The sequence below is a fragment of the Nocardioides flavescens genome, assembly GCF_009823805.1.
In the GTDB taxonomy this organism is placed as follows: Bacteria; Actinomycetota; Actinomycetes; order Propionibacteriales; family Nocardioidaceae; genus Nocardioides; species Nocardioides flavescens.
The window spans coordinates 1-57,671 of sequence record NZ_WUEK01000010.1; the positions used below are offsets into that span (position 1 = coordinate 1).

Genomic DNA, 57,671 nt, shown 5'->3' on the forward strand with positions numbered 1-57,671 from the left:
TCGTCCAGCCGGCACGCCGTACCTAACGTCCGTGGATGGAACAGCTAGCGCGACCTCCTCGACCACCGGGCCAGCGGCCCGGTCGTTGAGGAAGGGACGAAGTCCTGTCTCGAAACGACGTCCCGTTGTGCGTGGTTTCGAGACGGTCGCTAGCGCGACCTCCTCAACCACCGGCAGGTGGGCTCAGGACCCGTCGCTCACGCTCTCGGCGTAGTCGAGGCCGCAGACGCGCAGCACGCGCTGGGCGACGGTGCCGTCCTCGGCGACGAAGGTGATGTCCGTGCCGTTGCGGCGGGCGCCGGCCTGGGAGGTGGCGAGGACGCCGACGGCCGAGCTCGGCAGGAAGTCGACCTGGCTCAGGTCGATGGTCAGCGGAGTGCTCAGCTGCTCGGTGGTGCTGGCGATGAGCTCGCGCAGCTCGACCGTTGCGGGCTCGTCGAGGTCACCGTGGGCGACGAGGAGTCGCCGGGACTCGTCGAGGTCGTAGCGGAAGCCGGGAGAGTTCACGACCGCAGACTATCCGGCACCCCCGACGGAGCAACTCACCCGGTCCCGCATCGACCGGGTGCCGCCCGTCACACGTCGGTCACACGTCGGTCACACGTCGATCGTGAGGGCGACGTCGATCTCGTCGCCCAGCTCCACGCCTTCGGCGCGCCGCACCCAGAGCTTGAGCGGGACGGCGTAGGAGCCGTCCTTGGGCCACAGGGACGTCGTCCACGTCGTCGCGCCCAGGGTCACGGTGACCGGCACCATGCCCCAGCCGTAGGTGACCGCGCGGGCGACGTCCTGCACCACTGCGGCGTCGTCGTCGGGCAGGCGCACGAAGTGGTGCGGCGCGGGGCCGCGCCAGGAGAAGACCGGGGCCGTGAACCGCAGCTCCACGCGGCGAGCGTACGCCGATCCGGGACTCGGTCGGCGCAGGTCAGCGCTGGTCCTGCCGACGCACGAAGACCTCGCGGGTCAGCATCAGCACGGCGGCGGCGGTCGGGATGGCCAGCAGCGCACCGACGACGCCCAGCAGGGCGGCGCCGACCAGCGCGGCGATGACGGTGACCGCGCCCGGCACGTCGACGGCCGACGACATCACGCGCGGGTAGATCACGTAGTTCTCCAGCTGCTGGTAGAGCAGGTAGAACACGATGCACGCGAGGCCGAGCGTGGGGTCCTCCGCGAAGGCGATGGCGGTCACCACGACGGCCCCGATGGTCGCGCCGATCATCGGGATGACGTCGAGCAGCGCCACGACGAAGGCGAGGGCGACGGCGTACTCCCCGAGGCCGATGACCATCAGGAAGACCAGCGAGGACAGGCCCGCGCACATCGCCACGACGAACGCGCCGGAGACGTAGCCGCCGACGCTCTCGAAGATGCGGTTGCCCAGACGTGTCACGCGGTCGCGTCGCGACGCCGGCGCCAGGCGGTAGAGCGCGCCCTTGGTCGCCTCGAGGGAGGAGAGGAAGTAGAGCGTCAGCACGAGCACGATGAAGCCGTTGAACAGCGCGCCCAGCACGGCGAGCCCGATGTCGAGCGCGCCGCCGAAGAGTGTCGTCACGAACGACCCGCCGGTGACGTAGTCGCGGATCTTGTCGATCACGTCGTACTCGCGGTCGAGCTCCTCGACGGTGCTGTTGTGCTGCAGCTGGTCGAGCCACCCGGGCGCCTGCGTGGTGATCGAGGCGACCTGCGAGGTGATCACCGGCACGATCGCGAACAGGAAGAGGGCGAGCGCGGCCAGCACGCAGAGGATGACCAGCGTGACGGCGTAGCTGCGGCGCAGACCGCGCCGCTCGAAGAAGCTGACGGCCGGGTTGAGCCCGGCCGCCAGGAACAGCGAGACGACGATGAGCATCAGCGTCGAGCCGATGGCCTGGATGTTGGTCGCCACCCAGAAGGCCAGCAGGGCGCCGACGGCGCCGACGAAGCCCACGAAGAAGGGCGCCCGGTGGTCGAGCGGCGGGCCCGGCTCGCCGAGGTAGGCCGGACCCGCGACCGTCCCGGTCTCGGTCGAGCTGGGTGAGGAGGACCGGCTCTCGTCGTCGGCGGGGACGGGGGCGGGCTCAGCCATACCCCCGGGGTACCCCATCGTCAGGGGGACCTCGTCAGCAGAGCTCAGCTGTCGTCGTCGGCGAAGCCCGCCACGACGTCGCGCAGCGAGGCCAGCTGAGCGGTGATCGCGTCGCGCCGCTTGGCCAGGCGCTCGACCTCGGCCTTCAGGACGGCGACCTGACGCTCCTTCTCCGCATCGCCGCTGGCCTGGATGGACTCGGCCTGCGCCTGAGCCGCCTTGATGACCTGCTCGGCCTCGCGGCGGGCCCGGGAGACGATGCCCTCCGCCTCGCCCTGCGCGGCCTCGCGGGCCTCGGCGGCCTGGGTGCTGGCCTCGCGGGCCCGCTCCTCGGCGGCGCTGGCGCGCTGCTCGGCCTCCTCGACGAGGCGGCGGGTCTCGGCGAGCGAGCTCTGGTGGTGCTCGGCCGCCTCGCGGGCGAGGCGCTCGCGGTCGACGGCCAGCATCCGCTTGGCCTCCTGGACCTCGCGGTCGACGGCGGCCCGGGCCTGCTCGGCCTCGCGCTGGGCGCCCGTGAGCAGCTCGCTGGTCTCCTGCTGGGCGGCCAGGCGCACTTGGTCGGCCTCGCGCTTGGCGCTGGCGAGCAGGTCGTCGGCGTCGCTGCGCGCGCTGGCGCGCTCGCGCTCGGCCTCGGTGAGGATGCGGGTGCGCTGGTCGTCGAGGTCCTTGACCTGCACGATCCGCATGTCCTCGGCCTCGCGCGCCGCGTCGGCCCGCATCGCGTGGGCGTCGCGCTGGGCCTGCTCGCGGATCTCCTCGGCGTCGCGCTGGGCGACGGCCCGCATCTCCGCGGCCTCCTCCTCGGCCAGGCGCAGCATCGCGCTGGCGCGGCCGCCCAGGCCGGCGTACGACGGGCTCTGGTTCTCCTCGATCTGGGTGCGTGCCCCGGCCAGCTCCTGCTCGAGCTGGCGAGCGCGGGCCTCGCCGCGCTCGATCCGGCTCAGCAGCTCGGCCTGCTCTCCGGCGAGCTGGCGCAGCCGGGTGTCGACCGCGACCTTGTCGTAGCCGTTGCGGCGCACGGTCGGCAGCGGGGGCGGGGGCGGCAGGGTGGGCCCGCCTGCGGCGGCAGGCGCAGCGGGGGCCGAGGAGGTCGGCGCCGGCGGAGGCATCACGGGTCGGGCCGCTGGCTGGGGCGCGCGGGTCGGGACCTGCACGGTCGGCTCGCTGTGGGCCGCGACCGCGGGGGAGTCGGCCAGCGCGGGGATGCGCTGGGTGCGCTCGGCGGCCGGGTCGGAGCCGGTCTCCGGGCTCTCGGGGGTGGGCTCCTCGGCCGTGTCGTCACCGAAGATCGACAGCCCGCGCGGCTCGTCCTGGGCGGGGGCGGTCGGCTTCGCGCCGCCGGCGGCGCCGCCCTGCTGTGCTCGATTTCCCTGGGTGCTCATGGGTCGGCCGAGCTCCTTCGCAGTCGGGTCACGTGACGGCGCCCATCCTTGCCGATCGGACAAGGAAGCGCACACCGGCACCCCGCTCGTGGGGACGAGGTGCCGGTGTGGTCGCACCCGGTCGGTCAGACCCCGCGGAAGCGGTTGATCGCGCTCTCGTGCTGGGCCCGGAACTCCGGGTCGCGCACGCCGAGGCCCTCCTCGGGAGCCAGGCACAGCACGCCGACCTTGCCCTGGTGGGCGTTGTGGTGGACGTCGATCGTGGCCTGGCCGACCTCCGTGAGCGGGTAGGTCTTCGAGAGCGTGGGGTGGATCTTGCCCTTGGCGATGAGGCGGTTGGCCTCCCACGACTCGCGGTAGTTGGCGAAGTGGCTGGAGACGATGCGCTTGAGGTTCATCCACAGGTAGCGGTTGTCGTACTCGTGCATGTAGCCGCTGGTGGAGGCGCAGGTGGTGATGGTGCCGCCCTTGCGGGTGACGTAGACGCTGGCGCCGAAGGTCTCGCGGCCCGGGTGCTCGAAGACGATGTCGATGTCCTCGCCGCCGGTGAGCTCGCGGATGCGGGCGCCGAAGCGCTTCCACTCCTTCGGGTCCTGGGTGCGCTCGTCCTTCCAGAACCTGTAGCCCTCCTCCGAGCGGTTGATGACCAGCTCGGCGCCCATCGAGCGGGCGATGGCGGCCTTCTCCTCGTTGGAGACGACGCACACGGGGGTGGCGCCGCCGTTGAGGGCGTACTGGGTGGCGAAGCCGCCGAGACCACCGGAGGCGCCCCAGATGAGGACGTTGTCGCCCTGCTTCATCTGGCCGCCGTTCTTGGACACGAGCTGGCGGTAGGCGGTGCAGTTGACCAGGCCCGGCGAGGCGGCCTCCTCCCAGGTGAGGTGGTCGGGCTTCGGCATCAGCTGGTTGGCCTTGACCAGCGCGACGTCGGCCAGGCCGCCGAAGTTGGTCTCGAAGCCCCAGATCCGCTGCTGCGGGTCCATCATCGAGTCGTCGTGACCCATCGGGTCCTCGAGCTCGACCGACAGGCAGTGGGCGACGACCTCCTGGCCCGGCTTCCACTTCGTGACGCCGGGGCCGGTGCGCAGGACGACGCCCGCCAGGTCGGAGCCGACGACGTGGTAGGGCAGGTCGTGACGCTTGGTCAGGTCGGAGAGGCGGCCGTAGCGCTCGAGGAAGCCGAAGGTCGAGACCGGCTCGAAGATCGAGGTCCAGACGGTGTTGTAGTTGATCGCCGAGGCCATCACGGCGACCAGGGCCTCGCCGGGACCGAGCTCGGGGAGGGCCACCTCCTCGACGTGGATGCTCTTGCGCGGGTCCTTGTCCCACGACTCCTGGCCCTCGAACATGTCGACCTCGTCCTTGCGGACGAAGGCGGCCCGGTAGGACTCGGGCAGGGGCAGGTGGGCGAACTCCTCCGCGGGCGTGTCGCCGGCGAGGACGGCATCGAGGATCTGCTGCATGGCTGGAACCTACCGATCGGTAACGAGGGGCGGGACGGGTTGTGAGGTAGTCGTCAGTGCTGGATCAGTGCTGGACCATTGCTGGATCAGTGCTGGGAGTCGGCAGCGGGCTCGACGAGCTCGACGAGCACGCCGCCCGCGTCCTTGGGGTGCACGAAGTTGATCCGGGAGCCGGCGGTGCCGCGACGCGGCTCGTCGTAGAGCAGGCGCAGGCCGCGCTCGCGCAGGGTCGCGCTGACGGCCTCGACGTCCTCGACGCGGTAGGCCATCTGCTGGATGCCGGGACCCGAGCGGTCGAGGAACTTGGCGATCGTCGACTCGGGGGAGAGGGGGGCGAGCAGCTGGATGCACGAGCCGCTCTCGCCGACGCGCATCATCGCCTCGCGCACGCCCTGCTCCTCGTTGGTCTCCTCGTGCGCGAGCTCCATGCCGTAGGTCTCGCGGTAGAAGGCAATCGCCTCGTCGAGGTCGGCGACGGCGACACCCACGTGGTCGATGGCGGTGAACAGGCTCGACGTGTCGGAGGTCATGCTCGGCATGGTTACAGAGGATTAACCTGGTGAGTAAGGTCGATCACCAGCCTCGTCGAGAGGCGTTCGTCACGTCGGCAAGACGGCCCGAACGCCCAGCCGACCACCCAGTCCCACCTCTGGAGGACCCGTGCCCGACAACCCGTCCGTGATCGTCGCCGGCGCTCGTACGCCGATCGGCCGCCTGCTCGGCGGCCTGAAGGACCTCAGCGCCGCCGACCTCGGCGCCGTCGCCGTCAAGGGCGCGCTCGAGAAGGCCGGGGTCTCCCCGGAGCAGGTCGACTACGTCATCCTCGGCCAGGTCATCCAGGCCGGCGCCGGGCAGAACCCCGCCCGCGGTGCCGCCGTCGGCGCGGGCATCCCGATGAGCGTCCCGTCGATCACCATCAACAAGGTGTGCCTGTCCGGGCTCAACGCCATCGCGACGGCCGACCAGATGATCCGCGCGGGCGAGGTCGACATCGTCGTCGCCGGCGGCATGGAGTCGATGACCAACGCCCCGCACCTGCTGCCGAAGTCGCGCGAGGGGTTCAAGTACGGCGACGTGCCGCTCGTCGACTCGATGGCCTACGACGCCCTCTACGACCAGCTCACCCAGCAGGCGATGGGCCTGCTGACCGAGGAGATCAACGGCGCCGCGCAGAACCTCACCCGCGAGGAGCAGGACGAGTTCGCCGCCCGCTCGCACCAGCGGGCGGCCGAGGCGTGGAAGAACGGCGTCTTCGACGAGGAGGTCGTGCCGGTGCCCGTGCCCCAGCGCAAGGGCGACCCCGTGATGGTCGGCACCGACGAGGGCGTGCGCGCCGACACCACCGCGGAGTCGCTCGGCAAGCTGCGCCCGGCGTTCCGCAAGGACGGCACCATCACCGCCGGCACCTCCTCGCAGATCTCCGACGGCGCCTGCGCCGTGGTCGTCATGAGCAAGGCCAAGGCCGAGGAGCTCGGGCTCACCTGGCTCGCCGAGATCGGTGCCCACGGCATGGTGGCGGGTCCCGACTCCGGCCTGCAGCTGCAGCCCGCCAACGCCACGGCGCTGGCCTGCCGCAAGGAGGGCATCGAGCCCTCCGACCTCGACCTCGTCGAGTTCAACGAGGCCTTCGCGGCCGTGGGCATCGCCTCGGCCCGCGAGCTCGGCATCGCCGACGACAAGGTCAACGTCAACGGCGGCGCGATCGCGCTCGGCCACCCGGTCGGCATGTCGGGCGCCCGCGTGGTGCTCCACCTCGCGCTCGAGCTGCAGCGCCGCGGCGGCGGTGTCGGTGCCGCTGCGCTGTGCGGCGGCGGTGGCCAGGGCGACGCCCTCATCGTGCGTGTCCCGGCAGCGTCCTGATGTAGGAGACCTGGTGGAGCGGGCCCGGGGCGGTGAGCCCCGGGCCGTCGCTCGCCTGGTCTCGATGGTCGAGGACGCCTCGCCGCAGCTGCGCGAGGTGATGACCGCGCTCGCGCCGTACGCCGGACGTGCGCACGTCGTCGGGCTGACCGGCCCGCCGGGGGTCGGCAAGTCGACCTCGACCAACGCCCTCGTGGGCGCGTTGCGCGCCCGCGACCTGCGGGTCGGGGTGCTCGCCGTCGACCCGAGCTCGCCGTTCTCGGGCGGTGCGCTGCTTGGCGACCGGATCCGGATGTCGGACCACGCCCTCGACCCGGGGGTCTACATCCGCTCCATGGCCTCGCGCGGTCACCTGGGCGGGCTGGCGTGGAGCACTCCCCAGGCCATCCGGGTGCTCGACGCCGCCGGCTGCGACGTGGTGCTCGTCGAGACCGTGGGCGTGGGTCAGAGCGAGGTCGAGGTGGCGGGCCTCGCCGACACCACCGTCGTGCTGCTGGCGCCCGGAGCTGGCGACGGCGTGCAGGCGGCCAAGGCCGGGATCCTCGAGATCGGCGACGTCTACGTCGTCAACAAGGCCGACCGCGAGGGCGCGGAGCAGGTGCGGCGCGAGCTGCGCACCATGGTCGGCCTCACCGCGCGCGCCGACGACTGGAAGCCGCCGGTGGTGCTGACGGTCGCCGCCTCCGGCCAGGGCGTCGACGACCTCGTCGAGGCGCTCCAGGGCCACCGGTCCTGGCTGGGGGAGTCGGGTCGTCTCGCACAGCGGCGGGCGCGCCGGGCCCGCGACGAGGTGGAGGCGATTGCCGTGGCCGCGCTGCGGTCGCGCTGGGAGGGCGTCGGCGGCCACGCCGACCTGGACCGGCTCGCGAGCGGAGTGGCCGCGGGGGAGCTGGACCCCTACACCGCCGCCGACCGGCTGATCGGCTGATCCGGCGAGGCCGCCGCGCGCCGGCCGACGGCCCGGGGGAGCGTGACCCGCAGGCAGGCGCCCTCGCGGACGTCCTCGACGGAGATGGTGCCGCGGTGGCGCTCGACGATGCGGCGGCAGATGCCGAGCCCCAGACCGGTGCCCTCGAAGCGGCCGGCCCGCTCGACGCGGTGGAACGACTCGAAGATCCGCTGGCGCTGGTCGGCGGGGATGCCGATGCCGTTGTCGGCGACGCAGACCTCCACGGTGAGCGCGTCGAGCTCCTCGACGAGGACCATCACCCGGGGCCGGACCCCCGGGGCGACGTACTTGCAGGCGTTGGCGACGAGGTTGTCGAGCACGATCCGGATCAGCTCGCGGTCGGCGAGGGCGGTGCCGGCACCGAGCACCTTGATGACCGGCGGCTCGGCGTCGTCGGTGCGCAGCTCGCGCAGCGCCGCGACGTCGCTGGCCAGGGCCACCAGGTCGACCGCCTCGGGCTGCAGGGTGCGGTCGCGGGCGAGGGTGTAGTCGAGCAGGCCCTTGATGAAGTCCCGCATCCGAGCGGAGGCGACCCCGATGCGCGTGGTCATCGGCAGCAGGACCTCGGGGGTCAGCTGCTCGCCGTGGCTGACGGTGTCCGTCAGCACCTCGTTCCACGCCTCCACCACGCTGAGCGGGTTGCGGAGGTCGTGGGCCACGTGCCCGGCGAACGTCGCCAGCGCGTCCTGGCGCAGCCGGTCGCCGGTGATGTCGTGGTAGGTCACCAGCACCCGCGGCTGACCGCCGAGCTCGGCGGGCGGCAGCGCCTCGGCGTTCATCCGCAGGTAGCGCAGCACCGAGCCGTCCGGGCGGCGCAGCTCGAAGTCCTCTCCCTTGATGACCTGACCACGCAGGGCGCGTCGGTGCGGTGAGTTGTCGTCGGTCACCCGCGTGCCGTCGAAGTGGTAGAGCTGGATCTCCTCCGCCGGCCGGGTCGGGCCCGAGGTGCCGGCCTCGAAGTTCTCGAACAGCTCCTTGCCGGCCCGGTTGATCATGAGCACGTGCGACTCGCCCTCGAAGAGCGCGATGCCGTCGTCGACCTCGGCGAGGACCTGGTCGAGCATGGCCAGGCGCGACTCGGCCAGCGCCTCGGCGGCGATGAGCTGGGCCCGGGCGATGGCCAGGACGAGCCCGGTGCAGGCCGTGACCATCACGAAGAGCTGGGCGACCACGGCCCGCTGGTAGGGGTCGTCGATGGTCACGGCGAAGACGCCGTGGCCCTCCAGGGTCGCGATCAGCGCGAACGTCCCGCTGGCCAGGGAGTACGCCGCCACGGCCGCGGCGGAGAAGCGGATCCCGACCCAGGCGACCACCACGAACAGCACGAACGTGAGCGGCAGGCCCTCGAGCACGACGAAGCAGGTGACGTTGAGCGCCACGGCCGTGACGAGGAGGAAGCCGAGCTCGATGCGCCGGGCGGGGCTCGTGGTGAGCCCGCCGCGGACCCAGGCCGCGACCCGGCGCTCGCGCCAGGCGCGGTGGAGCGCGGGCCCGAGGAGCAGCCCGAGGGCGCCCACCGCGGTGATCGTGGCGGTCGAGCGTCCCCACCGGGTCAGGAACGCCGCCAGGTCGCCCGAGGGCAGGCCGGCCAGCCACTGGGTGCCGGTCGCGGTGGCGGCCATCGCGAGCGCGCTCGTCACCGCGGCGGCCACGAAGGCGGCCAGGTCGCGCAGGGCCCAGTCCTCGCGCCCGCCGTGCGGCGCGAGCCCGGGGGCGAGGCGACGCAGCACCACCACGAACGACGCGGCCTGGGCCAGCAGCACCAGCGGGCTGGTGACGACCAGCAGGAGCGGGAGCCCGAGTCGCTCGCCGATCAGCAGTCCCACCACGCTCAGCGCGGCGAGGTCGTAGGGCAGGGTGCGCCGGGTGCCGAAGGCGAACCACAGGACGACGACGGCCGCGTTGGGTGCCACGAGGCTGAGCGGGACGTCGTGGAGCGTGGTGTGCACGCCGATCTCTCCGGCCAGCGCGCAGAGCAGCCCCCAGACGATCGCGCGGCGCGTGGGCTGCACCCAGTGCGGCGTGGGGCGTCCCATGGCCGCGCGGGTCTCAGAGCTGGTAGACGGCAGGTCGTGTGCTCGGCTGCGGGCGGACCGGCCGGCGCTCCGCCTCTGCCGGGCCTTGTCCAGCCCCTGCGCGGGGCCGTCGACGGGGCCATCCAGCAGGTCGGTCACCCGCTCAGTATCGGGGGCCTGAGTCTCGTCTGTGGGGACAACGAGGGAAGTGGTGGTCAACGGGGGCGGGGCTGACGCCGCCATTTGCCGTTGATCAGCGCTTCCCTAGGATTTCGGCCATGACGCAGCGACCCTTCTCCCGACCTGGCGCCATCGACCTCTCCGGTCTCGCTCGCACCCCCGGACCGGGGGCGGGAGCCGGTCCGGCGGGCGCGGGGGCCGGGAGCGCGAGCGGTGCCGGCGCAGCGGCGGCCGGCGGTGCGTCGTACTGGCTGGACGTGACGCAGGAGAACTTCCAGGCGACGGTCGAGGCCTCGGTGACCGCACCGGTGCTGCTCGTCTTCTACTCGCCGTCGCGGATGCCCGAGAGCGCTCAGATGGCGCGCGACCTGGCGACGGTGGCCGAGGAGTTCGAGGGGCGGTTCCTCGCGGGGCTGGTCGACATCGACACCCAGGCCGCGATCGCCCAGGCGGTGCAGCTGCAGCAGGTGCCGTTCGTCTTCGCCGTGATCGACGCCCGCCCCCAGCCGCTCCTGCAGGACCTGCTCGGGCTCGACGACCTGCGCGCCACGATCAACCAGGTGATGCAGCAGCTCACCGCCCAGGGCATCACCGGGCGCCACCAGCCCCGTCACGCCGGCCCGGCCGACGGCGCCGACGACGACGAGCAGCTCGACCCCCGCTACGCGCCCGCCCAGGACGCCCTCGCGGCCGGCGACGTCGACCGTGCCGTCGCGGAGTACGAGAAGCTGCTCGCGGCCAACCCCGCCGACGCCGAGGCCGCCGCCGGGCTGGCGATGGCCAAGGTGCTGCAGCGCACCGCCTCCGTCGACCCCGCGGCCGCGCGGGCCGCGGCCGACGGCGCGCCCGACGACGTCGCGGCCCAGACGCTGGCCGCCGACCTCGACCTGCTCGACGGTGACCTCGACGCGGCGTTCTCCCGCCTCGTGGAGCTCGTGCGGCGCAGCGCCGGTGACGACCGCAACGCGGCTCGCGAGCACCTGCTCGGCCTCTTCGCCGCCGTCGGCAACGACGACCCCCGCGTGCTCAAGGGGCGTCAGGCCCTCGCCTCGGCGCTGTTCTGACACCTGCTGTCCTGACGGCCCCCGCACCCGCCCGGTCCCCCCGACGCGGGGCGGGTGCGGAGGTGTCACGTCCGCAGCCCCGCCCTCGGTGCTCCGCGGTGGTCAGCCGGAGCGCCGTCCCCGTCGACCGGGGCTGCGGCTCACAGCCTGGTCGGACGGGAGCCGGGGGAGTGTCGGCTGCCTGACACCCGGGGCGACGGACCGCCGACACCCGGCAGCGCGTGCGACCCGGCGTGGTGTCATGGGGCCGTGCCGTGGCCGCTGCTGACCAGCCTCGACGAGACCGAGCGGCGCGAGCTCCTCGAGCTGGCGCGGCGACGCTCCTTCGCCCGGCACGAGGTCGTCTGCCACGCCGGCGACCCGGCCGACTCCCTCCACCTGGTCGAGAGCGGACGCCTCGCGGTGCACGTGTCGCTGCCGTCGGGCGACTCGGCGATGATCAACGTGCTCGGCCCGGGCGACTACTTCGGCGAGCTGGCGCTGCTCAGCGAGGACGGTCAGCGCACCGCGACCATCACCGCCCTCGAGCCGGCCACCACCCGGGTGGTCACGGCCTCGGCCTTCCGGCGGCTGCGCGAGACGCGGCCCGCCGTCGAGCGCACGCTCACGGCGTTCCTCGCCGGGCGCGTCGACGAGCTGAGCCAGCGCCTCATCGAGGCGATGTACGTCGGGCTCGACCGGCGCCTCTACCGGCGCCTCGCCGAGCTGTGCGAGACCTACGGACCGGGGGAGCCGCGGGTCGTCGTACCCCTCACCCAGACGCAGCTGGCCGACCTGACCGGCGGCACCCGGCCGACCGTCAACCAGGTGCTCCAGCGCCTCGCCGAGGCCGGGCTGGTCTCGATCGCCCGGGGCCGGGTGGAGGTGCTCGACGTCGCCGCGCTGCGGCGGCGCGGCGGGCTCTGACTCAGCCCCGGCCGCTCTCGGTGTAGGCCGGTGCGCCGGCACCCGCGGCCAGCGTGGCCAGCGCCGACTCGATGCGGCGGGCGGTGAAGTCGGTGCAGCGCTCGCGGGCCTCGTCGAGGGTGCAGAAGACCGCGTCGCGGATCTCGCTCTCCTGGCGCACGATCGAGCCGGTGATCGAGGCGTCGTGCTCGCCGCCGTCGAAGACGAGGCACAGCGCGTCGTCCCACCCCGACCACGGGGGCAGCCAGTCGGTCAGCAGCAGGCGACCGGCGTCGATGGTGAGGCCGAGCTCCTCCTCGACCTCGCGCGCCACGGCGACCTGGGGTGACTCGCCGACCTCGACGACGCCGCCGGGCAGGTCCCAGTCCTGCTTGTAGGTGAGCCGGCACAGCAGCACGCGGTCCTGGCCGTCGCGCACCAGCATCTGGGCGATCGCGCGCTTGCGCGGCAGGAACGAGTTGAGCAGCGCCCGGAACGCCCCCGGCTCGCTCAGCGGCGGGTCGGTCGCCAGCCGCGCCAGCACGACCTCCTCGGCCTCCTCGGGCAGGCGGGTGACCCCCTCGCGGCGCAGCCCGGACCGGGTCGCGACCCTCAGCGCCGCGCTCTGCTCGGCGTCGACCCGGGCCTCGACCCGGTCGAGCCCGAGGCCGTTCTGCGCGCGCTCGGTCAGCGCCCAGTCGACGAGCATCCGCACGGCCCGGGTGGCGTAGCCGCGGCCGCGGGAGCGCTCGTCGAGCTCCCAGGTCAGGGCCCCGTCGGTCGCCACCGCGACCCGGCCCACCGCTGCACCGTCCACCTCGACGGCGAACGCGGCGCTGCCGTCCGCCTGGTCGTCGTCCGGTCGGAGGGTGACCGTGCCGTCGGTGAGGTCGGGCAGGTGGGTCACGTCCTCAGGCTAGCCAAGCCGTCCACCGCGCCCCGACCGCACCCGCCTCTCGGCCCGCCGTACCCCGCTGATCGGACTGCCCGTGTGTAGCTCGTGCTTCCCGTCAGGAGTTTCGTGCGGGAAGCGCCCGTTTCACCGCCTGAGCGGTGAATCTTGTGACGGGTGGGGACAGGCGGCCGTCAGGCCGGACTGCCTGTACGGAACTCACGCTTCCCGCACGAAGTTTCGTGCGGGAAGCGCCAGTTTCACCGGGTACCCGGTGAAACTGGCGCTCGCACCGGCGCAGGCTCAGGCCGGGCGGGCTCGGAACCAGACGGTGGCGAGGGGCGGGACGACGATGTCTGCGTGGGCGGGCTGGCCGTAGTGCTCGCCCTCGACGGCGGTGACGGAGCCGAAGTTGCCGACACCCGAGCCGGTGTAGAGCTCGGCGTCGGTGTTGAGCACCTCGTCCCACTCGCCGGTCGACGGCAGGCCGAGCCGGTAGCCCTCGTGGGGGACGGCGGCGAAGTTGGCCACGCACACCAGGTCGGGCTCACCGGAGGTCGCCGAGCGGCGGATGAAGGAGAACGTGTTGCGCCCGGCGTCGTTGGCGTCGATCCACTCGAACCCGGCCGGCTCGTGGTCGCGCGACCACAGCGCCGAGGTGTCGGTGTAGACGTGGTTGAGGTCGCGCACCAGCGAGTGCACGCCGCGGTGCTCGGGGTGGTCGAGCAGCCACCAGTCGAGCTCGCGGGACTCGGCCCACTCCGACTCCTGGCCGAACTCCGCGCCCATGAAGAGCAGCTGCTTGCCGGGGTGGGCCCACATGAAGCCGAGGTAGGCGCGCAGGTTGGCCAGCTGCTTCCAGCGGTCGCCGGGCATCTTGCGCAGGAGAGAGCCCTTGCCGTGCACGACCTCGTCGTGGCTGATCGGCAGCACGTAGTTCTCCGACCAGGCGTAGACGAGGGAGAACGTCATCTCGCCGTGGTGGTAGGAGCGGTGGACCGGGTCGTTCTCGACGTAGCCGAGCGAGTCGTGCATCCAGCCCATGTTCCACTTGAAGCCGAACCCGAGACCGCCGCCGGAGGTCGGTCCGGTGACCTGGGGCCACGAGGTCGACTCCTCGGCGATCGTGGTGATGCCGGGGACGCGCTTGTAGACGGTGGCGTTCATCTCCTGCAGGAACTGCACGGCCTCGAGGTTCTCGCGCCCGCCGTACTTGTTGGGCGTCCACTCGCCCTCCTCGCGCGAGTAGTCGAGGTAGAGCATCGAGGCGACGCCGTCGACGCGCAGGCCGTCGGCGTGGAACTCCTCGAGCCAGTAGAGCGCGTTGGCGTAGAGGAAGTTGCGCACCTCGTTGCGCCCGAAGTTGAAGATGTGGGAGCCCCACTCCTTGTGCCAGCCGCGCTGGGGGTTGGGGTCTTCGTAGAGCGGGGTGCCGTCGAAGGAGACCAGCGCCCACGGGTCGGTCGCGAAGTGGCCCGGCACCCAGTCGAGGATGACGCCGATGCCGGCCTGGTGGAGGCGGTCGACCAGGAGCTTGAAGCCGTCGGGGTCGCCGAAGCGGCTGTCGGGAGCGAAGTACGACGTCACGTGGTAGCCCCACGAGCCCCCGAACGGGTGCTGCATCACCGGCATCAGCTCGACGTGGGTGAAGCCGAGCTCGGACAGGTACGCCGGCAGCTCGTCGGCGAGCTGCTCCCAGCTCTTGTCGCGGCGCCACGAGGCGAGGTGCATCTCGTAGACCGACATCGGCTCCTGGACGTGGCGCCGCTCGGGCCGCGCCTGCATCCAGGCCTCGTCGGCCCAGGTGTGGGTGGACTCGTAGACGCGCGAGGCGCTCTCCGGCGGGCGCTGCGCCCACGAGGCCATCGGGTCGGCCTTCTCGCGCCACTGCCCGTCGGCGCCGTGGACGACGTACTTGTAGCAGGCGCCGCTGCCGACGCCCGGCACGAACAGCTCCCAGACGCCCGAGCTGCCGAGCTGGCGCATCGGGTAGGCGCGGCCGTCCCAGTCGTTGAAGTCGCCCTCGAGGCGCACCGCGCGGGCGGCGGGGGCCCAGACCGCGAAGGAGGTGCCGCTGATCGTGTCGCCGTACGCCGTCTCGTAGTGGTGCACCCGGGCGCCGAGGACGGTCCACAGCTGCTCGTGACGGCCCTCGTTGATGAGGTGGAGGTCCATCTCGCCCAGGGTGGGCAGGAAGCGGTAGGGGTCGTCGGTGGTGTGGGTGTGCCCGTCGTCGTAGGTCACCTCGAGGCGGTAGTCGGGCACGCTGGTGCCGTCGGGGGAGCCGGGCAGCACGCCCACCCAGATGCCCTCGTGCTCGTGGGTCAGCTCGTGGGCCGAGCCGTCGCCGTGACGCGCCACGACCGTGCGGGCCATCGGCTTGAGCGCCCGGACCGTGACGCCGCCGGCGTAGGGGTGCGGGCCCAGCACGGAGTGCGGGCTGCCGTGCTCGCCGCGCACGATCTGGTCGAGCTCCTCGCGGGAGACGTCCTTGGCGGTCTCACCGGGGCCGGTGGGTGCTGCGGGGCCGGTCGGGCTGGTCATGGTGCTCCGATCTTCGCCACGGCCTGGAGGGGGATGCCCACCCAGGAGGGCCGGTTGCGGGTCTCGTAGACGGTCTCGTACACAGCCTTGTCGGCGACGTAGGCGTCGAGCAACGTCTGCTGCTCCGCGCTCAGCCCGCCGCCGGCGTACGCCGTCAGGAAGTGGTTCTTGTTCCGCTCGGCCCACTCCTGCGCCCGCTGCTCCAGCAGCTCGGCGTCGGGGCCGTCCTCGATGCCCAGCGAGCGCTGGACGACGCGGGGGGCGTAGTCGAAGCTGCGGAGCATCCCGGCGACGTCGCGCCACGGGGAGTCGGGCAGCTGGCGCTCGGCGAGCGGCTTGGCCGGCTCGCCCTCGAAGTCGACGATCTTCCAGCCGATGGAGGTGCGCAGGGTCTGGCCGAGGTGCAGGTCGCCGTGGACCTGCTGCACGTCGAGGTCGCCGAGCCCGGCCACGGCGTCGTAGGCGCCACGGAGGCGTCCGGTGTGCTCGGCGAGCTCGGGCACCACCGCAGCGGCCGCCTCGAGCCGCCCGACCATCGCGTCGGCGAGCTCGCGGGCCGCGGAGGCCGGACGACGTTCGGCCGGGAAGTGCTCGTGCAGGGTCTCGTGGACCTCGCGCAGCGCCTCGCCGAGGCGCGAGGCCTCGCCGGCGAAGTCGCCGCCGGAGTCGTGGGCGTGGACGTCGAGGTCGGCGTAGAGCGAGCGCACGCTGGCCAGTGCGAGCTCCCAGCCGTCGGTGGCGGTGCGCAGGAACTGCTGCAGCATCGCCAGCTGCACCGGCTCGCCGTCCTGCACGGTCTCGAGCCAGCCGTAGAGGTGCGCGACGTGGGTCGAGCCGGCCTCGGTCAGCACCTCGTGCACCGAGATGTCGGGGTTGCGCCCCGGGGTGACCTTGCGGAACACCTTCATCAGGGCGTCCTCGCCGTAGCGGACCGAGGAGTTGGACTGCTCTCCGCTGAAGAGGGAGGACTGCGCGTCCAGGTCGAGATCGTGGCCCGGCAGGCGGTGGAAGACCAGCCCGTCGCTCGACATCGTGCCGTCGGGCGACTCGGCCGCGTCGTCGAACGCCCGCTGCCACAGCGCCATCGCCTCGCGGTCGTGGAGAGCGTCGTAGGCGTGCACCCAGCCGTGGTCCGGGTCCTCCCACCAGCCGACGAACGCGTGGTCGAGGCGCTGCTCGGGGTGCTCGTAGAAGGCAAGCGGGACCTGGTAGAGCTCGACGCCGGCCTCCCCGCCGTCGGAGCCGTCGGCGTAGGTCACCTCGACCAGGTGCACGACCACCAGCGGCGGCTCGCCGGGCAGCGTCCCGATCGTGCTGACGTCGGTCACGTCGTAGGCGCGGCCCTTGCCGCCGAACCAGCGCGTGCGCTCGAGGTAGGTGGCGAAGACCTGCGGGTCGAGGTGGCTCACAGCAGCTGTCCCTCCTCGGGATCGTCGCCCGGGGTGAGCGTGAACCAGTAGAAGCCGTAGCCGCTCAGGGTGAGCAGGTACGGCAGCTCGCCGATCGCCGGGAACGGCACCCCGCCGAGCAGCTCGACCGGCACCATCCCCTCGAAGCGGCGCAGGTCGAGCTCGACCGGCTGGGGGAACCGCGAGAGGTTGTTGACGCAGACGACGACCTCCGTGCGGCCGTCGTCGAGCACGTGCTCGCGGGCGTAGGAGAGGACCGAGGGGTTGGAGCCGCCGAGGTCGGCGTAGGAGCCGAGGCCGAAGGCGTCGTAGCGACGCCGGATCTGCAGCATCCGGCGGGTCCAGTGCAGCAGCGAGGAGGGGTTCTCCAGCTGCGACTCGACGTTGACGCTCTGGTAGCCGTAGACCGGGTCCTGGATCGCCGGCAGGTGCAGCTTGCCCGGCGTCGCCGAGGAGAAGCCGGCGTTGCGGTCGGGGGTCCACTGCATCGGGGTGCGGACACCGTCGCGGTCGCTGAGCCAGATGTTGTCGCCCATCCCGATCTCGTCGCCGTAGTAGAGCACCGGCGAGCCCGGCAGCGAGAGCAGCAGCGCGTTGAACAGCTCGATCTGGTTGGTGTCGTTGTCGAGCAGCGGGGCCAGCCGCCGGCGGATGCCGATGTTGGCCTTCATGCGGGGGTCCTTGGAGTACTCGTCCCACATGTAGTCGCGGTCCTCGTCGGTGACCATCTCGAGGGTCAGCTCGTCGTGGTTGCGCAGGAAGATGCCCCACTGGCAGCCGTCGGGGATCGGCGGCGTCTGCTCGAGGATCTCCGAGATGGGGAAGCGCGACTCGCGGCGCACCGCCATGAAGATGCGCGGCATCACCGGGAAGTGGAAGCACATGTGGCACTCGTCGCCACCGGACTCGAAGTCGCCGAAGTAGTCGACGACGTCGGAGGGCCACTGGTTGGCCTCGGCGAGCAGCACCTTGCCGGGGTACTTCTCGTCGACGTGCTTGCGCACCTTCTTGAGGAACGCGTGGGTCTCGGGGAGGTTCTCGCCGTTGCTGCCGTCGCGCTCGTAGAGGTAGGGCACCGCGTCGAGCCGGAAGCCGTCGAGCCCCATGTCGAACCAGAAGTCGACGGCCTCGAGGATCGCGTCGTGCACGGCCGGGTTGTCGAAGTTGAGGTCGGGCTGGTGGGAGAAGAACCGGTGCCAGAAGTACTGCTGGCGCACCGGGTCCCAGGTCCAGTTCGACGGCTCGGTGTCGACGAAGATGACCCGGGCGTCCTGGTACTTCTCGTCGGTGTCGGACCAGACGTAGAAGTCGCCGTAGGGCCCGTCCGGGTCGGACCGGCTCTGCTGGAACCACTCGTGCTGGTCGCTCGTGTGGTTCATGACGAAGTCGATGATCACGCGGATGCCGCGCTGGTGGGCCGCGTCGAGGAACTCGTGGAAGTCCTCGACCGTCCCGATCTCCGGGAGGATGTTGACGTAGTCGGCCACGTCGTAGCCGCCGTCGCGCAGCGGGCTGGCGAAGAACGGCGGGATCCACAGGCAGTCGACGCCGAGCCACTCGAGGTAGTCGAGCTTCTCGATCAGGCCCTTGAAGTCGCCGGTGCCGTCGCCGTTGGAGTCGCGGAACGAGCGGACCAGCACCTCGTAGAAGACGGCCGTCTTGAACCAGTCGGGCGTGCTGCCCTCCTGGTCCGGGAACGGGTCGGTGTCCTCGGGGGTGTTCTGGGCCGGCGTGCTCGCGGTGGCGGGGGTCTGGGTCACCCGTGGCTCCTGACGGTGAGGACGTGCGCGGGCTCGTGGCCCGGGTCGAGACGGACGAAGTCGTGCTGGCCCCACGTCCACTCCTGGCCGGTGATCTCGTCGTGGACGACGAAGGTGTCGCCCCACGAGAAGCCCAGCGCGGGCAGGTCGAGGTGGACCGTGGTCTCCCGGGTCGAGTGCGGGTCGAGGTTGACGACGGTGATGACCGTGTCGCGCCCGCCGTCCTCGGTCTCGGCGGTCTTGGAGAAGACCAGGACGTTCTCGTCGTCGCTGTGGTGGACCGTGAGGTTGCGCAGCAGCTGCAGCGCGGGATGCGCCCGGCGGACCTCGTTGAGCCGGGTGAGGTACGGCGCGAGCGTGCGCCCCTCGGCCTCGGCGGCGTCCCAGTCGCGGATGCGGACCTGGTACTTCTCGCTGTCGAGGTACTCCTCGCTGCCCGGGCGCACCGCGACGTGCTCGAAGAGCTCGTAGCCGGCGTAGACGCCCCAGCTGGGGGAGCCGGTCGCCGCGATCGCGGCGCGGATCTTGAACGCCGCCGGGCCGCCGTACTGCAGGTAGGCGTGGAGGATGTCGGGGGTGTTGACGAAGAAGTTCGGCCGCATGACGTGGTCGGACTCCGAGGACACCTCGCGGAGGTACTCCTCCAGCTCCCACTTGGCGTTGCGCCAGGTGAAGTAGGTGTAGCTCTGCTGGAAGCCGATCGCACCCAGGCCGTGCATCATCGGCGGCTTGGTGAACGCCTCGGCCAGGAACAGCACGTCGGGGTCGGTGCGGCGCACCTCCTTGAGCAGCCACTCCCAGAACGCCAGGGGCTTGGTGTGGGGGTTGTCGACGCGGAAGATCCGCACCCCGTGCGACATCCAGTGCTTGACGACGCGCAGCACCTCGCGGCAGATGCCGGTCGGGTCGTTGTCGAAGTTGATCGGGTAGATGTCCTGGTACTTCTTCGGCGGGTTCTCGGCGTAGGCGATCGTGCCGTCGAGCCGCGTCGTGAAGAACTCCGGGTGCGTCGTCACCCACGGGTGGTCCGGGGCGGCCTGCAGGGCGAGGTCGAGGGCGACCTCGAGATCGAGCTCGCGGGCCCGGGCGACGAAGGCGTCGAAGTCCTCGAGCGAGCCGAGGTCGGGGTGGACCGCGTCGTGGCCGCCGTCCTTCGACCCGATCGCCCACGGCGAGCCCGGGTCGCCCGGACCTGGGGTCAGGGTGTTGTTGGGGCCCTTGCGGTTGACCTCGCCGATCGGGTGGATCGGGGGCAGGTAGACGACGTCGAAACCCATCGCGGCGACCGCGTCGAGCCGCTCCGCCGCGGTGCGGAACGTGCCGCTGACGACGGTGCCGTCGGCCTCCTCGCGTGCCCCCTCGGAGCGGGGGAAGAACTCGTACCAGCTGCCGAAGAGCGCGCGCTGCCGGTCGGCGTAGGCCGGGAAGGGGCCCTCGACCGTGACCAGCTCGCGCACCGGGTGCTCGGTCATGACCTGCACCAGCGCGGGGTCCTGCAGCACGGCCATCCGGGCGGCCGGGGGGCGCGAGGAGTCGGTCGCGGCGTTGATCGCGCCGCGCAGCAGCGAGGCCTCGGGGCCGCCGTCGGGGACCTGCTCGAGGACCTTGCGGCACAGGACCTCGGCCTCGGCGAACATCAGGTCCACGTCGACGCCCGCAGGCACCTTGAGGCCCGCGTCGTGCTCCCAGGTCGCGATCGGGTCGGACCAGGCGTGGATCTCGAAGGTCCAGCGACCGGTCGAGTCGGGGGTCACCCACGCCTCGTAGCGGTTGGGCTCGGTCTCGTGCGGCGTCATCCGGACCGGGGGCCGGGCGACCCCGTCGGGGCCGGTCAGCACGACCTCGGCGGCGAGCTGGTCGTGGCCCTCGCGGAACACGGTGGCGCGTACGGGGAAGGGCTCGCCGACCGTCGCCTTGGCCGCTTGGCGGCCGAGATCGACGACGGGGGAGACCTCCATGACGGGGATGCGTCCGACCATTTCTCCAACCTACTGAAGGCTCGGGGTGAGGGCGCAAGGCCACTGTCGGCCGCCCAGTACCCCATCGCCCGGTGACTGCTCGTACGCTCCGGCGCATGTACTCGATCCCCGATCCCACGACCGTCGGGGAGGTGCCGTTCCGCGGTCACCGCACCTGGTACCGCATCACGGGCGACCTCGCCGCCCGCACCCGGCCGCCGCTCGTCGTGCTGCACGGCGGTCCCGGCGCGGCCCACGACTACACCCTCGCGATGGCCGCCCTGGCCGGCGCCGTCGAGGGCGGTCGGGCCGTCGTCCACTACGACCAGCTCGGCTGCGGCAACAGCACCCACCTGCCCGACGCCGACCCGTCGTTCTGGAGCCCGGAGCTGTTCGTGGAGGAGCTCGCGACCGTCGTCGAGCACCTCGGCATCGCCGACGACTTCCACCTGCTCGGGCAGTCGTGGGGCGGCATGCTGGCCCCGGAGTTCGTGCTCGCCCACCCCGAGGGCGTGCGCACCATGACGATCTGCGACTCGCCCGCCTCGATGGCGCTGTGGCTCGAGGCGGCTGCCGAGCTCCGCGCCGGGCTCCCGGCCGAGGTGGAGGCCACGCTCAACCGCCACGAGGAGGCCGGCACGACCGACGACCCGGCTTACCACGAGGCGATGCAGGTCTTCTACGACCGCCACGTGTGCCGTGTCGTGCCCAACCCGCCCGAGGTGAGCGCGTCGTTCGCCCAGCTGGAGGCGGAGCCGACCGTCTACCACACCATGAACGGGCCCAGTGAGTTCCACGTCGTCGGCTCGATGCGCGACTGGACGATCGTCGAGCGCCTCGACGCGATCACGGTGCCGACGCTCGTCGTCTCGGGCGCCCACGACGAGGCCACCCCGGCCACGTGGGCGCCGTTCGTGGAGCGCATCGCCGGTGCCCGCAGCCACGTCTTCGCCGAGTCGAGCCACATGCCGCACGTCGAGGAGCACGAGGAGTTCCTGCGCGTCGTCGGCGGCTTCCTGGCCGAGCACGACCCGGCCTGAGGACGGCCCGGGGAAGGGTGTGACGGACGGACGCATCCCCGTGTCGCGCCCGCCCGTCACCAGGTCCAACGCGCAACCGGGGTGGGCGTCACGTGTGACGCCCACCCCGGTTCTGGTGGTGCTGGTGGTGCTGGTGATGACATTGCGGTGGTCGAGGAAGGACGAAGTCCTGTCACGAAACCACTCTGCTGAGGAGTGGTTCCGAGACGGTCGCCAGCGCGACCTCCTCAACCACCGGTCGTCGTCACCTCCCGAACACCTGCAGCTCCGCGGCGTGCACGATCGTGCCGCGGTCTGAGGCCGAGGCGCAGTCGGTGTCGTTGAGCGGGTCGGAGTCCTGCTCCCCGGCGTAGCCCGCGTAGCCGGTGCACTGGTTCTCCAGGGCGACCAGACGGACGGCCTGGGCCTGGACCGGGCTGGGCAGGGTGAAGCTGCGCAGCGTGAGGTCGGGGGCCACGGGTCGCGGAGCCATCGCCGGGAACGCGTCCGCCGACGACGTCAGCACCCGCGTCCACGTCGCCTTCTTCGACGTGCAGTCGAGGTTGCAGACCTCGATCGCGAAGCGGCGCAGCGCGGTGAAGCGCGAGCCCGAGTCCGGGTCGTCCTCGGCGGCCGCCGCGAGCGGCAGGTCCGAGCCGGAGGCCGGGGCCGGGTTCAGCATGGCGCTGACCTGGATCCGCGAGACCAAGCTGGAGTTGCCGGCCAGGTCGACGGTGACCGACGGCTGCGACACGTCGACGTTCTCAGCGGTGACGCCACCCCAGTTGGTGGCCTCGGCGCCATCGATGAGCGCTTCGGCGTTGCGCGATCCGGCCGTCGCGGAGATGACCGACGCGCCGTTGGTCTCGGCCGCCAGGTTGGGGCCGAAGTCCGGGACCGTGACCGTCGTGGCCCGACCGCCGGAGGCGACCTTCATCGTGAACCGGGTCGCGCCGCCGGTCGGCGAGACGAAGACCAGCTTGTAGGTGCCCGGGGTGAACGACGCCGTCGCGCCGAGCGCGGTGGCGCTGTCGGTGTCGGCCACCGGGGTGACCCGCGCCTCGTAGTCGCCCACGAAGACCTGGCCGGGACGGCTCGAGCGGAACGTCACCGGGGCGTTGCCGCCGCTCGCCGAGGCGAAGCTGGCCGTGACGTCCTCGGAGTCGGGGCTCGGGGTCGAGGCCCCCGCGCCGAGGCCGCGCCGGGCGAAGGCCGCGTCGATGGTGGCGACGTCCGCGCCGCCGAAGCGCATCCGGTCGGCCGCGACGAAGGCATCACGGGCGTCGACCATCGACGTCGCGCCCTGCTGGAGGAGGAACGAGTCGAACACCAGCTGCACCCAGCGGCGGTTGCCGGGGCACTGGTCGGCGGCCAGCGGGCTGGCGTTGCGGGTCGCCTGGGCGCAGCGCAGCTGCAGCGCCTTGTCGGCGTAGGGGAACTTCGCGTCGTACTTGTCGACGAGCGCCTGGCGCACCTCCCAGTTGACGCCGTTCCAGATCTCCCCGTCCGCGTGGACCTCGGCGCCGGTGGAGTCGAAGCCGTAGTCGCTGAAGTTCAGCGGGTTGGCGTCGATCGCGTAGTCGCGGATCGCCACCTTCTCGTTGCCCGTGGCGTAGACGCCGATGGCCCAGGGGTTGCCGCCGTTGCCGTAGCCGTGGCTGAACATGTACTCGCCGGCGACCAGGTCGCTCCACGACTCGCCCATGGCGCCGCCGTGCTCGGAGGTGAGGCCGTCGTCGGGCCCGCCGACCATGCGGTTGCTGATGGCGTGGGTGTACTCGTGGCCCACGATGCCCATGTCGAGCCCGCCGTCGCGGCAGGGGGCGTAGAACGCCCCCGCGATCGGCTGGAAGAGGTACTGGTTGGTGATGCCGGGGACGCCGTCCTGCAGTGCGATCTGGTTGGCGTTGTCGCGGCCGAGGTACTGCCCGGTCGAGCCGCCGGTGACGGCGCCCGCCTGGGCGTTGCCGACCTCGGGGTCTCCGCCGCGCCCACCGCGGCCGAGGTTGTCGGCCTGCAGGTTGTAGTTCTCCTCGGTGAAGCCGAGGTAGTAGGAGTAGTCGTGCATCCGGTTGTGCGCGGCGAACAGGTTGGTCACCGACGCGTCGATGTCGTTGCCGCCGGGCGCGAGCTGCGTCGGGTCGCAGCCACTGGCGTGCCAGGCGTCGGTGAACTCGGTGTCGTACTCGCGGGTGGGGGAGTACGGCGCCTGCAGGAGGCCGCCGGGCGTGAGTGGGCTCGCCCACGCCTCGTGCGTGGAGGCGTTGTTGCCGACGGTGGTGAACGTCGGCACGCCGTTGGCGAGGGTGTCCCAGGCGCCGGTGGCCGCGACGTTGCGGAGCTCGCCGGTGGGCAGGTCGCACCGGTCGTCGGGCAGCTGCCAGCAGCCCGTGCGCGAGGTGTCCTCGAGCTCGCCCGGAGCCGCCAGGCTCGGGTTGCCCGGGAAGAAGCGCCACAGCGGGGCCGGCAGCACGGAGCCGCCGGTCGAGGGAGCGGCGGCGTCGCTCGTGCTCACGGTCAGCGCGTAGGCGCCGACGGTGATCGAGCTCGCGTCGAAGGGACAGACCTGCACGGCGTAGGTCCCCGCCGGCAGGGGCTTCGGCGCGGTGTAGGTCGCCACCTCGGGAGCGGTCAGGAGGTCGGAGGTCGCGAGCACCCCGGACGGTCCGGAGAAGGTGACGGTCACGTCGTCGACCGGCAGGGCGGTCGCGACGGCGGTGAGGGTGCGGGTCGCGCTGTCCTTCAGCTCGAAGGCGTGGCGGGGGCCGCAAGAGGTGCCGGAGAGCGAGCCGGTGAACACGTCGTTGTAGGCCGCGTGGTCGACCCGGCTCCGGCGCACCAGGACGTCCCCGGTGACGGCGTCGACCAGGGTCGTGAACGCCGTCGCCCCGCCGCCGGCGACGTCGACGACGTTGGCCTCGAGGACCGGACGCGCGGTGCCGTCGGCCAGGCCGACGGCCCGCAGGCGCACCTGCTGCTCCTGGGCGATGCCGGGCACGGTGAGCCGCGTCCAGCCGTCCGACACCACGCTCGTGATCCGGGCGCTGTCGAGCCCGGCGACCGGTAGCCCGGCGTCGGTGGCCGCGCGCAGCCAGCCCTGAACCGCGCCGAGCGTCGGCTCCGGGAGGGCGAGGCCGTCGCGGGCGCGGCTCAGCGAGGACGAGACGTAGTGCACGCGCCCGCCGGCGACGCCCACGGTCACCATCCCGCCGGTGGCGGCGGACAGCCCGTCGAAGCGCTGGCGCAGCAGGACCGCGTGGCCGGTCGAGCCCGCCATGGTCTGGTCGCTCACCAGCTCGAGGCCGTCGACCTGTGAGGTCGAGAGCCCGAGGACGGCGGCGTTCTGCCGCAGCCAGGCGCGGGCGCCCTCTGCGGGGGTCCCGGGCGCGGCGCCCAGGTCGCCCCGCCGCGGCAGGATCGAGGCCGGCGTCCCGAGCTGGTTCCACCGGAGCTCGACGTCGCCCAGAGCGGTCGCGGCCGCACGCTGGGCGGCGGTGGGCAGGGCGGTGCCGAGCCGGTCGACGTCGCCGAGGGCGGGGGCGAGGTCGAGGAGCGGGTTGCCGGCGCTGCCACCGGTGGCGGCGGCCGCGGTGCCGGTCAGTGCTGTCGGTCGAGCGGGCAGGGTGGCGGCGTCAGCGGGCAGCAGCCCGAGCGCGGGGACCATCGCAGGCAGGAGTGCGACGGACGTGAGGCAGGCTGCGGCCCTGAGGCGGCGGCGGGATCCCCCGAAGCGGTTCATGCCGCCACCAACGCCACCGGTCCAGACGGGTTACGCCTCCAGCCCAGGATCGCCTCAGATTTCTCAGGGAAGTCTCAGCCGGTGTGACCGGTTCCATCACGGCCTGGTTGCGCAAACGTTTGAGAACGGAATCTGGCCAGACTCTTGGAACGATCAAAGGATTCGCGCTAGCGTCATCGGGTGCGTGCGATCCGACGATTCACCGTCCGCCCCGTCCTGCCCGACGCGCTGGCCGCGCTCGGGACCCTGGCCAACAACCTGCGGTGGTCCTGGCACCCGCCGACGCAGGACGTGTTCGCCGCCGTGGACGCCGAGTTGTGGGAGTCGTGCGCCTACGACCCGGTCAGGCTCCTGGGCGCCGTGCCCAAGACGCGCTTCGCCGAGCTCGCCGAGGACGGCGCGTTCCTCGAGCGCCTCGGCGCCGCGGAGGCCGACCTGACGGCGTACCTGTCGGAGGACCGGTGGTACCAGAAGAAGGTCGCCGACGGCCCGCGCGCCATCGGCTACTTCTCGCCCGAGTTCGGCATCACCGAGGTGCTGCCGCAGTACTCCGGCGGCCTCGGCATCCTCGCCGGCGACCACCTCAAGGCCGCCAGCGACCTCGGCGTGCCGATCGTCGGCGTCGGCCTGCTCTACCGCCACGGGTACTTCAAGCAGTCGCTCTCGCGCGAGGGCTGGCAGCAGGAGACCTACCCCGTGCTCGACCCCGACGGCCTGCCGATCAGCCTGCTGCGCGGCCCCGACGGCGAGCGCGCCACGATCTCGATCGACCTGCCCGACGGCCCGCCGCTCATCGCGCGCATCTGGGTGGCCAGCGTCGGCCGCGTGCCGCTGCTGATGCTCGACACCGACGTCGAGGGCAATCCCGAGCACTACGTCGACGTCACCGACCGCCTCTACGGCGGCAACAGCGAGCACCGGCTGCGCCAGGAGCTGCTGCTCGGCGTCGGCGGCGTCCGTGCGCTGCGCGTCTTCAGCGAGCTCACCGGCCACCCGGCGCCGGAGGTCTTCCACACCAACGAGGGCCACGCCGGCTTCCTGGGCCTCGAGCGCATCCGCGAGCTCACCGTCGCCGAGGACGGTCCGCAGGTCGACTTCGACACCGCGCTCGAGATGGGCCGCGCCTCCACCGTCTTCACGACCCACACCCCGGTGCCTGCGGGCATCGACCGCTTCCCGCGCACCCTCGTCGAGCAGTACTTCGGCACCGGCGGCGCGACCCCGGGTGTCCCGCTCGACCGCATCCTGGCCCTCGGCTCCGAGGACTACACGGGCGGCGACCCCAGCGTGTTCAACATGGCCGTGATGGGCTTCCGCCTCGCTCAGCGCGCCAACGGCGTCTCGCAGCTGCACGGCGAGGTCAGCCGCGGGATGTTCAACGGCCTGTGGCCCGCCTTCGACGAGGCCGAGGTGCCGATCGGCTCGATCACCAACGGCGTGCACGCCCCGACCTGGGTCGCCCGCGAGATGTTCGACCTCGCGGTCGGCCAGGGCGCCGACACCCGCTCGGACGAGGCCGACGCCTTCTGGGACGCCGTCGACAAGGTCCCCGGCGGCGAGGTCTGGGCGGTCAAGCGCCGCCTGCGCGAGCGGCTCGTCCTCGACGCCCGCAAGCGCCTGCGCAAGTCGTGGCAGGACCGCGGCGCGGCCACGGCCGAGCTGAAGTGGATCGACTCGGCGCTCTCGCCCGACGTGCTGACCATCGGCTTCGCGCGCCGCGCGGCGTCGTACAAGCGGCTCACGCTCATGATGCGCGACCCCGAGCGGCTCAAGTCGCTCCTGCTGCACCCCGAGCGCCCGGTCCAGCTCGTCATCGCCGGCAAGGCCCACCCGGCCGACGACGGCGGCAAGAAGCTGATCCAGGACATCGTGCGGCTCTCCGACGACCCGGAGGTGCGCCACCGCATCGTCTTCCTGCCCAACTACGACATCGCGATGGCCAAGCCGCTCTACCCCGGCACGGACGTGTGGCTCAACAACCCGCTGCGGCCCTACGAGGCGTGCGGCACCTCGGGCATGAAGGCCGCCCTCAACGGCGGGCTCAACCTCTCGGTGCTCGACGGCTGGTGGGACGAGTGGTACGACGGCGACAACGGCTGGGCGATCCCCACCGCCGACGGCGTCGACGACATCGACAAGCGCGACGACCTCGAGGCTGCAGCGCTCTACGACCTGATCGAGAACGACGTCGCGCCGCGGTTCTACGACCACGACCACGAGGGCGTGCCGACGCGCTGGCTCGAGATGGTGCGCCACACGCTGAAGTCGCTCGGCCCCAAGGTGCTCGCCACCCGCATGGTCCGCGACTACGTCCGGGCGCTCTACGCCCCGGCCGCCGGCAACGCGCGTCTGCTCAACTCCGACTACACGGGCGCGGCCGAGCTCGCCGCGTGGAAGAAGCGCGTGCGCGCCGCGTGGGGCTCGGTCCGCGTCGAGCACGTCGAGTCCTCCGGGGTCGGCGACGCCGCCGAGGTCGGTGCCGTGCTCAGCGTGCGCGCCTTCGTCTGCCTGGGCGACCTCGCCCCCGACGACGTGCACGTGCAGGTGCTCTACGGCCGCATCGACGGCAACGACGAGCTCGCCGAGCCCTCGATCAGCGACCTCGGCCTCACGGAGTCCTACGACGGTGGTCGCCACCGCTTCGACGGCGACGTCACGCTCGACACCTCCGGCCCCTTCGGCTACACGGTGCGCGTCATCCCGCGCAACGACCTGCTGACCAGCACCGCCGAGCTCGGCGTCGTCGCGCTCGCCCCCGCCTGAGGCGGCCCCCCGGCTCCTGACCGGCCACTGGCGATCCCGGTGGCCGGTCAGGACACGAAGTGGGAGTGGTTTCGAGACGGTCGCTAGCGCGACCTCCTCAACCACCGACCCGCGACCTCCTCAACCACCGACCCGCGACCTCCTCGACCACCGGTGCCGGTCTGGAGATCACTGACCGGCGTCGATCAGCTCTCGCGGAGCACGACCACGGAGCGGCGGCGCAGCAGCAGGCGGGTGCCGCTGCGCACCGGGCTGCCGACGGCGTGGCCCGGGTCGGTGGAGAGCACGACCTCGCCGTGCGAGACCCAGTCGTTCTCGGGCAGGTCGACCGGCACGTGGTGGTGGCTGGCGTTGAACCACATCACGAACGACTTGTCGACCTGCTGCTCGCCGCGCGGGCCGGGCGCGCGCAGCGGCGCACCGGAGACGAACATGCCGAGCACGGTCAGCTCGGGGTCGTGCCAGTCGGCCGGGGTCATCTCGCGGCCGGACGGGTGCAGCCAGGCCAGGTCCTTCGGTCCGCCGCGGATGGTCGGGCGGCCCTCGAAGTAGTGGCGCTGGCGCAGGGCGGGGTGGTCGCGGCGCAGCTGCAGCGCGGCCTTGGTGACCTCGTAGACGTCGAGCCAGGCGTCATCGGGACGCCAGTCGATCCACGACGTCTCGTCGTCGAGGCAGTAGGCGTTGTTGTTGCCGCGCTGGGTGCGACCGCGCTCGTCGCCCGCGGTGATCATCGGGACGCCGTTCGACAGGCACAGGGTCGCCATCAGGTTGGCGGCGCCGCGCCGGCGCAGTCGCAGCACCTCCTCGTCGTCGGTCTCGCCCTCGACGCCGTGGTTCCACGAGCGGTTGTTGTCGGTGCCGTCGCGGTTCTGCTCGCCGTTGGCCTCGTTGTGCTTGCGGTCGTAGCTGACGAGGTCGCGCACGGTGAACCCGTCGTGGGCGGTGACGAAGTTGACCGAGGTGTACGGCGAGCGCCCGTCGTCGGCGTACAGGTCGCTCGAGCCGGCCAGTCGCGTCGCGACGGTGCGGGTGCCGGGGGAGTGGCCGAGCCAGTAGTCGCGCACCTCGTCGCGGTACTGGTCGTTCCACTCGGTCCACGGCGGCGGGTACTCCCCGACGCGGTAGCCGTCCATCGAGGCGTCCCAGGGTTCGGCGACGAGCTTGACCCGCCGCAGGATCGGGTCCTGGCCGATGGCGGTCAGCAGGTGGCTGCGCATGTCGACGGAGTGGCCCGTGCGGGCGAGGGCGGAGAGCAGGTCGAAGCGGAAGCCGTCGACGTGCATCTCGGTGACCCAGTAGCGCAGCGAGTCGAGGATCATCCGCAGCGCGAACGGGTGGCTGGCGTCGACGGTGTTGCCGCAGCCGGTGACGTCCCAGTAGGTGTCGTTGAAGACCTCGCCCGGCGCGGTCGGACGCACCCGGTGGTAGACGGTGTCGTCGAGACCGCGGAACGACAGCGTCGGCCCGTCGGAGCCGCCCTCGGCGGTGTGGTTGTAGACCACGTCGAGGATCACCTCGAGCCCGGCGGCGTGGAAGGCGCGCACCATCTCCTTGAACTCAACGACCTGCTCACCCCGGTCGCCCGCGGCGGCGTACGGCGCGTGCGGGGCGAAGTAGCCGATGGAGTTGTAGCCCCAGTAGTTCACCAGGCCGCGGGCGGCCACGGCCGGCTCCGTCACGAAGTGGTGCACGGGCAGCAGCTCGACCGCCGTGACGCCGAGGTCGCGCAGGTAGTCGACGACGGCCGGGGAGGCGAGGCCGGCGTAGGTGCCGCGCAGCTCCTCGGGCACCCGGTCGTGCAGCCGGGTCATCCCCTTGACGTGCAGCTCGTAGACGACCGTGTCGCGCCAGCGGCGCCGCAGGGGCACGTCGTCGCCCCAGTCGAAGCGGTCGTCGACGACGACGCTGAGCGGCACGTGCCCGGCCGAGTCGGTCTCCTCGCGCGCACCGGTGCCGACGCCGTCGACCTGCGCCTCGCCGTAGATCGCCGGGCCGTAGGACAGCGCGCCGCTGACCGCCTTGGCGTAGGGGTCGAGCAGCAGCTTGGCGGGGTTGAACCGCATGCCCCGGTCGGGGTCCCAGGGCCCGTCGGCGCGGTAGCCGTAGCGCTGACCCGGCTCGATGCCGGGCACCGCGCAGTGCCAGATCCCGAGCGACTGCTCGGTCAGCCGGTGCCGGGTCTCGACGCCGTCGTCGTCGACGAGGCACAGCTCGACGGTCGTCGCCTCCGGCGCCCACACCGCGAAGTTGGTCGACTCCTCGCTCCAGGTCGCGCCCAGCTCGTGGTTGCTGCCGGGCCAGAGCGGCGCGACGTCGTCGCGGGTCATCCAGAGTCCGGGCACGCGGCCACTCTAGGGAAGTGCTGATCAATGGGGGTGGATGTCAGCGTCGTCCTGGTGCGTGCACGAGTGGTGCCGACGAGGGAGCCGTGCCGGAGGCACGGCGACCGAGGAGAAGCCGCTCGTGTGCGTGCTGGGGCGGGGCTGACGCCGCCCTTGCCATTGATCAGCGCTTCCCTGGGGAGAGCCGTGAACGTCTGGTGCAGGATGACGACATGGCTGCAGACCCCACCTCAGAACCGTCCGCGCAGTTCGTCCGCCTCGAGGTCGCCGACGGGGTCGGCACGATCCGGCTCGACCGACCGAAGATGAACGCGATCAGCCTGCAGGTGCAGGCCGAGCTCCGCGCGGCCGCCACCGAGGCGAGCGAGCGCGACGACGTCCGCGCGGTCGTGGTGTACGGCGGGGAGCGCGTCTTCGCGGCCGGCAACGACGTCAAGGAGATGGCCGAGCTCGACTACGCCGCCATGGTGCGCGAGTCGGCCGGATTGCAGTCGGCCGTCACCGCTGTGGCGTCGATCCCCAAGCCGGTCGTGGCCGCGATCACCGGCTACGCGCTGGGCGGCGGGTGCGAGCTGGCGCTGGCCGCCGACGTCCGCTTCGCCGCCGACGACGCGCAGCTCGGCCAGCCGGAGGTGCTGCTCGGGATCATCCCCGGGGCCGGCGGCACCCAGCGGCTCGCGCGGCTGGTGGGACCCGCGAAGGCGAAGGACATCATCTTCACGGGACGGTTCGTGAAGGCCGAGGAGGCGCTCGCCATCGGGCTGGTCGACCGGTTGCTGCCCAAGGACGAGGTCTACACCGCCGCCGTGGCCTGGGCGTCGCAGTTCGCCCAGGGCCCGGCGCTCGCGCTGCGGGCGGCCAAGGAGGCGGTCGACCGCGGTCTGGAGACCGACCTGGGTACTGGCCTCGAGATCGAACGGCTGCAGTTCACCGGTCTGTTCGCCACTGCCGACCGGGACGCCGGTATGCGATCCTTCGTCGAGAACGGCCCAGGCAAGGCGACCTTCACCGGACGCTGAGCCGTGCACCCGGGGTGGGCCGGCACGAGGAGGACGACGAGATGGCGAAGACCGACACCGAGGCAGCGTCGACGGGGACCGGCCGAGCCGGTCGCAGCATCGCGCAGCTCCGCACGACGCTCGCGCGGGTGGTGTGGCTGCTCTTCCTGCTGGCCGCGCTGCTGCTCGCCGCGGGCGCGCTGCTGATAGCGCTCAAGGCCAACCGCGACAACGACCTCGTGCAGCTCGTGCTCGAGGGCGCCAACCGCGTCGACCTCGGGATCTTCTCCAAGGACAACGGCATCAAGCAGTTCGACGGCGCCAACGCCGGCATCAAGAACGCGCTGTTCAACTGGGGTCTCGGCGCCATCGCGTGGATCGTCGTGGGCCGCATCCTCGACCGGCTGATCCGTCCCTGACGCTGCTCCGGTGCTCCTCTCCGGTGCGGTTCAGGTGCCGCTCGGCCCGGCCTCGCCGACCGTGGCTGATCGTGACAGTGCCACTGTGAGCGAGTGTGAGGTATTCGACGGCGTCCACCCCTGCACGCAGACGTGACCCGGCGGTAGTGTCCGAAGGACCATGAACATCATCGTCTGTGTCAAGCATGTCCCCGACGCCACTGCTGACCGTCAGTTCGAGGGCGACGGCACCGTCGACCGCGTGGGCGTCGACGGGCTCCTGTCCGAGCTCGACGAGTACGCCGTGGAGCAGGCCCTCCAGCTGAAGGAGAAGGCCGACGGCGACGTCGAGGTGACCGCGCTCTGCGTCGGTCCCGAGAAGGCCGCCGACGCGGTCCGCAAGGCGCTGCAGATGGGCGTCGACAAGGGCATCCACGTCTCCGACGAGGCGATCGCCGGCTCCGACTACGCCGCCACCTCGCTGGTGCTGGCCAAGGCCGTCGAGAAGGCCGGCACCGAGACGCCGGTCGACCTCGTGGTCTGCGGCATGGCCTCCACCGACGGCGTCGGCAGCGTCATCCCGGCCATGCTCGCCGAGCGGCTCTCGCTGCCCCAGGTCACGATGGCCTCGGTCATCGAGTCGCAGGGCGACCAGGTCCGCATCAAGCGCGACGGCGACACCGCGACCGAGGTCATCGGCGCCACCATGCCGCTGGTGCTCTCGGTGACCGACCAGTCCGGCGAGGCCCGCTACCCGTCGTTCAAGGGGATCATGGCGGCGAAGAAGAAGCCGGTCGAGACCTGGTCGCTGTCCGACATCGGCGTCGACGCCGGCGAGGTCGGCCTCTCGGTCGCGTGGACCCACGTCGAGGACACCACCGAGCGCCCCCCGCGCTCGCAGGGTGAGGTCGTGAAGGACGAGGACGGCTCGGGCGCCGGTGCGCTCACCGACTTCCTCGCCTCCAAGAAGTTCATCTGACCCCCCGCTCGCGCAGACCGCAGGAGAGAAGACATGTCCGAAGTTCTCGTGCTCGTCGACCACGTCGACGGAGCCGTCCGCAAGCCGACCTACGAGCTGCTGACCATCGCCGCGCGCCTCGGTGAGCCGTCCGCGGTGTTCATCGGCCCCTCCGCCCAGGGTGCCGAGGTCGCCGAGAAGGTCAAGAAGTACGGCGCCCAGAAGGTGTACGTCGTCGACGACACCGAGATCAAGGGCTACCTCGTGGCCCCCAAGGCCGAGGCGCTGCAGCAGCTCGCCGAGAAGACGAGCCCGGCCGCGATCCTGATCCCGTCCTCGGTCGAGGGCAAGGAGATCGGCGCCCGCCTCGCGATCAAGATCGGCTCGGGGCTCATCACCGACGCCGTCGACGTCGAGGACGGTGGCGTCACCACCCAGTCGGTCTTCGCGGGCAACTACACCGTGAAGTCCAAGGTCACCCAGGGCACGCCGATCATCACGGTCAAGCCCAACTCCGCCGCTCCGCAGGAGGCCGAGGGTGCCGGGACGGTCGAGGAGTTCGCCGCGACCATCTCCGACGTGGCGAAGACGGCGAAGATCGTCGCCTCGCAGCCGCGCAAGTCGAGCGGTCGCCCCGAGCTCAACGAGGCCGCGATCGTGGTCGCGGGCGGTCGCGGCACCGGTGGCGACTTCGCGCCGGTCGAGGGGCTCGCCGACGCGCTCGGCGGCGCCGTGGGCGCCTCGCGTGCCGCGGTCGACTCGGGCTGGATCGCGCACACCTTCCAGATCGGCCAGACCGGCAAGACCGTGTCGCCGCAGCTCTACATCGCGGCCGGCATCTCGGGTGCGATCCAGCACCGTGCCGGCATGCAGACCTCGAAGACGATCATCGCGGTCAACAAGGACGAGGAGGCCCCGATCTTCGAGCTCGTCGACTTCGGTGTGGTCGGCGACCTCAAGTCCGTGCTGCCGACGGCGACCGAGAAGGTCACCGAGCGCAAGGGCTGACCGGACCCCGCAGGATCTCCGCGTCGACACCCCGTCACCGAACTCGGTGGCGGGGTGTCGTGCTGCTCTGGCAGGTTCACCCGCGTGACCCGCGCCGAGGGGCTCCTGCACGCCTACGACAGCCAGCCGCGCGACGAGGCCGAGACGGCCTCGGCGGTACGCGTCGAGCGGCTGGGCCCGCTCCGGCTCGCGACGTTCTTCGGTGGGCGAGGGTTCGTGACGTACCGCTCGCTCGACGATGAGGGGCGTCCGGCCACGGCGGCGTCCGTGGAGGCCCTGGTCGACGGGGCGCTCGCGCGCTACGCGACCGATCCCACCGTGCACCGCGTCGAATGGAAGACCCGCGGCCACGACCACGCCCCGGGCCTGCACGAGGCGCTGGTCTCTCGAGGGTTCGAGCCGGACGAGCCCGAGTCGGTGATGGTCGGCGAGGCGACGCTCCTGGCCGTCGACGTGGAGGTGGACGTCGACGGGCTCGTCGTCCGCCGGGTCGTCGACGAGGGCGAGGTGCGGGCGATGTGCGCGATGCAGGCCGAGGTGTTCGGTGACACCCCCGAGTTCGCGGCCGAGATCCTCGACCAGGTCCTGCACCGGCTGCGGACGCGCGACGACATGGAGATGTGGGTGGCCGAGGTCGACGGCGAGATCGTCAGCGCGGGCCGTCTCGAGCCGGTCGCGGGCAGCGAGTTCGCCGGGGTCTGGGGCGGCGCTACGCGGCCCGAGTGGCGCGGCCGGGGCATCTACCGCGCCCTCACCTCGGCGCGGGCGCGCTCGGCGATCGCGCACGGCAAGCGCTACCTGCACAGCGACTCGACGGAGTTCTCCCGACCGATCCTCGAGCGCTCCGGGCTGGTGGAGGTGACCACCACGACGCCGTACGAGTGGAGCCGCTGAGTCAGGTGTCGGCAGCCAGGCGCCGGTCGCTGAGCACGGAGCCGTGGTCGGCGCTCGTCCAGACGTGGCCTGGCACGGCGTGCCCGTCGGCGAGCTTGGACAGGAGCCAGCCCAGGCGGGTGCGGGTGAGGGCGAACCCGCCGTGCAGCTTGACCCCGTCGAGCGCGAAGCGCAGGTGGCCAGCCGCCAGGGAAGGTGCGGGGTCGGTGGCGGGCTCGAAGCGCCCGGTGTCCCAGACGACCTTGTGGTCGTCCTCGTAGGCCAGGTGCTCGGCGAGGTCGTGGTCGTCGACCTGGATCGCGAGCCGCTTCACTCCCGGGTCGAGGCTGGGGCCTTTCGGCACCGCCCACGAGGCGAGCGTGCCGTCGACCTCGAGGCGCAGGTCGAAGTGGAGCGTCGTCGCCCGGTGGCGGTTGACGACGTAGCGCAGTCCCGCGGGCACGGGAACGGTCACCAGCGGCTCAGCGCGAACGCCGCGATGAACCCCGCGGTGGTGATGAGCCCGGTCCACAGCTGAGTCCTGGCGAAGGCCTCCGGGATCATCGTGTCCGCGACCATCGTGAGGATCGCGCCGGCGGCCACGGCGGTGATCACCGAGACGGTCGCGTCGGAGGCGCCGTCGAGGGCCAGCACGCCCAGCGCCCCCGCGAGGCCGCTCGCCAGGGCGATGGCCGTCCAGACGCCGAAGACGTAGCGCGCGCTGCGGCCGTTGGCCTTCATCCCCGCCGAGCTCGAGAGGCCCTCGGGGAGGTTGGAGATCGCGATCGCCGCGAGCACCGGCACGCCCACGCCACCGCCGCCGAGCAGGCTCAGCCCGAGCACGACCGACTCCGGCACGCCGTCGAGGAGGGCGCCGATTGCGATGGCCGCGCCGCTGCCCGACTGTTCCTGCTCGCTGGACTGCTCCTCGCCGCTGGCCTTGCGGCGCGCTGCGCCGCGTCGGCTCAGCGCGACGTTCGCGGCGACGTACACGACCGCGCCGGCGACGAGCCCTGCGACCGTGGCCGCGAGCCCACCGCTGCGCTCGGCCTCGTCGACCAGCTCGAAGGCGAGCGCCGAGATCAGGACACCGGAGCCGAAGGCCATGACGGCCGCCACGACGACGCGGGGGACCCGGGCGAACCACGCGACCGCTGCGCCGACGACGAGCGCCCCGCCCGCGACCAGACCCCAGAGTCCAGCCTGCAGCCACACCGGCACGGCCGCTCCTCCCTCGTCCTATCCTCTCGACGTGAGTACCCACGACGACGTGCTCGACGCGGCCCGCCGGGCGCGGGAGGCCAGCCTCGGACTCGCGCTCGCGACCCGGTCCACCAAGGACACCGCGCTGCTGGCGATGGCCGAGGCGCTCGTGGCGGCGACGGACACGATCTGCGAGGCCAACGCCGACGACGTCGCGCGCGCCGAGGCCGGCGGCACGCCGCCCAACGTCGTCGACCGCCTGCGGCTGACCCCGGACCGGGTCGCCGCCATGGCGACCGGGCTGCGCGAGGTCGCGGCCCTGCCCGACCCTGTGGGCGAGGTCGTGCGCGGCAGCACGCTGGCCAACGGCCTCGAGCTGCGGCAGGTGCGGGTGCCCTTCGGTGTGGTCGGGATGATCTACGAGGCCCGCCCCAACGTCACCGCCGACGCGGCCGGCATCTGCCTCAAGGCCGGCAACGCCGTCCTGCTGCGCGGCTCCTCCTCGGCGAGGGCCAGCAACACCGCGATCGTCGCGGTGCTGCGCGATGCCGCGGTCGGGGCGGGGCTCGAGGCCGACGTCGTGCAGCTCGTCCCGGGCGACTCCCACGACTCGGTGAAGACCCTGATGCGGGCCCGCGGCCTCGTCGACCTGCTCATCCCGCGCGGGGGAGCGGGGCTGATCCGCTCGGTGGTCGAGGAGTCGACGGTCCCGGTCATCGAGACCGGCGTGGGCAACTGCCACGTCTACGTCGACGCGGCGGCCGACCTCGACAAGGCACTGGCCATCGTGCTCAACGCCAAGACCCACCGCACCAGCGTCTGCAACGCCGCCGAGTCGCTGCTCGTGCACGCCGACGTCGCGGGGGCGTTCGTGCCGCGGGTGGTCGAGGCGCTGCAGCAGGCCGGCGTGACGATCCACGGCGATGCCGCCTTCAGGGCGTACGACGACGTCGTGGCGGCCACGGAGGACGACTGGGACGAGGAGTACCTCTCCCTCGACATCTCGGCGCGCGTGGTGCCCGACCTCGACGAGGCGCTGGCGCACATCCGGCGCCACTCGAGCCAGCACAGCGACGCGATCGTCACCGAGGACCAGGGCGCCGCGCGCCGCTTCACCGCGGCGGTCGACTCGGCAGCGGTGCTCGTCAACGCATCGACCCGCTTCACCGACGGCGGGGAGTTCGGCTTCGGTGCCGAGATCGGCATCTCGACACAGAAGCTGCACGCCCGCGGGCCGATGGGGCTGCCCGAGATGACCTCCACCAAGTACGTCGTGGTCGGCGACGGTCACGTCCGATGACGGACGTGGGCGCCGCGGTCGGTAGGCTGACGCCATGATCCTCGCCCAGATGGTGACCGCGTCCGAAGAGGTCAGCCACCGCCTCAGCTACGGCATCGGCGCGATCGCGCTGGTCATCCTCCTCGGGCTGATGATCGCCCTCATCGCCTTCGGCGGCGGTCGCGAGCACTCCTGATCCCGGGAGCCGGGGCGTGACCCGCCGCATCGGGGTGATGGGCGGCACCTTCGACCCCATCCACCACGGCCACCTCGTGGCGGCCTCCGAGGTGCAGTCGTGGTTCGACCTCGACGAGGTCGTCTTCGTGCCCACCGGCGACCCCTGGCAGAAGAGCGACCGGGAGGTCACGCCCGCCGAGGACCGCTACCTGATGACGGTCATCGCGACGGCGTCCAACCCGCGTTTCAGCGTCTCGCGCGTCGACATCGACCGCGCCGGGCCGACGTACACCGTCGACACGCTGGACGACCTGCAGGCCGCGATGCCCGACGCACAGCTCTACTTCATCACCGGTGCCGATGCCCTCGGCGACATCTTCACCTGGCGCCGGGCCGAGGAGCTGTTCGACCACGCCCACCAGTACCAGTTCGTCGGCTGCTCCCGCCCGGGTCACGAGATGGACCCGGCCACGCTCGCGGCGATCCCCGCCGACAAGGTGACGATGGTGGAGATCCCGGCTCTGGCGATCTCCTCCACCGACTGCCGCGCGCGGACGCGCCGCGGGGAGCCCGTGTGGTACCTCGTGCCCGACGGGGTCGTGCAGTACATCGCCAAGCACGGGCTCTACCCGCAGCCCTCCGACCAGCCTCACCACGAGCCTCACCACGAGAACGAGACCAGGACTCCATGACCGCCACCGACCACGCCGTCGAGCTCGTCGTCGCCGCCGCCCGCGCCGCGAGCGACAAGCTCGCCCAGCAGATCATCGCCTTCGACGTGAGCGACCAGCTCGCGATCACGGACGCGTTCCTGCTGGCCTCCACCACCAACGACCGCCAGGCCCGCGCGGTCGTCGAGGCGATCGAGGAGAAGCTGCGCGAGATCGGCGCCAAGCCGATCCGCCGCGAGGGCGAGCGCGACGGTCGCTGGGTGCTCATCGACTACGGCGAGATCGTGGTGCACGTCCAGCACGAGGAGGAGCGGCAGTTCTACGCCCTCGAGCGGCTCTGGCGCGACTGCCCGACGATCCCGCTGCCGGCCGACGTGGTCTCGCACGAGCGGTGAGCCGCACCCTCGTCCTGCTCCGCCACGGCCGCACCGCGTGGAACCACGCCGGCCGCATCCAGGGCCACCTCGAGGTGCCCCTCGACGAGATCGGCCTCGCCCAGGCCGAGCGCACCGCACCCGTCCTCGCCGCGCTGGGTCCGTCGATCGTCTGGTGCTCCGACCTCGCGCGCACCCGCCAGACCGTGGCGCCGCTGGGCGCCACGACCGGCCTCGAGCCGCGCTTCGACCCGCGGCTGCGCGAGTTCGGCTTCGGCGAGCGCGAGGGGCTCACGCACGCGGAGTTCCGCAGCGCCCACCCCGAGGAGTTCGCGCGCTTCCGCGAGGGGGAGTACGACGCCGTCCCGACCGCCGAGCGGACCAGCGCCGTCGCGGCCCGGATGCACGAGGCCCTCACCGAGTTGCTCGCCACGCTGGAGCCCGGGCAGACCGGCATCGCCGTCTCCCACGGGGCCGCCGTACGCGTCGCCGTCGGCGCGCTGCTCGGGTGGCCCGACCGGCTCTTTCACACCCTGAGGGGGCTGGACAACTGCGGCTGGGTCGTCCTGCGCGAGCACCCCGAGCACGGCGGGCTGCGCCTCGAGGCCTACAACCGCGTGGTCCCGGAGACCCCTGCCGTCGCAGGCTGAGGCTGCCGACGCCGGTGGTCGAGGAAGGACGAAGTCCCGTCGTGCCGGTGGTTGCGGAAGGACGAAGTCCTGTCTCGAAACCACTCCCGGGTCTGTTCCCCCTAGACCCGACCCCGATTTCACCCCGTCCCGAGCGATCGGCTAATGTTCTGCGAGTTGCCCAACGGGTGACGTCTGGGGCTGTGGCGCAGCTGGTAGCGCATCTGCATGGCATGCAGAGGGTCAGGGGTTCGAGTCCCCTCAGCTCCACCGATCACGAAGGGCCGCACCAACAGGTGCGGCTCTTCGTCGTTGGCGGGGCTGCGGCGCAGCTGGTAGCGGCTCCGTCATTCCTGGGCGATGGCATGCAGAGGGTCAGGGGTTCGAGTCCCCTCAGCTCCGCCGATCACGGAGGGCCGCACCAACAGGTGCGGCTCTGCGTCGTTGGCGGGGCTGCGGCGCAGCTGGTAGCGGTTCTCGACCGTTGCTGGGTCTGCCGTCGCCGAACCGGACCGGCGCGCCCGTCGAGTGCACGCGCGTAGCGCCTGGCATATCATTGATATAAGGAGGCGTGCATGGAACACAGCTGCATCGCACTGATCCGAGTGCGCGCTGGACTGACCCAGCAGGAGCTGGCCGACCTGTCCGGCGTCGCGCAGCCGAACATCGCCGCGTACGAGAACGGCACCAGGAGGCCCTCGGCGAAGATGCTCGAGCGCTTGACGGCGGCAGCGAGGCCGCGGCCGTCGAAAGTCCTGTACGAACATCTCGCCGAGCTCAAGGAGATCGCGGCCGGACACAAGGCCTTGGCTGTGAAGGTGTTCGGCTCGATCGCTCGCGGTCAGGACCGGCCGGGCAGTGACATCGACCTGCTGGTCACGTTCGCGCCCGACGCCACCCTCTACGACCAGATCGAGCTGGGGCAGGACATCGAGGACCTCCTCGGGGTCAGCGTCGACGTCGTCAGTGAGGGTGGCCTGTCCGAACGCCACGGGACCATCAGACGTGAAGCCCGCGCGCTGTGACTGACGGTCGTACTCAGTCCACGAGTGACGGTCAGGAACGCGTCCGCGAGACCCTCCGCGATCTCTTGGAGTTCGCAGACACGGCAGCCCGCCTCGTGCGGCGGGGACGCGCGGCGTACGACGCCGACGAGATGCTCCGCCTCGCCGCCGAGTCGATCGTGCACAAGGTCGGTGAGGCGGTGTCCCGGCTTCCCGATGACTTCGTCGCGGCACATCCGACCGTGTCCTGGCGAGTGATGAAGGGAATGCGCAACAGGGTCGCCGACGAGTACCGCGCGATCGACTACGCGATCGTCTGGGGCACACTGGAACGGGACCTTCCGAAGGACGCAGCGGCCGTGCGAGCGATCCTCGCCGAGATGGGTGGGTGACGACGGCCTCAGGCGCCGCCTTGGCCTGCCACCTCCCACGGAGGTCGAGACCGGATCACGGTGCCGTCGTCATCGGCGGCGTAGTCACCGACGCCAGCGTGAGCGAGTGCGGTTCGCAGCTGCGCCGAGATGTCCGTGAACCCCTCGGACGTTCGGAACGGCACCGCGGCGATGTGATCGCCCGCCCACGAGCCCATGAGCGCTCCGGATCCGCGGAAGTCGCCGCCACCGCGCGATCCGCCGCGGATCGACGCGGCCAGAAGTGCGGTCAGACCCGTCGTGGTGCCCCCGTAGCCGCCGTAGGCTGCGGCGAGGTGCAGGTCGCGGGAGTCGCCCAGCTGCGCGGGGTCGAGGGCCTCGTGGCGGTCGAGGTTGACGACCGCGACGTCGACACCGGCGGGCCTGACGACGACGTCGGCCTGGCATCGCCAGTGCGTCCGGCCCTCGAAGTCCCGCGCCTCCATGCGCGCCACTCCGTGCCGCTCGATCGTGTCGCGGGTCAGCTCTCCCGCGCAGCTCATCGACGCCGTGTCGTAGTAGCAGGTGCCGTCGAGCCCGGTCTCCGCGACGACCTCCGGCGACAGGTCACCGGGGCGTCCCTCGTAGCCGACGACCGCGATGCGGTCCCCGCACCACCTCTCGCTCCCCAGGAGCAGCAGGAGAGCGGCAGCCGGTCCGCCGCTCTGCACCCCGAACTCGGCCAGCTTGTCGAGCGCGCCGGCGTCCATGGGCACCAGGACGGATCGTCGGGTCAGGTTGACGATGCAGTGGTAGTGCCCCATGGTCGCCTTCCGAGTCGGGTCGTGAGAGGAACCGGGAGCGTAGGCAGCTTCGTTCCCTCTCTGCTCGGCCTTGTCCACAGGTCTCGCCGGCTCCGCTCGGCACGGCGCCTCGTTACGGGCGTGTTGCGGCGTCGGTGCCGCGTGCGACGCTGGGCGAACATCTCCCGCGGTGCCCTTGACGGCGTCTTCGCTCCACCGGCATCGTTTCTCTCGACGCACACGAGTGCAGCATGCGCAACAGGAGGCCAGCGTGGTCGGACGGCGGACCGTCATCGTCGGAGCCGGGGTCGTCGGGGCCGCCGTGGCCGACGAGCTCTCGGCCCTCGGCTGGACCGACATCACAGTGCTCGACCAGGGCGACCTGCCGGCGACCGGTGGCTCGTCCTCGCACGCGCCCGGGCTGGTCTTCCAGGCCAGCGGCAGCAAGGTGCTGACCGAGCTCGCGACGTACACCGTCGAGAAGTTCGTCGACCTGCAGCACGAGGGTCAGTCCTGCTTCCTGCAGGTCGGGGGGCTCGAGGTCGCGACCACGCCCGAGCGCCTCGCCGAGCTGCACCGGCGCCACGGCTGGCTCACCTCGTGGGGCGTCGAGGCCGAGGTGGTCGACGCCGACCGCTGCGTGGAGCTGCACCCGCTCCTGGACCGCTCGCTGGTCCTCGGCGGGCTCTGGTGCCCGACCGACGGGCTCGCCAAGGCGGTCTGGGCCGTCGACGCCCAGATCGAGCGCGCGAAGGCGCGCGGTGTCGTCTTCCACGGCCGCCACGAGGTCACCGACATCACCGTCGAGGACGGCCGGGTCACCGCGGTCGTCACCGACCGGGGCGAGTTCCCCGCCGACGTGGTCGTCTCCTGCGCCGGGATCTGGGGGCCGAAGGTCGCCGGCCTCGTGGGGCTCGGCCTCCCGCTCACCCCGCTGGCCCACCAGCTCGCCTGGACCGGTGACCTCCCTGCGGCAGACGGTCAGGCGTCGGGGGAGGGGTACGAGGCGGTGCGCCCGATCCTGCGCCACCAGGACTCCGGTCTCTACTACCGCGACCGCTACGACGGGCTCGGCATCGGCTACTACCACCACCGGGCGATGCCGCTCGACGCCCACGACATCCGCTCGATGGCCGAGGCCGACGAGACCGGGGTGATGCCCTCGGTGCTGGAGTTCACCTCCGAGGACTTCGACCCGGCCTGGGAGGAGACCCAGCGGCTGCTGCCGGCCACCGCCGACGTCAAGATCGAGGAGGGCATCAACGGCCTGTTCTCCTTCACCCCCGACGGCATGCCGCTGCTGGGGGAGTCGCGCGAGGTCGCAGGCTTCTGGGTGGCCGAGGCGGTGTGGGTCACCCACTCCGCGGGCGTCGGGCGGGCCGTGGCCGAGTGGATCGCCCAGGGGCACTGCTCGTCGTGGGACGTCCACGAGTGCGACGTCAACCGCTTCGAGGACTTCCAGCTCGCCCCCGACTACGTCCTCGAGCGCGACTGCCAGAACTTCCGCGAGGTCTACGACATCCTGCACCCGCTGCAGCCGATGGACTCCCCGCGCAACGTCCGCGTCTCGCCGTTCTTCGCGCGCGAGCAGGAGCTCGGTGCCTACTTCCTGCCGGCCACCGGCTGGGAGCGCCCGCACTGGTACGCCGCCAACGCGGGCCTGCTCGAACGTCACGACGTCGCGACGCCCAACGCCTGGGCAGCGCGCTACTGGGACCCGATCGTCGGCGCCGAGGCCGAGGCGACCCGCGAGGGCGTCGCGATGTACGACATGACCGCCCTCAAGCGCATCGAGGTCGCCGGGCCCGGCGCGGCGGCGTTCCTGCAGCGGCTGTGCACCAACGACGTCGACAAGTCGGTCGGCTCGGTCGTCTACTCCCTCCTGCTCGACGTGGACGGCGGCATCCGCAGCGACGTCACCGTCGCCCGACTGGCGAGGGACCGCTACCAGGTCGGCGCCAACGGCCAGCTCGACGTCGACTGGCTCGAGCGGCACCTGCCCGAGGACGGCACCGTCCAGGTCCGCGACGTCACGCCGGGCACCTGCTGCATCGGCCTGTGGGGGCCCAAGGCCCGCGAGGTCCTGTCCGCGGTGACCGACGCCGACGTGACCAACGCGGGGCTGAAGTACTTCCGGGCCAAGCGCCTGTCCATCGGCAACGTGCCGGCCACCGCCTGGCGGCTGTCCTACGTCGGCGAGCTCGGTTGGGAGATCTACACGAGCGCCGACCTCGGCCAGCGCCTGTGGGACACGCTGTGGGAGGCCGGGCAGGAGCACGGCGTCATCGCCGCCGGCCGCGGCGCCTTCAACAGCCTGCGCCTGGAGAAGGGCTACCGCTCCTTCGGGTCGGACATGACCAACGAGCACGACCCCTACGAGGCCGGTCTCGGCTTCGCGGTCAAGCTCGACAAGGGCGACTTCCTCGGTCGCGAGGCGCTGCTGCAGCGCAAGGAGCAGCAGACCCGCACCCTCGCCTGCCTGACGATCGACAGCACCGAGGACGTCGTCCTCGGCAAGGAGCCGGTCTTCGCCGGCGGCGAGCGCGTCGGCTACGTCACCAGCGCGGCCTACGGCTACACGATCGGCCGCTCCATCGCCTACGCCTGGCTGCCCGTCGAGGTGGCGGGCGTCGGCACGGAGGTCGAGATCGGCTACTTCGACCGGCGCGTGCCGGCGGTCGTGACCGCCGAGCCCCTGTTCGACCCCACGATGACCCGGCTCCGCGGCTGAGCCGCACCGCTCTGAGCCGCACAGCACGACCGGAGGAAACGATGAGCCCCACGACCGCGCCCGCGGCCCACCCCGCTGCCCACACCGCCGACCTCTCCGCGATGGTCGAGCGTCGCGAGGTGGGCTACAGCCTCGAGTCGGCGTTCTACACCAGCCAGGAGGTCTTCGACCTCGACATGCGGGCGATCTTCGGCCAGCACTGGCTCTTCGTGGCCACCGAGGCGGAGATCCCGGAGCCGGGCGACTTCGTCACCGTCGAGATCGGCACCCAGTCGCTGATCGTCGTCCGCGACGACGACGAGGAGGTCCGGGCGCTGCGCAACGTGTGCCGCCACCGCGGCTCACGGCTGCTCGAGGAGCCGTGCGGGTCGGTCGGCAACATCGTGTGCCCCTACCACCAGTGGACCTACCGGCCCGACGGCGAGCTGCTCTACGCCGAGAGCCAGTCGCCGAGCTTCGACAAGAGCCGCTTCGGCCTCAAGCAGGTGCACGTGCGCACCGTCGGCGGGCTCGTCTTCGTCTGCCTCGCCGACGAGCCGCCCGCCGACTTCGACGAGGTCGCCTCGGTCATCGAGCCCTACCTGCGCTCCTACCGCGTCGCCGAGGCCAAGGTGGCCCACCAGACCGACCTGGTCGAGCAGGGCAACTGGAAGCTCGTCATGGAGAACAACCGCGAGTGCCACCACTGCGACGCGTCGCACCCGGAGCTGATCACCTCCTACTTCCCGTTCCTGCGCTACGACGAGGCCGACATCACGCCGCGCCTGCGCCCGCTCTACGAGCGCTACGTCAAGGCGACCGACGACCTCGACGACGTCTGCCGGATGAGCGGCGTGCCGCGCGAGCTCGTGCACGAGCTGGACACCCGCGAGACCGGGTTCATGATCATGCGGCTGCCGCTGGACGGCGACGGTGCATCGTTCGGCCACGACGGGGCGCAGGTCTGCCGCAAGCTCATCGGCGACTCCCCGACGCCGAAGTTCGGCGACCTGTCGCTGCACATGCAGCCCAACTCGTGGTTCCACTTCCTCAGCGACCACGTCATCGTCTTCAGCGTCCTGCCCCTCCGGCCGGACCGCTCGATGGTGCGCACGACCTGGCTCGTGCACGCCGACGCCGTCGAGGGCGAGGACTACACCCTCGAGGGGCTGACCGGCGTGTGGACCGCGACCAACGACCAGGACCGCGTGCTGGTCGAGAAGGGGCAGCGCGGCGTGAGCGACCCGAGCTACGAGCCCGGCCCCTACGCGCTCATCGAGGACGACGTCGAGGCCTTCGTCAACTGGTACGTCGGGCGTCTGCACGCCTACCTCGCCCCGCACCGCGAGAGCGCCGAGCGGCTCGGCCACCTCAGCGCCGTCGTCGGCTCCTGACCACCTAGCCCGGAAGAGCCCTGGAAGAGGAAGAGATGACGTCGACCCTGCTGAACGAGAGGCCGCACGAGGGGCTCCACGAGGGTCTCGTGCCGCCCCTGCAGTCGCCGGTCTGCTGGGCCGAGGACGAGCAGACCGTGCTGGTCTGCACGGCGGTCAGCGACGTGACCCACGACGTGCGGACCTTCGTGTTCGAGCCGGAGGGCGACCAGCTGTTCGAGTTCGAGGCCGGGCAGTTCCTGACCCTCCTGCTCGAGATCGACGGCACGCCGGTCAACCGCTGCTACACGATCTCCTCGCCCCCGACGCGGCCGCACCGGATCGCCATCACCGTCAAGCGGGTCCCCGGCGGTCAGGTCTCGAACTGGCTGCACGACACCGTCGTGCCGGGCACGAAGCTGACGGCGCTCGCTCCGCTCGGGGCCTTCACACTGACCCACCGCCCGGCCGAGAAGCTGCTCCTCCTCTCCGCCGGCAGCGGCGTCACCCCGCTGATGTCGATGCTGCGCACGCTCTTCGACCTCGGCTCGGACGCCGACGTGGTGTTCCTGCACAGCGCCCGCACACCCAGCGACATCGTGTTCCGCAGCGAGCTCGCGGCCATCGAGATGCTGATGCCCAACCTGCGGGTCGTCCACGTCTGCGAGGCCGACTACCCGTCCGAGCGCTGGGGCGGCATGCGCGGGCGGCTCTCGCCCTCGATGCTCCAGACCGTCGTCCCCGACCTGCTGGAGCGGACCACCTTCACGTGCGGACCAGCGCCGTACATGGACTCCGTGCGGCGCATCCTCGGCGAGCTCGGTTACGACCTCGCGCACTACCGCGAGGAGAGCTTCCGCTTCGACGACCCCGCGCTGCCCGGTGCGATGCCGACGCCCGACGGCGTCGACTACGACCAGATCGCGATCGCGCCGCCCGAGCCCGAGGTCGGCACGACCTTCGAGGTCGAGTTCGCCAGGAGCGGGCGCACCGTCACCTGCCGTGCCGACGAGTCCGTCCTCGACGCGGCCCTGGCGGCCGGCGTACGTCTGGCGTCATCCTGCAGTCAGGGCATGTGCGGCACGTGCAAGGTCCCGAAGCTCACGGGTGAGGTGGAGATGAGGCACAACGGCGGGATCCGCCCTCGCGAGGTGGCGGCCGGGAAGATCCTGGTCTGCTGCTCCACGCCGCTCAGCGACCTCACGCTGGACGCCTGACCGTGATGGGAGACCAGATGACCGCCCAGTCCCCGCAGCGCTCGGTCCCGGGCGAGCACCCCGAGTGGCTCTGGGGTGAGCCAGATCCGAAGCGCTCCTACGACGCGATCGTGATCGGCGGTGGTGGGCACGGCCTGGCCACGGCCTACTACCTCGCCAAGAACCACGGCCTGACGAACATCGCGATCCTCGAGAAGGGCTGGCTCGCGGGCGGCAACATGGCCCGCAACACCACGATCATCCGGTCCAACTACCTCTGGGACGAGAGCGCCGCGATCTACGAGCACGCGCTGCAGCTGTGGGAGCAGCTGCCCGCGGAACTCGACTACGACTTCCTGTTCTCCCAGCGCGGGGTGCTCAACCTGGCGCACTCGCTGCAGGACGTGCGCGACTCGGTGCGCCGGGTCGAGGCCAACCGGCTCAACGGGGTCGACGCGGAGTTCCTCACCCCCGAGGAGGTCGCGAAGATCTGCCCGATCGTCAACATCTCGCCCGACGTCCGCTACCCCGTCCTGGGCGCGACGTTCCAGCCGCGGGCCGGCATCGCCAAGCACGACCACGTCGCGTGGGCGTTCGCGCGGGCGTGCGACGCGATGGGCGTCGACATCATCCAGAACTGCGAGGTGACGGGGTTCGTCAAGGACGGCGACCGCGTCACCGGGGTCGAGACGACCCGGGGACGGATCCTGTCGGACACCGTCGGCATGGTGGCCGCGGGGCACAGCAGCGTGCTCGCGCAGAAGGCCGGCGTCCGGCTGCCGGTGCAGTCGCACCCGCTGCAGGCGCTGGTCTCCGAGCTCTACGAGCCGGTGCACCCGACCGTCGTGATGTCGAACTACGTCCACGTCTACGTCTCCCAGGCCCACAAGGGCGAGCTGGTGATGGGCGCGGGCGTCGACCAGTACAACGGCTACGGCCAGCGGGGCTCGTTCCACGTGATCGAGCACCAGATGGCCGCGGCGCTCGAGCTGTTCCCGATCTTCTCGCGGGCCCACCTGCTGCGCACCTGGGGCGGCATCGTCGACGTCTGCCCGGACGCCTCGCCGATCATCGGCGCGACCCCCGTCGAGGGCCTCTACGTCAACGCCGGCTGGGGCACGGGCGGCTTCAAGGCCACCCCGGCCGCCGGTTGGGTGATGGCCCACGCCATGGCGACCGGCGAGGCGCACGAGCTCGGTGCGCCGTTCGGCCTCGAGCGGTTCAGCACCGGCCACCTCATCGACGAGCACGGCGCCGCCGGCGTCGCCCACTGACCGCCACCTCCGGAGGAACACCGAGCCGTGTTGCAGATCGAGTGCCCGTGGTGCGGGCCGCACGACGAGACCGAGTACCACTACGGCGGGCAGGCGCACGTCGCCTACCCCGAGGACCCCGAGGCGCTCAGCGACGAGGAGTGGGCGGAGTACCTCTTCTACCGCGACAACCCCAAGGGCCCCTTCGCCGAGCGCTGGGTGCACAGCACCGGCTGCCGGCGCTGGTTCAACGTCGTGCGCGACACGGTGACCTACGAGGTCCTCGCCGTCTACACGGGGGCCCGGCCAGAGGTCGCCTCGGCGGGAGGCGACCGATGACCTCGCGTCGGCTCCCGAGCGGCGGTCGCATCGACCGCAGCCGGGTCCTGTCCCTCGTCGTCGACGGCGAGGAGCACGCCGCCCACTCCGGCGACACGATCGCCTCGGCGCTGCTCGCGAGTGGCCGGATCCGCGTCGGCGACTCGATCTACCACGACCGTCCTCGCGGCATCGTGGCCGCGGGCGCCGAGGAGCCCAACGCCCTGGTGCAGGTGCTGGGCGAGCACTCCGAGCCCTCGGTGACCGCGACCGTGCGCTCCGTGGTGGACGGGCTGGAGGTGCGCACCCTCTCGGGGCTCGGCGTGCTCAGCCCGGAGCCCGACGCAGCGACCTACGACAAGGTCTTCGTCCACACCGACGTGCTCGTCGTCGGTGCCGGACCAGCGGGGCTCGCCGCCGCGCTGACCGCGGCCCGCTCGGGCGCGCGGGTCGTGATGGTGGACGAGCAGGCCGAGCCCGGCGGCTCGCTGCTCTCGGCGCGCACCGAGGAGATCGACGGTCGTCCCGCCGCGGCGTGGCTGACCGACGTGTCCGCCGAGCTCGCCGGCGCCCCCGAGGTCACCGTGCTGACCCGGACCGCGGCGTTCGGCTCCTACGACGACAACTACGTCGTGGCTGTCGAGGACCGTGCTGCCAAGAGCGAGGGCGCCTCGGAGGGTCCCCAGGCGCACGGTGTCTCACGCCAGCGCGTCTGGCACGTGCGCGCGCGCCGCGTCGTGCTGGCCACGGGCGCCTACGAGCGGCCGCTGGTCTTCCAGGGCAACGACATGCCGGGCGTGATGCTCGCGGGCGCCGTGCGCACCTACCTCAACCGCTACGCAGTCGCCGCGGGTCAGCGCGTCGTCGTCGCCACCACCAACGACAGCGCCTACGACACCGTCGCCGACCTCCTGGCCGCCGGCGTCGAGGTGGCTGCGGTCCTCGACGCCCGCGCCGAGCTGTCCGGCCGTGCCCAGGAGGCCGTCGACGCCGGCGTGCGGGTCGTCGGCTCCGCGACCGTGCAGCGCGCGGTCGCCGACGAGTCCACCGGGCTGCTGCGTGCGGTGCGGGTCGGCGAGCTCGACGGTGACACGACCACGCCCGGTGAGCTGGTCGAGGCCGACCTGCTCGCCGTGTCGGGTGGGTGGAGCCCGCTCGTGCACCTGTTCACCCAGCGCCAGGGCACGACCCGCTGGGACGCCGCCACCGCGGCGTTCGTGCCGGACTCGGTGGTGCGCGACCAGGCGACGGCCGGAGCCGTGCACGGCACCTTCGTGCTGCGCGACTGCCTGCAGGAAGGGGCCGCCGCGGGAGCCGCCGCCGCCGGGGCGACCGGCTTCCCGGTCGAGGCGCCGACGTTCGACGTGACGGGCGCGCCGACCGAGGTCGGCGAGGTCCGCCAGCTGTGGATGGTCCCGGGCGAGGACGACCCGAGCACCTGGACCGAGCACTACGTCGACCTGCACCGCGACCAGACCGTGGCCGACGTGTGGAAGGCGACCGGCGCCGGGATGCGCAGCGTCGAGCACGTCAAGCGCTACACCTCCATCGGCACCGGGCAGGACCAGGGCAAGACCTCCGGGGTCAACGCCGGCGGCGTCATCGCCGCGGCCCTCGGGCTCGACGTCGCCGACGTCGGGTTCTCGAACCACCGCGCGCCGTACGTCCCCGTGCTGTTCTCGGCGCTCGCCGGCCGCGAGCGGGGCGAGCTGTTCGACCCCAAGCGGGTCACCCCGATCCACAGCTGGCACGTCGAGCACGGTGCGGAGTTCGAGGTCGTCGGCCAGTGGCTGCGGCCGTGGTACTTCCCCGAGGACGGGGAGGACCTCGACGCGGCCGTCGCCCGCGAGTGCGCGGCCGTGCGCACGGCTGTCGGGATGATGGACGCCTCGACGCTCGGGAAGATCGAGGTGCAGGGCCCCGACGCGGGCGAGTTCCTCAACCGCGTCTACACCAACGCCTACAAGAAGCTGGCGGTCGGCTCGGCGCGCTACGGCGTCATGTGCAAGCCCGACGGGATGCTGTTCGACGACGGCGTGGTGCTGCGCCTCGACGACGACCGCTACTACCTCCACACCACGACGGGCGGCGCCGCCGGCGTGCTCGACTGGCTCGAGGAGTGGCTGCAGACCGAGTGGCCCGAGCTCGACGTGCGCTGCACGTCGGTCACCGAGCAGTGGTCGACGATCGCCGTGGTCGGACCCCGCTCCCGCGACGTCGTCGCCCGGGTGGCGCCCGACCTCGACGTGTCCAACGACGCCTTCGGCTTCATGACCTTCCGCGAGACCACGCTCGCCTCCGGGGTGCCCGCGCGGGTCTGCCGGATCTCGTTCTCCGGAGAGCTGGCCTTCGAGATCAACGTCGCAGGGTGGTACGGCCGCGCGGTCTGGGAGGCCGTCCACGCCGCCGGCGCCGAGCACGGCATCACGCCGTACGGCACCGAGACGATGCACGTGCTGCGGGCCGAGAAGGGCTACCCGATCGTCGGTCAGGACACCGACGGCACCGTGACGCCGCAGGACGCCGGCATGGAGTGGATCGTGTCGAGGACCAAGGCGTTCATCGGCAGCCGCTCCTACACCCGTGCCGACAACGTCCGCACCGACCGCAAGCAGCTGGTCGGGCTCCTGCCGGTCGACCGCACCACCCGGCTCCCCGAGGGCAGCCAGGTGATCGAGCGTGGCCACCTCGTCGATCGCTCCGTCGGTGGCCCCGTCGAGGGTCAGCGCATCCCGATGCTCGGTCACGTCACGTCGAGCTACGACAGCGTCGCGCTCGGACGGCCGTTCGCCCTCGCACTGGTCAAGGGCGGTCGCGGGCGGATCGGCGACGTCCTGGTGGCCCCGGTCGGCGACCGTCTCGTCGAGGTCGAGGTGACCTCGCACGTGCTCTACGACCCGGAGGGGGCCAAGCGCGATGGCTGACTCGATCCTCGACACCACCTCGGGACCGGTGGAGCTGCGGCGCAGCCCCCTGGCGGCGACCGCAGCCGGAGTCGCCGAGGCGGGGGCCGGCGGGGGCGGTGTACGGCTCGCCGAACGGCCCTTCACGACGATGGTCGGCCTGCGGGTGGTGCCGGGCTCGACGGCGGCCGACGCGATCGGCGCCGTGCTGGGCGCTCCGCTGCCGGCCGGCGTGGGCGAGGTGACCGGGGAGGGGGACCACCGCACGCTCTGGCTCGGCCCCGACGAGTGGCTCGTCGTCTCCGACGGCTCCCGCGAGGAGCTGCTCTCCCGGCTGCGGGCCGCGGCCGAGGGACCCGGCGTCGCGATCGTCGACGTGTCGGCCAACCGCACGGTGCTCGAGCTCGAGGGCCCCGCGGCCCGGTCAGTGCTCGACAAGGGCTGCCCGGCCGACCTGCACCCGCGCGCGTTCGGCGCGGGGCGTGCGATCACGACGACGCTGGCCCGGGTGCCGGTCCTGCTCTGGCAGACGGGGGAGCAGACCTACCGTCTGCTGCCACGCTCGTCGTACGCCGAGTACGTCGCCGCGTGGCTGCTCGACGCGGCCCAGGAGTTCCTCGAGCCGGTCGGCTGACGCTCCCGTGACGCTCTCGGCGTTCGACCTCTACTCGATCGGCATCGGCCCGTCGTCCTCCCACACGGTCGGGCCGATGCGGGCCGCGAAGAGGTTCGCCGACGGGTTGCGGGCGGCGGGTCGGCTCGACGACGTGCACCGGGTGCACGCCCAGCTCTTCGGCTCGCTCGGCGCCACCGGCCACGGCCACGGCTCGCCCAAGGCTGTCGTGCTCGGGCTCGAGGGCGAGGACCCGGCCACCACCGACACCGACCGGGCCGAGCTGCGGATCGCCGAGATCCGGGAGAGCCGCACGCTGGTGCTGGCGGGCACCGCACCCGTGCGCTTCGACCCCGACACGGACCTGGTCATGCACCGGCGCCGGAGCCTCCCTGCCCACCCCAACGGGATGGTCTTCGCGGCGTACGACGCCGGCGGTGCGCTCGTCGACGAGCGCACCTACTACTCCGTGGGTGGCGGCTTCGTCGTCGACGAGGTGGCGGCGGGCGTCGACCGCATCGTCGTGGACGAGACCTCGGTGCGGTTCCCGTTCTCGACCGGGGCCGAGCTCCTCGCGACCTGCGAGCGCGAGCACCTCTCGATCAGTGACGTCATGCTCGCCAACGAGCAGGCGTGGCGCACCGAGGCCGAGGTCCGGGCCGGCATGCTCGAGCTCTGGAGGGTGATGGTCGACTGCGTCGAGCGCGGCTACACCCGCGACGGCGTGCTGCCCGGAGGGCTCAAGGTGCGCCGGCGAGCGCCGCAGCTGTTCCGCGACCTCACCGCGCGCGGCGTCGAGGACCCGCTGCACGTCATGGACTGGGTCAACCTCTACGCGCTGTCGGTCAACGAGGAGAACGCCTCGGGCGGCCGCATCGTCACCGCCCCGACCAACGGCGCCGCCGGCATCATCCCCGCGGTCCTGCACTACTACGTGCGGTTCGTGCCGGGTGCCGACGACGACGGCATCGTGCGGTTCCTGCTGACGGCCGCGGCGATCGGCATCCTGTTCAAGACCAACGCCTCGATCTCCGGCGCCGAGGTCGGCTGCCAGGGTGAGGTCGGCTCGGCCTGCTCGATGGCGGCCGGTGGGCTCGCGGAGGTGCTCGGCGCGTCACCACGCCAGGTCGAGAACGCCGCCGAGGTCGGCATCGAGCACAACCTCGGGCTGACCTGCGACCCCGTCGGCGGTCTGGTGCAGATCCCGTGCATCGAGCGCAACGCGATCGCCTCGGTGAAGGCCGTCAACGCCGCGCGGCTCGCGATCAACGGCGACGGCAGCCACACGGTCAGCCTCGACAAGGCGATCAAGACCATGCGCGACACCGGTCGCGACATGAAGGACAAGTACAAGGAGACCGCCCGCGGCGGTCTCGCCGTCAACGTGATCGAGTGCTGAGCGGCCCTCCCGGTCGACCCGTCAGCCCATCCATCCCATGCGGTGGCCGATGGCGTCGCCGGCATCGCGCAGGTCGGCCTCGGCGGCCTCGATCTCCGCTCGGCCGAACCGGAACGCCGGTCCCGACACGCTGAGCGCGCCGACCACGGTGCCGGTGTGGTCGCGGACGGGCACGGCCGCGGCGTTCAGGCCGATCTCCATCTCCTCGTACGCCGTGCCGAGGGCGCCGCCGCACACCGCGTCGAGCTCGGCGAGGAGGCGGGCCCGGTCGGTGACCGTGTGCTCGGTCAGCCGCGGCTGCCCTGCGGTGCGGAGGATCTCGAGGCGGCGCTCTGCGGGCATGTGGGCGAGCAGCACCTTGCCGCTCGACGTCGCGTGCAGCGGGGTGAGTTGGCCGACCCAGTTGTGGCTGGACACGGCGGCGGAGCCACGGGCCTGCTGGACGTTGACGGCGTAGTGCTCCTGCACGACGGCGAGGTTGACCGTCTCGTCGAGCTTGGCGGCGAGCTCGTCGACGACCGGCTGCGCCTGGCGGGTGAGGTCGATGCGGGTGGGGATCGCGCTCGCGAGCCGCAGGATGCCGAACGCCAGGCGGTAGCTGCCGCGCTCGGAGTTCTGCTCGACGAGGTCGCGCTCCTCCAGAGCGGCGAGGAGGCGGAACGCCGTGGACTTGTGCACGCCGATCTCGGCGGCGACCTCGGTCACGCCCGCCTGGCCCTCGCGAGCCAGGATCTCCAGCACCGAGATGGCGCGGTCGACGGACTGCACCCCGCTCTGACCCTCGCGCGTCCTCCCGCGCTGGCCGGGCGGCGTCTCGTCGGTGTTGCTCATGGCGAAACAGTACGCACTACGGGCCCGGGCGTCAGACACCCGGCGCGTCGTGCACCTCGAGGTGCGACACCCGGTAGCACTCCTCGTCGTCGACCGCCCGGGGCAGGTGGTCGATCGACAGCTCGACCGGCCAGCCGCGGTCGTCGGTGCGCAGGTCGACCTCGGCACCGGCCCCTGCATCCTCGGCCTTGTCGAGCAGGTCGCGGAGGGTCGGGACGTCGTCGAGTCGACGAGGTGAGGGGTAGCCGGGGTCGAGGCTCGTCGCGCTCGTGACCTGACCGTCCACCACCGACACCTGGTAGTCGCCGATCAGACTGCGCTCGCCGCACGTGGAGGTCAGCACCAGGTCATAGGTGCTCGGCAGCGGCTCCGAGGACGGAGCGGTCTCGCTGCCGCAGCCGCTGAAGCCGACGCAGACGGACGCGGTCAGCAACAAGGCGGTGGCGCGCACCCTCCTGCGACGCGCACGAGGTGCCGCTGGTTCCGCGCGGTGTCCACAGCCGGTCCCGCGGCATTCGTCCCAGGTCGGTGGCCTCTGCGATGCTTGGCGGCTGCTGGTGGTCCCGAGCAGGGTCGGTACGTCGGAAGGCAGCGGTGAGCGAGGTCGCAGGGGAGCTGGCGCGGGTGCGCGGGGCGTTCTCGCAACCCACGCTGACGCTGCTGCACCAGCGGCAGGCGCCGGTCGTGATCGCGATCTTCCGGGCGGCGTTCGGGCGCAACAACCGGCCGATCCCGACGGCGCGTCTGCACACCCAGGTCGAGGAGCACCTCGCCCAGGTGCGGCTGACGGGGGAGACCGACGTCCCCAGCGGCAGCGGCCACGAGATCTGCCGGCGCTGGATGCGCGGTCAGTGGCTGGTGCGCTCGCTCGACGAGGCCGGCCACGAGGTCTACTCGCTGACGTCGTACGCCCAGCAGGCGCTCGAGCTGGTCAAGAACCTCTCCCGCGACCGCGCGACCCTCTCGGAGCACCGCATCGCCACCATCCTGGCGAGCGTGCGGCGGTTCAATTCCGAGGCCAACCCCGACCGCACCGCCCGGGTCAGCATCCTCAACGAGGAGATCGCCCGGCTGCAGGCCGAGCGCGACCGGCTCGTCGACGGCGACGAGATGGTCGGCGCCACCGAGGACTACATGTTCGAGGGGTTCACCGAGCTGCTGTCGCTGATCTCGGCACTGCCGAGCGACTTCGCGCGGGTCGAGGAGCGGTTCGCCACGATCCGCGGCGAGATCCTCGCGGCCTTCCGCGCCGAAGACCGGCCCGCCGGCGAGGTGATCGACGACTACCTCGCGCGAGCCGACTCCCTCATGACCGCCACCCACGAGGGCCGGGCCTTCGAGGGCGCGTTCGCGCTGCTGCGCGACGACGCGCTCGTGGCCCAGCTCCGCGAGGACCTCACCGCCCTGCTCGACCACCCGTTGTCCGACGGCATCCTCGGCGACGGCGAGCGGGCCGAGCTGCAGGGGACGGTGCGCCTGGTGCGCGACGGCCTCGAGCGGGTGCTCGCCCAGCGCTCCCGGGTCACCGCGACGCTCAAGGACTACATCGTCTCCCACGACGCCGTGCGCGACCGCCAGCTCGAGCAGACGCTGCGCCAGATCGAGTCCGAGCTGACGACCTGGATGGCGACCACGGGTCCGCGCGCGAGCCACGACGTCCCGCTGCTGCCGCCGCGCGCCGGGGTGGAGCACCTGCGCGAGCGGTTCTACGACCCCGCCGACGACGTGCTGCCCGACCGGATCGCGGCCGCCGACCCCACCGACGCCCCGTCGGTGTCGCTGGCCGAGCTGATGGCCCAGGGCGGTCCCCAGCTCGGCGCCCTGCGCCGACGGCTCGACGACGCGCTCGGCTCGCTGGCTCCCGCCGGCACGCTCGGCGAGGTGTTCGGCGGCCTCGAGCCGGAGCTGCGCCGGCCGGTCGAGATCTTCGGCCTGCTCCACCTCGCCGCCGGTCGCGACTGGGGGAGCGAGGAGTCGCTCGAGACCTACGCCGCCGTGCGGCCCGACGGCACCGAGCGGTCCTTCGCCGTACCCCGCACCCCGCTGCCGGACCCCGACCTGCAACCCGAGAGGGGGGCTCACGCATGAGCACCACCGACGCAGACGAGCTGGGCGAGCTGACCGAGCTGCTCGACGACCTCACCGACGAGCTCGGCGGCGTCGAGGACCACTCCGTGTCGCTCTTCGAGGGCGACGAGGGCGGCCTCGAGCTCGCCCAGCGCCAGACCCTGGTGACCCTGCTCAAGCAGCGCTTCATCAGCAACCGCACCCACCCGCGCGACTGGCAGGTCCTGGTCGAGCACGAGCGGGTGCTCCGCTCGCGGCTCAACGACCTCTTCCTCGACCTGGCCATCGACCGCGAGCGCGAGGTGGCGTGGAAGCGTCAGGCCGTCTCCGAGACCGGCAGCCGCTTCCCGACCCTGCTCTACGACGCCGCCTGGTCGCGCGAGGAGACGCTCGTGCTCGTGCACCTGCGCGACCGGCTGCGGGCCGGTCTGGCCACCGGCGACGCCCGCACCTACGTCGACCGCGAGGACCTCGTGTCGTACGTCGCGAGCTTCCGCCCGGCGCACGCCACCGACGTCGCCGGCGACGAGAAGCGCGCCCGCAACGCCGTGGCCGGGGTGGTCAAGGCGGGGCTGCTCATCGGCGCCGTGGGCGACGACCGCTACGAGATCAGCGAGGCGGTCGAGCCGCTGCTGCCGCTCGAGCTGCTGCAGGAGCTGCTCGAGGCGCTGCGGGCGGCCAACGAGGTGACCGCGGGCGGCGGCGAGCTCGACGAGGAGCGCGAGCTGTTCGGGGACGCCGACGACGAGTCGGGGACCGAGTCGGACGACCAGGGGGAGCGCGCATGAGCACCGGCACCGACGACGACCTGCTCGACGAGGCCCAGGCCGGTGGCCTCTTCGACGAGGAGCTCGTCTCCCACCCGGCCGACGACACCGTGCAGTGGCGCGCGGCCTCGCTGCAGCTCATCAACTGGGGCGGCTTCGTCGGCCTGACCGTGGTGCCGCTGCGCGGTGAGGCCACGATGATCTCCGGCGGCTCGGGCGTAGGGAAGTCGACCGTCCTCGACGCCTACACCGCGCTGATGATGCCCTCGGACACCAAGTTCAACGGCGCCTCCAACGACGCCGTCTCCGGTCGCGCCCGCGGCGCCGGGCAGCGCAACCTGCTGTCCTACCTGCGCGGCGCGGTCGACGTGGTCGACGACCCGCGCACCGGGCGGCCGGTCGAGCAGCTGCTGCGCGGCAAGGGCTCCGACACGTGGGGCGCCGTCGCGATGACCTTCGTCAACGACCGCGGTGGGCGCTTCACCGCGCTGCGCAGCTACTACGTCCCGCGGCGGGCCACCCGTTCCAGCGAGGTGCAGATGCAGCTCGCCACGCACGAGGGCGCGCTGTCGCTCGACGCGCTCGAGGTGGCCGTGCCCGAGCGGTTCCACGCCACGACCCTGAAGAAGCTCTTCCCGGGCATCCGTGTCCACCGCACCTACGCAGAGTTCGCCGCGGTGCTCCACGCCCGTCTCGGGATCGGCGCCAACGGCGACGGCGCCAAGGCGCTGCGGCTGCTCGCCCGCATCCAGGCCGGCAACCAGGTGCGCAGCGTCGATGAGCTCTACAAGGACATGGTGCTCGAGCGGCCGTCGACCTACGCCGCCGCCGACCGCGCGATCGAGCACTTCGACGACCTCGACTCGGCGTACACCGCGATGCGCACCGAGGAGCAGAAGCTCGCGCTGCTCGACCCGATCACGGCGCTGCACGAGCGCCGGGTGGCGGCCACCGCACGACGCGCCCAGCTCGACGCGTACGGCGTGACGCTGCCGGGCGACAGCCCGCTGCGCCTGTGGCTGCTGCGCACCCACGCCCGGCTGCTCGCCGCCGCCGTCGTCACCAATCGCGCGGAGCGCGAGCGGACCACGGCCGAGCTCGCCAACGCCGCGGTCACCGAGACGACGCTGCAGGGCGACCTCGAGGCGGCCAAGGAGGAGCACCGCGCCGCTGGCGGCGGCACGCTGCAGTCGCTGGCGCTGAGCCTCGAGCAGGAGGCCGTGG

48 protein-coding genes and 1 tRNA gene (1 of these 49 running past the window's edge) are annotated in these 57,671 nt (G+C 72.1%); 30 read left to right on the plus strand and 19 right to left on the minus strand.

What is annotated here, in order from left to right; all coding sequences use genetic code 11:
* Positions 1-183 precede the first annotated feature (183 nt).
* From GRQ65_RS15610 to mce, 6 genes are all read right to left on the minus strand, one after another.
* Positions 184-507 carry an STAS domain-containing protein gene (locus tag GRQ65_RS15610; protein WP_160878922.1) on the minus strand — a complete coding sequence of 108 codons (324 nt, stop codon included), beginning with the start codon at positions 505-507 and terminating at the stop codon, positions 184-186.
* A 90-nt stretch (positions 508-597) separates the two neighbouring features.
* Positions 598-885 (minus strand): DUF1905 domain-containing protein, encoded by a 288-nt coding sequence (locus GRQ65_RS15615; protein ID WP_160878923.1) that lies wholly within the window; start codon positions 883-885, stop codon positions 598-600.
* Between the two features lie 40 nt (positions 886-925).
* A complete protein-coding gene (locus GRQ65_RS15620) occupies positions 926-2,068 on the minus strand; it encodes an AI-2E family transporter (protein ID WP_237448370.1) in 1,143 nt (380 codons plus the stop codon).
* Between the two features lie 44 nt (positions 2,069-2,112).
* Entirely contained in the window at positions 2,113-3,450 is a 1,338-nt protein-coding gene (locus tag GRQ65_RS15625) for a coiled-coil domain-containing protein (protein ID WP_160878925.1), read from the minus strand.
* A gap of 125 nt (positions 3,451-3,575) precedes the next feature.
* The gene (gene ccrA, locus GRQ65_RS15630; protein WP_160878926.1) at positions 3,576-4,913 is read right to left on the minus strand and encodes a crotonyl-CoA carboxylase/reductase; all 1,338 of its coding nucleotides are present in this window, start codon (positions 4,911-4,913) and stop codon (positions 3,576-3,578) included.
* 86 nt (positions 4,914-4,999) lie between these two features.
* Entirely contained in the window at positions 5,000-5,443 is a 444-nt protein-coding gene (gene mce, locus GRQ65_RS15635; RefSeq protein WP_160878927.1) for a methylmalonyl-CoA epimerase, read from the minus strand.
* 130 nt (positions 5,444-5,573) lie between these two features.
* Here mce and GRQ65_RS15640 point away from each other — a divergent pair, with 130 nt between their 5' ends.
* Together GRQ65_RS15640 and meaB are read left to right on the plus strand one after the other, a co-directional pair.
* On the plus strand, positions 5,574-6,773 hold the full coding sequence (locus tag GRQ65_RS15640) for an acetyl-CoA C-acyltransferase (protein WP_160878928.1): 1,200 nt from the start codon (positions 5,574-5,576) through the stop codon (positions 6,771-6,773).
* Positions 6,754-7,701, plus strand: coding sequence for a methylmalonyl Co-A mutase-associated GTPase MeaB (meaB, locus tag GRQ65_RS15645; RefSeq protein ID WP_160878929.1), 948 nt, complete (start codon positions 6,754-6,756; stop codon positions 7,699-7,701). The genes GRQ65_RS15640 and meaB overlap by 20 nt, the downstream gene beginning before the upstream one ends.
* Here meaB and GRQ65_RS15650 read toward each other — a convergent pair.
* On the minus strand, positions 7,671-9,758 hold the full coding sequence (locus GRQ65_RS15650; protein ID WP_160878930.1) for a sensor histidine kinase: 2,088 nt from the start codon (positions 9,756-9,758) through the stop codon (positions 7,671-7,673). The genes meaB and GRQ65_RS15650 overlap by 31 nt on opposite strands.
* 257 nt (positions 9,759-10,015) lie before the next feature.
* Between GRQ65_RS15650 and GRQ65_RS15655 the strand changes: the two genes are divergently transcribed.
* Both GRQ65_RS15655 and GRQ65_RS15660 read left to right on the plus strand, forming a co-directional pair.
* Positions 10,016-10,981: a tetratricopeptide repeat protein gene (locus GRQ65_RS15655; RefSeq protein ID WP_160878931.1), complete on the plus strand. Its 966-nt coding sequence runs from the start codon at positions 10,016-10,018 to the stop codon at positions 10,979-10,981.
* A 249-nt stretch (positions 10,982-11,230) separates the two neighbouring features.
* Positions 11,231-11,887, plus strand: coding sequence for a cyclic nucleotide-binding domain-containing protein (locus GRQ65_RS15660; RefSeq protein WP_160878932.1), 657 nt, complete (start codon positions 11,231-11,233; stop codon positions 11,885-11,887).
* 1 nt (position 11,888) lies between these two features.
* On the opposite strand, the gene GRQ65_RS15665 is transcribed toward GRQ65_RS15660, so the two are convergent.
* The 5 genes from GRQ65_RS15665 to GRQ65_RS15685 all read right to left on the minus strand — a co-directional run bounded on the left by GRQ65_RS15665 (position 11,889) and on the right by GRQ65_RS15685 (position 20,450).
* Positions 11,889-12,773 carry a GNAT family N-acetyltransferase gene (locus GRQ65_RS15665; RefSeq protein ID WP_160878933.1) on the minus strand — a complete coding sequence of 295 codons (885 nt, stop codon included), beginning with the start codon at positions 12,771-12,773 and terminating at the stop codon, positions 11,889-11,891.
* A gap of 288 nt (positions 12,774-13,061) precedes the next feature.
* The gene (glgB, locus tag GRQ65_RS15670) at positions 13,062-15,302 is read right to left on the minus strand and encodes a 1,4-alpha-glucan branching protein GlgB (protein WP_160878934.1); all 2,241 of its coding nucleotides are present in this window, start codon (positions 15,300-15,302) and stop codon (positions 13,062-13,064) included.
* Entirely contained in the window at positions 15,299-16,711 is a 1,413-nt protein-coding gene (locus tag GRQ65_RS15675) for a maltokinase N-terminal cap-like domain-containing protein (protein WP_337191774.1), read from the minus strand. The genes glgB and GRQ65_RS15675 overlap by 4 nt, the downstream gene beginning before the upstream one ends.
* Positions 16,708-18,471: a maltose alpha-D-glucosyltransferase gene (gene treS, locus GRQ65_RS15680; protein WP_160878935.1), complete on the minus strand. Its 1,764-nt coding sequence runs from the start codon at positions 18,469-18,471 to the stop codon at positions 16,708-16,710. Before treS ends, GRQ65_RS15675 begins: the two co-directional genes overlap by 4 nt.
* Positions 18,468-20,450 carry an alpha-1,4-glucan--maltose-1-phosphate maltosyltransferase gene (locus tag GRQ65_RS15685; RefSeq protein WP_160878936.1) on the minus strand — a complete coding sequence of 661 codons (1,983 nt, stop codon included), beginning with the start codon at positions 20,448-20,450 and terminating at the stop codon, positions 18,468-18,470. Before GRQ65_RS15685 ends, treS begins: the two co-directional genes overlap by 4 nt.
* Positions 20,451-20,545: 95 nt before the next feature.
* On the opposite strand from GRQ65_RS15685, the gene GRQ65_RS15690 reads away from it, so the two are divergent.
* Positions 20,546-21,469 (plus strand): proline iminopeptidase-family hydrolase, encoded by a 924-nt coding sequence (locus GRQ65_RS15690; protein ID WP_160878937.1) that lies wholly within the window; start codon positions 20,546-20,548, stop codon positions 21,467-21,469.
* Positions 21,470-21,713: 244 nt separating this feature from the next.
* Here GRQ65_RS15690 and GRQ65_RS15695 read toward each other — a convergent pair whose 3' ends face one another.
* The gene (locus GRQ65_RS15695; protein ID WP_237448371.1) at positions 21,714-25,112 is read right to left on the minus strand and encodes a M36 family metallopeptidase; all 3,399 of its coding nucleotides are present in this window, start codon (positions 25,110-25,112) and stop codon (positions 21,714-21,716) included.
* Between the two features lie 255 nt (positions 25,113-25,367).
* Between GRQ65_RS15695 and glgP the strand changes: the two genes are divergently transcribed.
* On the plus strand, positions 25,368-27,950 hold the full coding sequence (gene glgP / locus GRQ65_RS15700) for an alpha-glucan family phosphorylase (protein ID WP_160878939.1): 2,583 nt from the start codon (positions 25,368-25,370) through the stop codon (positions 27,948-27,950).
* A 185-nt stretch (positions 27,951-28,135) separates the two neighbouring features.
* Here the strand turns inward: glgP and glgX are convergent, their stop codons facing one another.
* Positions 28,136-30,292: a glycogen debranching protein GlgX gene (glgX, locus tag GRQ65_RS15705; RefSeq protein WP_337191776.1), complete on the minus strand. Its 2,157-nt coding sequence runs from the start codon at positions 30,290-30,292 to the stop codon at positions 28,136-28,138.
* 212 nt (positions 30,293-30,504) lie between these two features.
* Here glgX and GRQ65_RS15710 point away from each other — a divergent pair, with 212 nt between their 5' ends.
* The 5 genes from GRQ65_RS15710 (at position 30,505) to GRQ65_RS15730 (ending at position 34,548) form a co-directional block, all read left to right on the plus strand.
* Positions 30,505-31,311, plus strand: coding sequence for an enoyl-CoA hydratase/isomerase family protein (locus GRQ65_RS15710; RefSeq protein ID WP_160878940.1), 807 nt, complete (start codon positions 30,505-30,507; stop codon positions 31,309-31,311).
* Positions 31,312-31,352: 41 nt separating this feature from the next.
* Positions 31,353-31,709 carry a hypothetical protein gene (locus GRQ65_RS15715; RefSeq protein ID WP_202388213.1) on the plus strand — a complete coding sequence of 119 codons (357 nt, stop codon included), beginning with the start codon at positions 31,353-31,355 and terminating at the stop codon, positions 31,707-31,709.
* Between the two features lie 160 nt (positions 31,710-31,869).
* Positions 31,870-32,667, plus strand: a complete 798-nt coding sequence (locus GRQ65_RS15720; RefSeq protein WP_160878941.1) for an electron transfer flavoprotein subunit beta/FixA family protein — start codon at positions 31,870-31,872, stop codon at positions 32,665-32,667.
* A gap of 33 nt (positions 32,668-32,700) precedes the next feature.
* Positions 32,701-33,654, plus strand: coding sequence for an electron transfer flavoprotein subunit alpha/FixB family protein (locus tag GRQ65_RS15725; RefSeq protein ID WP_160878942.1), 954 nt, complete (start codon positions 32,701-32,703; stop codon positions 33,652-33,654).
* Between the two features lie 84 nt (positions 33,655-33,738).
* Positions 33,739-34,548 (plus strand): GNAT family N-acetyltransferase, encoded by an 810-nt coding sequence (locus GRQ65_RS15730; RefSeq protein ID WP_160878943.1) that lies wholly within the window; start codon positions 33,739-33,741, stop codon positions 34,546-34,548.
* 1 nt (position 34,549) lies between these two features.
* Here the strand turns inward: GRQ65_RS15730 and GRQ65_RS15735 are convergent, their stop codons facing one another.
* On the minus strand, positions 34,550-35,002 hold the full coding sequence (locus tag GRQ65_RS15735; RefSeq protein WP_202388214.1) for a DNA polymerase ligase N-terminal domain-containing protein: 453 nt from the start codon (positions 35,000-35,002) through the stop codon (positions 34,550-34,552).
* On the minus strand, positions 34,999-35,748 hold the full coding sequence (locus GRQ65_RS15740) for a ZIP family metal transporter (RefSeq protein ID WP_160878945.1): 750 nt from the start codon (positions 35,746-35,748) through the stop codon (positions 34,999-35,001). The genes GRQ65_RS15735 and GRQ65_RS15740 overlap by 4 nt, the downstream gene beginning before the upstream one ends.
* Before the next feature lie 31 nt (positions 35,749-35,779).
* Here GRQ65_RS15740 and GRQ65_RS15745 point away from each other — a divergent pair, with 31 nt between their 5' ends.
* The 8 genes from GRQ65_RS15745 (at position 35,780) to GRQ65_RS15775 (ending at position 40,256) form a co-directional block, all read left to right on the plus strand.
* Positions 35,780-37,030: a glutamate-5-semialdehyde dehydrogenase gene (locus GRQ65_RS15745; RefSeq protein ID WP_337191777.1), complete on the plus strand. Its 1,251-nt coding sequence runs from the start codon at positions 35,780-35,782 to the stop codon at positions 37,028-37,030.
* A gap of 34 nt (positions 37,031-37,064) precedes the next feature.
* Positions 37,065-37,205, plus strand: coding sequence for a hypothetical protein (locus GRQ65_RS22190; RefSeq protein ID WP_202388215.1), 141 nt, complete (start codon positions 37,065-37,067; stop codon positions 37,203-37,205).
* A 37-nt stretch (positions 37,206-37,242) separates the two neighbouring features.
* On the plus strand, positions 37,243-37,878 hold the full coding sequence (gene nadD, locus GRQ65_RS15750; protein WP_160879066.1) for a nicotinate-nucleotide adenylyltransferase: 636 nt from the start codon (positions 37,243-37,245) through the stop codon (positions 37,876-37,878).
* Complete coding sequence (rsfS, locus tag GRQ65_RS15755) at positions 37,875-38,252, plus strand: ribosome silencing factor (RefSeq protein ID WP_160878947.1); 378 nt, start codon at positions 37,875-37,877, stop codon at positions 38,250-38,252. The genes nadD and rsfS overlap by 4 nt, the downstream gene beginning before the upstream one ends.
* Positions 38,249-38,881: a histidine phosphatase family protein gene (locus tag GRQ65_RS15760; protein ID WP_160878948.1), complete on the plus strand. Its 633-nt coding sequence runs from the start codon at positions 38,249-38,251 to the stop codon at positions 38,879-38,881. The genes rsfS and GRQ65_RS15760 overlap by 4 nt, the downstream gene beginning before the upstream one ends.
* Before the next feature lie 176 nt (positions 38,882-39,057).
* Positions 39,058-39,130, plus strand: a tRNA-Ala gene (locus tag GRQ65_RS15765).
* A gap of 305 nt (positions 39,131-39,435) precedes the next feature.
* Complete coding sequence (locus tag GRQ65_RS15770; RefSeq protein WP_160878949.1) at positions 39,436-39,885, plus strand: helix-turn-helix domain-containing protein; 450 nt, start codon at positions 39,436-39,438, stop codon at positions 39,883-39,885.
* A gap of 65 nt (positions 39,886-39,950) precedes the next feature.
* Positions 39,951-40,256, plus strand: a complete 306-nt coding sequence (locus GRQ65_RS15775) for a HepT-like ribonuclease domain-containing protein (RefSeq protein ID WP_160878950.1) — start codon at positions 39,951-39,953, stop codon at positions 40,254-40,256.
* An 8-nt stretch (positions 40,257-40,264) separates the two neighbouring features.
* Here the strand turns inward: GRQ65_RS15775 and GRQ65_RS15780 are convergent, their stop codons facing one another.
* Entirely contained in the window at positions 40,265-41,038 is a 774-nt protein-coding gene (locus GRQ65_RS15780; protein ID WP_160878951.1) for a hypothetical protein, read from the minus strand.
* Between the two features lie 250 nt (positions 41,039-41,288).
* On the opposite strand from GRQ65_RS15780, the gene GRQ65_RS15785 reads away from it, so the two are divergent.
* Genes GRQ65_RS15785 through GRQ65_RS15820 form a run of 8 tightly spaced genes read left to right on the plus strand, consistent with a single transcriptional unit; the run spans position 41,289 to position 52,782 of the window.
* The gene (locus GRQ65_RS15785; protein ID WP_160878952.1) at positions 41,289-43,748 is read left to right on the plus strand and encodes an FAD-dependent oxidoreductase; all 2,460 of its coding nucleotides are present in this window, start codon (positions 41,289-41,291) and stop codon (positions 43,746-43,748) included.
* Between the two features lie 41 nt (positions 43,749-43,789).
* Positions 43,790-45,121 (plus strand): aromatic ring-hydroxylating oxygenase subunit alpha, encoded by a 1,332-nt coding sequence (locus GRQ65_RS15790; protein WP_160878953.1) that lies wholly within the window; start codon positions 43,790-43,792, stop codon positions 45,119-45,121.
* 35 nt (positions 45,122-45,156) lie between these two features.
* A complete protein-coding gene (locus tag GRQ65_RS15795; protein WP_160878954.1) occupies positions 45,157-46,317 on the plus strand; it encodes an FAD-binding oxidoreductase in 1,161 nt (386 codons plus the stop codon).
* A 17-nt stretch (positions 46,318-46,334) separates the two neighbouring features.
* Complete coding sequence (locus tag GRQ65_RS15800; protein ID WP_160878955.1) at positions 46,335-47,570, plus strand: sarcosine oxidase subunit beta family protein; 1,236 nt, start codon at positions 46,335-46,337, stop codon at positions 47,568-47,570.
* A 27-nt stretch (positions 47,571-47,597) separates the two neighbouring features.
* Positions 47,598-47,888 (plus strand): sarcosine oxidase subunit delta family protein, encoded by a 291-nt coding sequence (locus GRQ65_RS15805; RefSeq protein WP_160878956.1) that lies wholly within the window; start codon positions 47,598-47,600, stop codon positions 47,886-47,888.
* Complete coding sequence (locus GRQ65_RS22875; RefSeq protein WP_160878957.1) at positions 47,885-50,791, plus strand: 2Fe-2S iron-sulfur cluster-binding protein; 2,907 nt, start codon at positions 47,885-47,887, stop codon at positions 50,789-50,791. Before GRQ65_RS15805 ends, GRQ65_RS22875 begins: the two co-directional genes overlap by 4 nt.
* Entirely contained in the window at positions 50,784-51,404 is a 621-nt protein-coding gene (locus GRQ65_RS15815; protein WP_160878958.1) for a sarcosine oxidase subunit gamma, read from the plus strand. The genes GRQ65_RS22875 and GRQ65_RS15815 overlap by 8 nt, the downstream gene beginning before the upstream one ends.
* Positions 51,405-51,411: 7 nt before the next feature.
* Entirely contained in the window at positions 51,412-52,782 is a 1,371-nt protein-coding gene (locus GRQ65_RS15820; protein ID WP_160878959.1) for an L-serine ammonia-lyase, read from the plus strand.
* Between the two features lie 21 nt (positions 52,783-52,803).
* Here the strand turns inward: GRQ65_RS15820 and GRQ65_RS15825 are convergent, their stop codons facing one another.
* Together GRQ65_RS15825 and GRQ65_RS15830 are read right to left on the minus strand one after the other, a co-directional pair.
* Entirely contained in the window at positions 52,804-53,613 is an 810-nt protein-coding gene (locus GRQ65_RS15825) for an IclR family transcriptional regulator (protein ID WP_160878960.1), read from the minus strand.
* Between the two features lie 31 nt (positions 53,614-53,644).
* Positions 53,645-54,064, minus strand: a complete 420-nt coding sequence (locus tag GRQ65_RS15830; protein ID WP_160878961.1) for a DUF6174 domain-containing protein — start codon at positions 54,062-54,064, stop codon at positions 53,645-53,647.
* Between the two features lie 143 nt (positions 54,065-54,207).
* Here GRQ65_RS15830 and GRQ65_RS15835 point away from each other — a divergent pair, with 143 nt between their 5' ends.
* The 3 genes in view from GRQ65_RS15835 to GRQ65_RS15845 are tightly spaced (each overlapping or abutting the next) and all read left to right on the plus strand, a layout consistent with a single transcriptional unit that may run on beyond the window.
* Positions 54,208-55,701 carry a DUF3375 family protein gene (locus GRQ65_RS15835; protein ID WP_160878962.1) on the plus strand — a complete coding sequence of 498 codons (1,494 nt, stop codon included), beginning with the start codon at positions 54,208-54,210 and terminating at the stop codon, positions 55,699-55,701.
* The gene (locus GRQ65_RS15840; RefSeq protein WP_160878963.1) at positions 55,698-56,468 is read left to right on the plus strand and encodes a DUF4194 domain-containing protein; all 771 of its coding nucleotides are present in this window, start codon (positions 55,698-55,700) and stop codon (positions 56,466-56,468) included. Before GRQ65_RS15835 ends, GRQ65_RS15840 begins: the two co-directional genes overlap by 4 nt.
* Positions 56,465-57,671: the 5' end (the start) of an ATP-binding protein gene (locus GRQ65_RS15845; RefSeq protein WP_160878964.1), read on the plus strand. The gene runs 2,294 nt beyond the window's last position; the window shows 1,207 of its 3,501 coding nt (coding positions 1-1,207); the start codon lies at positions 56,465-56,467; the stop codon falls past the right edge of the window. The genes GRQ65_RS15840 and GRQ65_RS15845 overlap by 4 nt, the downstream gene beginning before the upstream one ends.

What these genes read in the sequence shown, in the direction of transcription:
- rsfS (WP_160878947.1), top strand. Translation starts at nt 37,875, where the DNA reads ATGACCGCCACCGACCACGCCGTCGAGCTCGTCGTCGCCGCCGCCCGC.
- GRQ65_RS22190 (WP_202388215.1), top strand. Translation starts at nt 37,065, where the DNA reads ATGATCCTCGCCCAGATGGTGACCGCGTCCGAAGAGGTCAGCCACCGC.
- GRQ65_RS15720 (WP_160878941.1), top strand. Translation starts at nt 31,870, where the DNA reads ATGAACATCATCGTCTGTGTCAAGCATGTCCCCGACGCCACTGCTGAC.
- ccrA (WP_160878926.1), bottom strand. Translation starts at nt 4,913, where the DNA reads ATGCAGCAGATCCTCGATGCCGTCCTCGCCGGCGACACGCCCGCGGAG.
- GRQ65_RS15655 (WP_160878931.1), top strand. Translation starts at nt 10,016, where the DNA reads ATGACGCAGCGACCCTTCTCCCGACCTGGCGCCATCGACCTCTCCGGT.
- GRQ65_RS15780 (WP_160878951.1), bottom strand. Translation starts at nt 41,038, where the DNA reads ATGGGGCACTACCACTGCATCGTCAACCTGACCCGACGATCCGTCCTG.
- GRQ65_RS15725 (WP_160878942.1), top strand. Translation starts at nt 32,701, where the DNA reads ATGTCCGAAGTTCTCGTGCTCGTCGACCACGTCGACGGAGCCGTCCGC.
- GRQ65_RS15815 (WP_160878958.1), top strand. Translation starts at nt 50,784, where the DNA reads ATGGCTGACTCGATCCTCGACACCACCTCGGGACCGGTGGAGCTGCGG.
- GRQ65_RS15710 (WP_160878940.1), top strand. Translation starts at nt 30,505, where the DNA reads ATGGCTGCAGACCCCACCTCAGAACCGTCCGCGCAGTTCGTCCGCCTC.
- nadD (WP_160879066.1), top strand. Translation starts at nt 37,243, where the DNA reads ATGGGCGGCACCTTCGACCCCATCCACCACGGCCACCTCGTGGCGGCC.
- GRQ65_RS15770 (WP_160878949.1), top strand. Translation starts at nt 39,436, where the DNA reads ATGGAACACAGCTGCATCGCACTGATCCGAGTGCGCGCTGGACTGACC.
- GRQ65_RS15800 (WP_160878955.1), top strand. Translation starts at nt 46,335, where the DNA reads ATGACCGCCCAGTCCCCGCAGCGCTCGGTCCCGGGCGAGCACCCCGAG.
- GRQ65_RS15690 (WP_160878937.1), top strand. Translation starts at nt 20,546, where the DNA reads ATGTACTCGATCCCCGATCCCACGACCGTCGGGGAGGTGCCGTTCCGC.
- GRQ65_RS15790 (WP_160878953.1), top strand. Translation starts at nt 43,790, where the DNA reads ATGAGCCCCACGACCGCGCCCGCGGCCCACCCCGCTGCCCACACCGCC.
- GRQ65_RS15695 (WP_237448371.1), bottom strand. Translation starts at nt 25,112, where the DNA reads ATGGTCCCCGCGCTCGGGCTGCTGCCCGCTGACGCCGCCACCCTGCCC.
- GRQ65_RS15825 (WP_160878960.1), bottom strand. Translation starts at nt 53,613, where the DNA reads ATGAGCAACACCGACGAGACGCCGCCCGGCCAGCGCGGGAGGACGCGC.
- glgB (WP_160878934.1), bottom strand. Translation starts at nt 15,302, where the DNA reads ATGACCAGCCCGACCGGCCCCGCAGCACCCACCGGCCCCGGTGAGACC.
- GRQ65_RS15795 (WP_160878954.1), top strand. Translation starts at nt 45,157, where the DNA reads ATGACGTCGACCCTGCTGAACGAGAGGCCGCACGAGGGGCTCCACGAG.
- GRQ65_RS15715 (WP_202388213.1), top strand. Translation starts at nt 31,353, where the DNA reads ATGGCGAAGACCGACACCGAGGCAGCGTCGACGGGGACCGGCCGAGCC.
- GRQ65_RS15685 (WP_160878936.1), bottom strand. Translation starts at nt 20,450, where the DNA reads ATGGTCGGACGCATCCCCGTCATGGAGGTCTCCCCCGTCGTCGATCTC.
- GRQ65_RS15625 (WP_160878925.1), bottom strand. Translation starts at nt 3,450, where the DNA reads ATGAGCACCCAGGGAAATCGAGCACAGCAGGGCGGCGCCGCCGGCGGC.
- GRQ65_RS22875 (WP_160878957.1), top strand. Translation starts at nt 47,885, where the DNA reads ATGACCTCGCGTCGGCTCCCGAGCGGCGGTCGCATCGACCGCAGCCGG.
- mce (WP_160878927.1), bottom strand. Translation starts at nt 5,443, where the DNA reads ATGACCTCCGACACGTCGAGCCTGTTCACCGCCATCGACCACGTGGGT.
- GRQ65_RS15620 (WP_237448370.1), bottom strand. Translation starts at nt 2,068, where the DNA reads ATGGCTGAGCCCGCCCCCGTCCCCGCCGACGACGAGAGCCGGTCCTCC.
- GRQ65_RS15650 (WP_160878930.1), bottom strand. Translation starts at nt 9,758, where the DNA reads ATGGGACGCCCCACGCCGCACTGGGTGCAGCCCACGCGCCGCGCGATC.
- GRQ65_RS15840 (WP_160878963.1), top strand. Translation starts at nt 55,698, where the DNA reads ATGAGCACCACCGACGCAGACGAGCTGGGCGAGCTGACCGAGCTGCTC.